The sequence below is a fragment of the Microbacterium sp. CH-015 genome (assembly GCF_049707015.1).
Taxonomy (GTDB): Bacteria; Actinomycetota; Actinomycetes; order Actinomycetales; family Microbacteriaceae; genus Microbacterium; species Microbacterium aurum.
On sequence record NZ_JBNAFJ010000001.1, the window covers coordinates 913,343 to 971,013 of the forward strand.

At 71.0% G+C, this 57,671-nt stretch carries 46 protein-coding genes, 3 tRNA genes and 1 other RNA gene (2 of these 50 running past the window's edge); 29 read left to right on the forward strand and 21 right to left on the reverse strand.

Features of this window, described 5'->3' with window-relative positions; genetic code table 11:
- Positions 1–337 carry the 5' portion of a dUTP diphosphatase gene (gene dut, locus ACPYN4_RS04295; RefSeq protein ID WP_239280167.1) on the reverse strand. Its footprint begins 113 nt before the window's first position, so 337 of the gene's 450 nt are visible here — the first part of the coding sequence; it begins with the start codon at positions 335–337; its stop codon lies beyond the left edge, outside the window.
- Between the two features lie 12 nt (positions 338–349).
- Between dut and ACPYN4_RS04300 the strand changes: the two genes are divergently transcribed.
- Positions 350–835, forward strand: a complete 486-nt coding sequence (locus ACPYN4_RS04300; protein WP_239280169.1) for a DUF3093 domain-containing protein — start codon at positions 350–352, stop codon at positions 833–835.
- Positions 836–887: 52 nt separating this feature from the next.
- Here the strand turns inward: ACPYN4_RS04300 and ACPYN4_RS04305 are convergent, their stop codons facing one another.
- Positions 888–1,178 (reverse strand): DUF4193 domain-containing protein, encoded by a 291-nt coding sequence (locus tag ACPYN4_RS04305; RefSeq protein ID WP_239280171.1) that lies wholly within the window; start codon positions 1,176–1,178, stop codon positions 888–890.
- A 249-nt stretch (positions 1,179–1,427) separates the two neighbouring features.
- Between ACPYN4_RS04305 and sepH the strand changes: the two genes are divergently transcribed.
- Positions 1,428–2,474, forward strand: a complete 1,047-nt coding sequence (sepH, locus tag ACPYN4_RS04310; protein WP_287269073.1) for a septation protein SepH — start codon at positions 1,428–1,430, stop codon at positions 2,472–2,474.
- Between the two features lie 53 nt (positions 2,475–2,527).
- On the opposite strand, the gene ACPYN4_RS04315 is transcribed toward sepH, so the two are convergent.
- Positions 2,528–3,664, reverse strand: a complete 1,137-nt coding sequence (locus ACPYN4_RS04315; protein WP_424445683.1) for an alkaline phosphatase family protein — start codon at positions 3,662–3,664, stop codon at positions 2,528–2,530.
- 86 nt (positions 3,665–3,750) lie between these two features.
- On the opposite strand from ACPYN4_RS04315, the gene ACPYN4_RS04320 reads away from it, so the two are divergent.
- A complete protein-coding gene (locus tag ACPYN4_RS04320) occupies positions 3,751–6,195 on the forward strand; it encodes a DNA gyrase/topoisomerase IV subunit A (protein WP_424445684.1) in 2,445 nt (814 codons plus the stop codon).
- Positions 6,196–6,222: 27 nt separating this feature from the next.
- Here ACPYN4_RS04320 and ACPYN4_RS04325 read toward each other — a convergent pair whose 3' ends face one another.
- Positions 6,223–6,885, reverse strand: coding sequence for a response regulator (locus ACPYN4_RS04325; RefSeq protein WP_424445685.1), 663 nt, complete (start codon positions 6,883–6,885; stop codon positions 6,223–6,225).
- Positions 6,886–7,134: 249 nt separating this feature from the next.
- Here ACPYN4_RS04325 and ACPYN4_RS04330 point away from each other — a divergent pair, with 249 nt between their 5' ends.
- A complete protein-coding gene (locus tag ACPYN4_RS04330; RefSeq protein WP_424445686.1) occupies positions 7,135–8,271 on the forward strand; it encodes a sensor histidine kinase in 1,137 nt (378 codons plus the stop codon).
- A 293-nt stretch (positions 8,272–8,564) separates the two neighbouring features.
- On the opposite strand, the gene ACPYN4_RS04335 is transcribed toward ACPYN4_RS04330, so the two are convergent.
- Positions 8,565–10,637 carry a DNA gyrase/topoisomerase IV subunit B gene (locus tag ACPYN4_RS04335; protein WP_424445687.1) on the reverse strand — a complete coding sequence of 691 codons (2,073 nt, stop codon included), beginning with the start codon at positions 10,635–10,637 and terminating at the stop codon, positions 8,565–8,567.
- A gap of 193 nt (positions 10,638–10,830) precedes the next feature.
- Between ACPYN4_RS04335 and ACPYN4_RS04340 the strand changes: the two genes are divergently transcribed.
- Both ACPYN4_RS04340 and ACPYN4_RS04345 read left to right on the forward strand, forming a co-directional pair.
- Entirely contained in the window at positions 10,831–11,046 is a 216-nt protein-coding gene (locus tag ACPYN4_RS04340) for a DUF7455 domain-containing protein (RefSeq protein WP_076690806.1), read from the forward strand.
- Positions 11,047–11,102: 56 nt separating this feature from the next.
- On the forward strand, positions 11,103–12,128 hold the full coding sequence (locus ACPYN4_RS04345) for a sugar-transfer associated ATP-grasp domain-containing protein (protein ID WP_076690805.1): 1,026 nt from the start codon (positions 11,103–11,105) through the stop codon (positions 12,126–12,128).
- On the opposite strand, the gene ACPYN4_RS04350 is transcribed toward ACPYN4_RS04345, so the two are convergent.
- The 3 genes from ACPYN4_RS04350 to ACPYN4_RS04360 form a co-directional block, all read right to left on the reverse strand.
- Positions 12,129–12,830: a coenzyme F420-0:L-glutamate ligase gene (locus ACPYN4_RS04350; RefSeq protein WP_076690804.1), complete on the reverse strand. Its 702-nt coding sequence runs from the start codon at positions 12,828–12,830 to the stop codon at positions 12,129–12,131. It abuts the gene before it with no gap.
- Positions 12,827–14,194 carry an RNA polymerase sigma factor gene (locus ACPYN4_RS04355; protein ID WP_424445688.1) on the reverse strand — a complete coding sequence of 456 codons (1,368 nt, stop codon included), beginning with the start codon at positions 14,192–14,194 and terminating at the stop codon, positions 12,827–12,829. The genes ACPYN4_RS04350 and ACPYN4_RS04355 overlap by 4 nt, the downstream gene beginning before the upstream one ends.
- A gap of 210 nt (positions 14,195–14,404) precedes the next feature.
- Entirely contained in the window at positions 14,405–15,358 is a 954-nt protein-coding gene (locus ACPYN4_RS04360; RefSeq protein WP_076690802.1) for a proteasome assembly chaperone family protein, read from the reverse strand.
- A gap of 105 nt (positions 15,359–15,463) precedes the next feature.
- Between ACPYN4_RS04360 and ACPYN4_RS04365 the strand changes: the two genes are divergently transcribed.
- The 3 genes from ACPYN4_RS04365 (at position 15,464) to sucB (ending at position 20,197) form a co-directional block, all read left to right on the forward strand.
- Complete coding sequence (locus ACPYN4_RS04365; protein ID WP_424445689.1) at positions 15,464–16,933, forward strand: leucyl aminopeptidase; 1,470 nt, start codon at positions 15,464–15,466, stop codon at positions 16,931–16,933.
- A complete protein-coding gene (lpdA, locus tag ACPYN4_RS04370; protein WP_424445690.1) occupies positions 16,930–18,309 on the forward strand; it encodes a dihydrolipoyl dehydrogenase in 1,380 nt (459 codons plus the stop codon). Before ACPYN4_RS04365 ends, lpdA begins: the two co-directional genes overlap by 4 nt.
- An 85-nt stretch (positions 18,310–18,394) precedes the next feature.
- Positions 18,395–20,197, forward strand: coding sequence for a 2-oxoglutarate dehydrogenase, E2 component, dihydrolipoamide succinyltransferase (gene sucB, locus ACPYN4_RS04375; RefSeq protein WP_424445691.1), 1,803 nt, complete (start codon positions 18,395–18,397; stop codon positions 20,195–20,197).
- A gap of 21 nt (positions 20,198–20,218) precedes the next feature.
- Here the strand turns inward: sucB and ACPYN4_RS04380 are convergent, their stop codons facing one another.
- Positions 20,219–21,562, reverse strand: a complete 1,344-nt coding sequence (locus tag ACPYN4_RS04380; protein WP_424445692.1) for a hypothetical protein — start codon at positions 21,560–21,562, stop codon at positions 20,219–20,221.
- Positions 21,563–21,701: 139 nt separating this feature from the next.
- Here ACPYN4_RS04380 and ACPYN4_RS04385 point away from each other — a divergent pair, with 139 nt between their 5' ends.
- Positions 21,702–22,412 (forward strand): DUF4191 family protein, encoded by a 711-nt coding sequence (locus ACPYN4_RS04385; protein WP_076690797.1) that lies wholly within the window; start codon positions 21,702–21,704, stop codon positions 22,410–22,412.
- A 56-nt stretch (positions 22,413–22,468) separates the two neighbouring features.
- Here ACPYN4_RS04385 and ACPYN4_RS04390 read toward each other — a convergent pair whose 3' ends face one another.
- The gene (locus tag ACPYN4_RS04390) at positions 22,469–22,822 is read right to left on the reverse strand and encodes an RDD family protein (RefSeq protein WP_239280190.1); all 354 of its coding nucleotides are present in this window, start codon (positions 22,820–22,822) and stop codon (positions 22,469–22,471) included.
- A gap of 178 nt (positions 22,823–23,000) precedes the next feature.
- Between ACPYN4_RS04390 and glnA (ACPYN4_RS04395) the strand changes: the two genes are divergently transcribed.
- Complete coding sequence (gene glnA / locus ACPYN4_RS04395) at positions 23,001–24,425, forward strand: type I glutamate--ammonia ligase (protein WP_239280191.1); 1,425 nt, start codon at positions 23,001–23,003, stop codon at positions 24,423–24,425.
- 172 nt (positions 24,426–24,597) lie between these two features.
- Here glnA (ACPYN4_RS04395) and ACPYN4_RS04400 read toward each other — a convergent pair whose 3' ends face one another.
- From ACPYN4_RS04400 to ACPYN4_RS04410, 3 genes are read right to left on the reverse strand one after another with little or no spacing between them, the layout of a single operon-like run.
- A complete protein-coding gene (locus ACPYN4_RS04400; RefSeq protein ID WP_424445693.1) occupies positions 24,598–27,594 on the reverse strand; it encodes a bifunctional [glutamine synthetase] adenylyltransferase/[glutamine synthetase]-adenylyl-L-tyrosine phosphorylase in 2,997 nt (998 codons plus the stop codon).
- A gap of 4 nt (positions 27,595–27,598) precedes the next feature.
- A complete protein-coding gene (gene glnA, locus ACPYN4_RS04405; RefSeq protein ID WP_424445694.1) occupies positions 27,599–28,936 on the reverse strand; it encodes a type I glutamate--ammonia ligase in 1,338 nt (445 codons plus the stop codon).
- Positions 28,937–28,986: 50 nt separating this feature from the next.
- Positions 28,987–29,172 (reverse strand): SPOR domain-containing protein, encoded by a 186-nt coding sequence (locus ACPYN4_RS04410; protein WP_239280198.1) that lies wholly within the window; start codon positions 29,170–29,172, stop codon positions 28,987–28,989.
- Between the two features lie 71 nt (positions 29,173–29,243).
- On the opposite strand from ACPYN4_RS04410, the gene ppgK reads away from it, so the two are divergent.
- Positions 29,244–30,062, forward strand: coding sequence for a polyphosphate--glucose phosphotransferase (gene ppgK, locus ACPYN4_RS04415; RefSeq protein ID WP_424445696.1), 819 nt, complete (start codon positions 29,244–29,246; stop codon positions 30,060–30,062).
- Positions 30,063–30,141: 79 nt separating this feature from the next.
- On the opposite strand, the gene rnpB is transcribed toward ppgK, so the two are convergent.
- An RNA gene (rnpB, locus tag ACPYN4_RS04420) (RNase P RNA component class A) lies at positions 30,142–30,504 on the reverse strand.
- Between the two features lie 118 nt (positions 30,505–30,622).
- Between rnpB and ACPYN4_RS04425 the strand changes: the two genes are divergently transcribed.
- Positions 30,623–31,324 (forward strand): LPXTG cell wall anchor domain-containing protein, encoded by a 702-nt coding sequence (locus tag ACPYN4_RS04425; protein ID WP_424445697.1) that lies wholly within the window; start codon positions 30,623–30,625, stop codon positions 31,322–31,324.
- Positions 31,321–33,063, forward strand: coding sequence for a DUF4012 domain-containing protein (locus tag ACPYN4_RS04430; RefSeq protein WP_424445698.1), 1,743 nt, complete (start codon positions 31,321–31,323; stop codon positions 33,061–33,063). Before ACPYN4_RS04425 ends, ACPYN4_RS04430 begins: the two co-directional genes overlap by 4 nt.
- A 7-nt stretch (positions 33,064–33,070) precedes the next feature.
- Here ACPYN4_RS04430 and ACPYN4_RS04435 read toward each other — a convergent pair whose 3' ends face one another.
- Both ACPYN4_RS04435 and ACPYN4_RS04440 read right to left on the reverse strand, forming a co-directional pair.
- A complete protein-coding gene (locus ACPYN4_RS04435) occupies positions 33,071–34,783 on the reverse strand; it encodes a bifunctional 3'-5' exonuclease/DNA polymerase (protein WP_424445699.1) in 1,713 nt (570 codons plus the stop codon).
- Positions 34,784–34,802: 19 nt separating this feature from the next.
- On the reverse strand, positions 34,803–35,534 hold the full coding sequence (locus ACPYN4_RS04440) for a zinc ribbon domain-containing protein (RefSeq protein ID WP_424445700.1): 732 nt from the start codon (positions 35,532–35,534) through the stop codon (positions 34,803–34,805).
- 209 nt (positions 35,535–35,743) lie between these two features.
- Between ACPYN4_RS04440 and ACPYN4_RS04445 the strand changes: the two genes are divergently transcribed.
- From ACPYN4_RS04445 to ACPYN4_RS04485, 9 genes are all read left to right on the forward strand, one after another.
- Positions 35,744–35,816, forward strand: a tRNA-Val gene (locus ACPYN4_RS04445).
- A gap of 182 nt (positions 35,817–35,998) precedes the next feature.
- Positions 35,999–38,464: a LuxR C-terminal-related transcriptional regulator gene (locus tag ACPYN4_RS04450; protein WP_424445701.1), complete on the forward strand. Its 2,466-nt coding sequence runs from the start codon at positions 35,999–36,001 to the stop codon at positions 38,462–38,464.
- Positions 38,465–38,604: 140 nt separating this feature from the next.
- Positions 38,605–42,366: a right-handed parallel beta-helix repeat-containing protein gene (locus tag ACPYN4_RS04455; RefSeq protein WP_424445702.1), complete on the forward strand. Its 3,762-nt coding sequence runs from the start codon at positions 38,605–38,607 to the stop codon at positions 42,364–42,366.
- A gap of 276 nt (positions 42,367–42,642) precedes the next feature.
- On the forward strand, positions 42,643–45,372 hold the full coding sequence (gene aceE / locus ACPYN4_RS04460; RefSeq protein WP_424445703.1) for a pyruvate dehydrogenase (acetyl-transferring), homodimeric type: 2,730 nt from the start codon (positions 42,643–42,645) through the stop codon (positions 45,370–45,372).
- 8 nt (positions 45,373–45,380) lie between these two features.
- Positions 45,381–46,601 carry a PucR family transcriptional regulator gene (locus tag ACPYN4_RS04465; RefSeq protein ID WP_424445704.1) on the forward strand — a complete coding sequence of 407 codons (1,221 nt, stop codon included), beginning with the start codon at positions 45,381–45,383 and terminating at the stop codon, positions 46,599–46,601.
- A 96-nt stretch (positions 46,602–46,697) separates the two neighbouring features.
- Complete coding sequence (locus ACPYN4_RS04470; RefSeq protein ID WP_239280216.1) at positions 46,698–47,618, forward strand: ACP S-malonyltransferase; 921 nt, start codon at positions 46,698–46,700, stop codon at positions 47,616–47,618.
- The gene (locus tag ACPYN4_RS04475) at positions 47,615–48,649 is read left to right on the forward strand and encodes a beta-ketoacyl-ACP synthase III (RefSeq protein WP_287269028.1); all 1,035 of its coding nucleotides are present in this window, start codon (positions 47,615–47,617) and stop codon (positions 48,647–48,649) included. Before ACPYN4_RS04470 ends, ACPYN4_RS04475 begins: the two co-directional genes overlap by 4 nt.
- A 93-nt stretch (positions 48,650–48,742) precedes the next feature.
- Entirely contained in the window at positions 48,743–48,991 is a 249-nt protein-coding gene (locus ACPYN4_RS04480) for an acyl carrier protein (protein ID WP_121058750.1), read from the forward strand.
- A gap of 63 nt (positions 48,992–49,054) precedes the next feature.
- Positions 49,055–50,293: a beta-ketoacyl-[acyl-carrier-protein] synthase family protein gene (locus ACPYN4_RS04485; RefSeq protein ID WP_076690782.1), complete on the forward strand. Its 1,239-nt coding sequence runs from the start codon at positions 49,055–49,057 to the stop codon at positions 50,291–50,293.
- Positions 50,294–50,462: 169 nt separating this feature from the next.
- On the opposite strand, the gene ACPYN4_RS04490 is transcribed toward ACPYN4_RS04485, so the two are convergent.
- The 3 genes from ACPYN4_RS04490 to ACPYN4_RS04500 form a co-directional block, all read right to left on the reverse strand.
- Positions 50,463–50,972, reverse strand: coding sequence for a DUF3145 domain-containing protein (locus ACPYN4_RS04490; RefSeq protein WP_076690781.1), 510 nt, complete (start codon positions 50,970–50,972; stop codon positions 50,463–50,465).
- A 136-nt stretch (positions 50,973–51,108) separates the two neighbouring features.
- Positions 51,109–51,182, reverse strand: a tRNA-Ile gene (locus tag ACPYN4_RS04495).
- A gap of 14 nt (positions 51,183–51,196) precedes the next feature.
- Positions 51,197–52,276, reverse strand: coding sequence for a DMT family transporter (locus ACPYN4_RS04500; RefSeq protein WP_424445705.1), 1,080 nt, complete (start codon positions 52,274–52,276; stop codon positions 51,197–51,199).
- Positions 52,277–52,318: 42 nt separating this feature from the next.
- On the opposite strand from ACPYN4_RS04500, the gene def reads away from it, so the two are divergent.
- The 6 genes from def to ACPYN4_RS04530 are packed head-to-tail and all read left to right on the forward strand — an operon-like array spanning position 52,319 to position 56,938.
- Positions 52,319–52,885, forward strand: coding sequence for a peptide deformylase (gene def / locus ACPYN4_RS04505; RefSeq protein WP_424445706.1), 567 nt, complete (start codon positions 52,319–52,321; stop codon positions 52,883–52,885).
- Between the two features lie 10 nt (positions 52,886–52,895).
- Positions 52,896–53,627 (forward strand): DUF4129 domain-containing protein, encoded by a 732-nt coding sequence (locus tag ACPYN4_RS04510; RefSeq protein ID WP_424445707.1) that lies wholly within the window; start codon positions 52,896–52,898, stop codon positions 53,625–53,627.
- Positions 53,624–54,079, forward strand: a complete 456-nt coding sequence (locus tag ACPYN4_RS04515) for a hypothetical protein (RefSeq protein WP_424445708.1) — start codon at positions 53,624–53,626, stop codon at positions 54,077–54,079. Before ACPYN4_RS04510 ends, ACPYN4_RS04515 begins: the two co-directional genes overlap by 4 nt.
- A complete protein-coding gene (locus ACPYN4_RS04520) occupies positions 54,076–55,071 on the forward strand; it encodes an AAA family ATPase (RefSeq protein ID WP_424445709.1) in 996 nt (331 codons plus the stop codon). Before ACPYN4_RS04515 ends, ACPYN4_RS04520 begins: the two co-directional genes overlap by 4 nt.
- Positions 55,068–56,396 carry a DUF58 domain-containing protein gene (locus ACPYN4_RS04525; protein ID WP_424445710.1) on the forward strand — a complete coding sequence of 443 codons (1,329 nt, stop codon included), beginning with the start codon at positions 55,068–55,070 and terminating at the stop codon, positions 56,394–56,396. The genes ACPYN4_RS04520 and ACPYN4_RS04525 overlap by 4 nt, the downstream gene beginning before the upstream one ends.
- Positions 56,393–56,938, forward strand: coding sequence for a hypothetical protein (locus ACPYN4_RS04530; protein WP_239280226.1), 546 nt, complete (start codon positions 56,393–56,395; stop codon positions 56,936–56,938). Before ACPYN4_RS04525 ends, ACPYN4_RS04530 begins: the two co-directional genes overlap by 4 nt.
- Before the next feature lie 48 nt (positions 56,939–56,986).
- Here the strand turns inward: ACPYN4_RS04530 and ACPYN4_RS04535 are convergent.
- Positions 56,987–57,059 (reverse strand) — tRNA-Asn (locus tag ACPYN4_RS04535).
- 69 nt (positions 57,060–57,128) lie between these two features.
- Positions 57,129–57,671 carry the 3' portion of an ATP-binding cassette domain-containing protein gene (locus ACPYN4_RS04540; protein ID WP_076690763.1) on the reverse strand. Its footprint extends 222 nt past the window's final position, so only the last 543 of its 765 coding nucleotides appear in the window; its start codon lies beyond the right edge, outside the window; its stop codon occupies positions 57,129–57,131.

The window sequence follows — 57,671 nt, forward strand, 5'->3', positions numbered from 1 at the left end:
TCAGCTGCGCGATGCGGTCGCCGACGGCGATGTCGTAGGCCGCGCGGGCGTCGGTGTTCAGCAGCGCGACCTTGATCTCGCCGCGGTAGCCGGCATCGACGGTGCCGGGCGCGTTGACGATCGTGATGCCGTGCTTGGCCGCGAGGCCGCTGCGCGGGACGACGAAGGCCGCGTACCCGTCCGGCAGCGCGATACGCACTCCGGTGCCGACGAGGGCCCGCTCACCGGGTTCGAGTCGCAGTGCTTCGGCCGAGACCAGATCCGCGCCCGCATCGCCCGGGTGGGCGTACTCGGGAACCTGCGACGCGATAATGGGTACGTCCACGGATTCGATCACTCCACGAGGGTAATGCACATCGCCACCGCAGCCGCCTCCCCCGCCGTCCACTATCGGGAACGACTGAGCCCATCGCTGTGGACGCTGCTGAGCGCCGCCGTGATCGCCCCGATGGTCGCGCTCGTGTTCGTCCCCCTCGACGCGACCGTCGCGCTGCTGGCGGGTCTGGCCGCGGCGGCACTGATCGTGACGCTGCTCGTGCGGGCGTCGCCGATCGTGAGCGTCGTCGGAGGCGAGTTGCGGGTCGGGCGGGCGCACATCCCGGTGAGCGAGCTGGGCGAGCCGGTGGGCCTCGCGGCCGAGCAGGCGCGCGCGGCGCGCGGGCCGGAGCTGTCGCGCACCGCATGGCATCTGCTGCGGGGCGGTATCGACCCTGTCGTGCGCGTGCCGGTCACCGATCCCGGCGACCCGGTGACCGAGTGGGTGTTCTCGACGCGCACCCCCGACCGCGTGATCGCGGCGATCCAGCGCGCGCAACGCGACGGCATCCGCCCCTGACACGACCGACGCCGGCCACGAGGGCCGGCGTCAGAGGATGGCTGTCAGTGGATCAGGCGCACTCCACGCAGACGGCTCCGGCGGCGGTCTCGTGGTCGATCTGGGTGCGGTGCTTCACGAGGAAGCACTCGATGCAGGTGAACTCGTCCTCCTGCGGCGGGAGCACGACGACGTCGAGCTCCAGGTCGGACAGGTCGGCACCGGGCAGCTCGAAGCCCGAGGGGTTGTCCGCGTCCTCGACGTCTACCGACGCCGAGAGCTTGTCGGGGACGCGCTCCTTCAGGGCCTCGATCGACTCGCTGTCGTCTTCGGTCTTGCGGGGGGCGTCGTAGTCGGTCGCCATGCTCTCAACTTCCAGGTTGTGCCAGTGCCGGCCCGTGGGTCCGAACGCGGGGTGCGTCCTGCGGGCGGCGATAGTTTGCACGACGGTTCTGCATTTCGCAAATGATCGTCGCGGCAGTCCCCGCTTGTGGCGGGTGCGACGCGTGAAACTCACGGCGCGCCCGCGGTATTCCCGGATGCCGGGGACCTGCTGTGTCAGCATGGGGGCGATCGAATGGTGCCCACGCAGGGAACTGGAGGCGTGATTCGCATGGAGCAGCTCAGAGTCATCGGGATCGAGGAGGGAGTCCTCGTCCTCGCGACCGAATCGGGCGACCGCTTCGCTCTCGCCGTCGACGAGACGCTGCGCTCGCAGCTGCGTCGCGTCGAGCGCGACAGCGAGCCGCGCGGTGCGCGCCCGAGTCCCCGCGACATCCAGGCGCACATCCGTTCCGGGCTGTCTGCCGAGGAGGTCGCCGAGCTGCTCGGCGCGCGCCTTGAAGATGTCCAGCGGTATGAGCGCCCCGTGCTCGCCGAACGCGAGCACATCGTCGGTCAGGCCCTCGCCGTCCCGGTGCTCGTCGCTGGGGAGATCGATGGTGACGCCCAGCCCACGTTCGGTGTCGCGGTCCGCGCCAAGCTCGCCGAGGCGGGCGCCGTGGGCGAACGCTGGACGAGCTGGAAAGAAGAGTCGGGCTGGGTCGTCAAGCTGGAGTTCACGGCGAACGACGTGGACCACGACGCGCGGTGGAGCTTCGATCCGCGGCGCAGCAGTCTCGCGCCGCAGAACGCCGACGCCACCCAGCTCTCCCGCCAGGGCTCCCTGCCCGAAGGGCTCATCCCCCGGCTGCGTGCCCTGGACGCGTCGCCCCTGAAGGACTCGTCGCGCTTCGACTCCGGCGCCTTCGGACCGCGCCGCCTCGATCTCGACACGGAGGCGGCCGCTCCCGAGGCCGACATCGTGCGTCCCGAGATGCGCGCGCCGGTCACGGCGGCGGTGCAGGATGCCGCGATCAAGCGCGCGCCGGACCACGCCGTCACCTCCGCCGAGACGGCGGACCTGCTGGAGGCGCTGCGCCGCCGCCGCGGTCAGCGTGAGCCGATGCCCGTCGACGAGGCCGACGACCGTTCGCACTCCCCCGTCGCGCTGTTCGATGCGCTGGAGCCGGGGTACGACGAAGCTCCCGCCGACGGCGACAAGGACGAGGAGCCGCTGGAGGACACCGTCATCAGCGAGGCCTCGCGGCGCAAGGGCCGCACCTCGATGCCGTCCTGGGACGAGATCGTCTTCGGCGCCCGCACCGAGGATGGCTCCTGAGCCTGTGACCCCCGGTCGTTGAGCGAGCGAGGAACGAGCGAGACGAAACGTCGCTACCCTCCCGCGAAGGCCCCGAGCCGGATGAGGGGAACGATCCGTTCCTGGTCGGTGAGAGAGCCGTGCTGTCCGATCATGCGCTGCGGCTTCTTGTCGGCGACGCGATCGTCGTAGTACGCCACGACGCCGCGTGCGGCTACGAGCACGTCGCCGATCCGCGGGATCACCTCGGCATCCACCGTCGATCCGTACAGGCCGGCGGCGATCGCCTCGTCGCGCGTCAGCACCCAGGAACGACCGTCCTCAGCCGCGTGCCACCGCGCGGCCACGTCGCCGGCTGCACCGTTGCGGACGTACAGCTGCAGCAGCCGTGGCTCGCCGGCGACGAGCTCGACGTCGCGCAACAGGTCGTCGCCGTCCCGCAGCAGCACCTGGCGGTGGGACGGGACGTCGATCATGCCGTGATCGGCGGTGACGACCGCGCCGGTGCCGGAATCCAGCTGGTCTTCGAACGACGACAGCGCGGCATCGAGCCCTTCGAGCGCGGCGATCCAGCCGTCGGACTCCCAGCCGCGCGCGTGTCCGATCGTGTCCAGTTCGGGGAGGTAGACGTAGACGAGGGACCCGGGATGCCGCGACGCGAGGTCCGCGGCGATCTCCAGGCGCTCGCGCGGCGATCCCCCGGGAACGAACTCGGCGCCGCGCTGGATGGCACGGGTGAATCCCGTCCCCGCGTAGCTCGCCTTGGAGACCACGAAGCAACGGCGGCCGGCCGCGGACTCCCGCTCCAGCAGAGGCTGCGCGCGCTGCCAGGTGAACGGATCCAGCCCGTCGGTCTCCCAGCCTTTCAGCTGGTTGGGCGCGGTGCGCGTACCGGGCACCCGCGCACGGTATCCCACGATGCCGTGGACGCCGGCGTCGGTGCCGGTGAGCAGGCTCGTGAGCGCTGTCGCCGTGGTCGCGGGGAACGTGGTGCGGGCGGCATCCTTCTTGCCCATCCGCAACGTGAGGAACCGCGCGTGGCCGGCGCGCGCCGTGAGGTTGCCGCGGCCGAGGCCGTCCACCAGCACGACGATCGCCGATCGCGCGGCGGGAAACCAGCCGGGGCGGCCTGTCAGCGCGTCGATCAGTTGCGGCACGACACCGGTGAGGCTCCGGGCCGAAGGAGGGTCCACGGGTAGGCTGAGGGACATCGGGGCCAGTCTCGCACACGGCGGACGAGGCCCTTTTCCCGTCGCCGTTACGGCACCCGCCCGACCACAGGGAGCCACGCAGATCCATGGCAGCTTCGCGTACCTCGCCCATCCCCGCCGATCACGGCCGCATCGAGGACGTCGACGTCTCGGCGGAGATGCAGGACTCGTTCCTGGAGTACGCATACTCGGTCATCTACTCACGCGCCCTGCCGGACGCCCGCGACGGGCTCAAGCCGGTGCAGCGGCGCATCCTGTACCAAATGGCCGACATGGGCCTGCGGTCCGACCGTGGCCACGTCAAGAGCGCCCGCGTCGTCGGCGAGGTGATGGGCAAGCTGCACCCGCACGGCGACTCCGCCATCTACGACGCCCTCGTGCGGTTGGCGCAGCCGTGGGCGCTGCGTGTGCCCCTCGTCGACGGGCACGGCAACTTCGGCTCGCTCGATGACGGCCCCGCCGCCGCCCGGTACACCGAGGCGCGCCTCGCACCGGCTGCCCTCGCCCTCACCGAGACCCTCGACGAGGACGTCGTCGATTTCATCCCGAACTACGACGGCCAGTTCATGCAGCCCGAGGTGCTGCCGGCCGCCTTCCCGAACCTGCTCGTCAACGGCGCCTCCGGCATCGCGGTCGGCATGGCGACGAACATGGCGCCGCACAACCTCATCGAGGTCGTCGCAGCGGCCGTGCACCTGCTGGAGAACCCCGACGCCACGACGCGGGAGCTGATGGAGTTCGTCCCCGGCCCCGACCTCCCGGGCGGCGGCATCATCGTGGGCCTCGACGGCATCGCCGACGCGTACGAGACCGGTCGCGGCACGTTTCGCACCCGCGCCAAGGTGTCGATCGAATCGCTCGGCCCGCGCCGCACCGGCCTCGTCGTGACGGAGCTGCCGTACATGGTGGGCGCGGAGCGGGTCATCGAGAAGATCAAGGATGCGGTGAGCTCGAAGAAGCTCACCGGCATCGCGGACGTCAACGACCTGACCGACCGCAATCACGGTCTGCGACTCGTGATCGGCATCAAGACGGGGTTCGACCCGGCCGCCGTCCTCGAGCAGCTGTATCGGCTGACGCCGCTGGAGGACTCCTTCGGCATCAACAATGTCGCGCTCGTCGACGGCCAGCCGCAGACGCTGGGGCTGAAGCCGCTGCTGCGCGTCTACCTCGACCACCGCATCCAGGTCGTGACGCGGCGCAGCCGCTATCGCCTGGCCCGCAAGCAGGAGCGACTGCACCTCGTCGAGGGTCTCCTCATCGCGATCCTCGACATCGACGAGGTGATCCAGGTCATCCGGGGCTCGGACGACACCGAGCAGGCGCGCACGAAGCTGATGAGCGTCTTCGACCTGTCCGAGGCTCAGGCGGAGTACATCCTCGAGCTGCGGCTGCGGCGCCTGACCCGCTTCTCACGCATCGAGCTGGAGTCCGAGCGCGACACCCTGAAGGCGGAGATCGCGCACCTCGAGGAGCTGCTCGGCAGTGACGCGCTCCTGCGCGCGCAGGTGGCGCGAGAGCTGGATGCCGCGGCGGAGACCTTCGGCACCCCGCGCCGCACCCTGCTGCTCAACGGCGGCCCGGTGGCGCCGCGATCGCGCAGCGCCGCCCCGGCGGACCTGCAGATCGCGGACGCCCCGTGCCGCGTGTTCCTCTCGGCCACCGGTCGTATGGTCCGCGCGGAGCTCTCGGAGGAGGGTGGCATCGTCGCGCCGACCCGGCGCGCGAAGCACGACGGCATCCGCGGTGCCGTCGACGCCACGACGCGTGGCGACGTCGGAGCGATCACGACCGCCGGTCGCCTCGTCCGCTTCTCCCCCGTCGATCTGCCCTCTGTTCCCGCGAACGCGGTGCAGCTTGCGGCGGGCATCCGCGCGGACCAGTACCTGGGCCTCGGCGGAGGCGAGCACGTCGTCGCGATCGTGCCCCTCGGCGACCACATCGTGGCGCTGGGGACGGCGCAGGGCGTCGTCAAGCGTGTCGCCACGTCGGAGCTGCCCGCCGGCAAGCACGACGTCGAGATCGTCGCTCTGAAGCCCGGTGACCGTGTCGTGGGCGCGGCCCTGGCACCGGACGGCGTCGAGCTCGTCTTCGTCGCGGCCGATGCGCAGCTGCTCCGCTTCGACGCCGCGAGCGTCCGGCCGCAGGGGCGCGCGGCCGGCGGCATGGCGGGCATCCGCCTCGCGCCGGGCACCGAGGCGATCGCCTTCACCGCGGTGGCCGCCGATGCGGAGACGGTCGTCGTCACGATCGCGGGGTCCACGCAGGCCATCGCGGGCACCGATGCCGGCAGCGCGAAGGTGTCGGCGTTCGAGGAGTTCCCCGCGAAGGGCCGTGCCACCGGCGGTGTGCGTGCGCAGCGCTTTCTGAAGGGTGAGGACGCGCTGACCCTCGCGTGGGTGGGTGCACAGCCGCGAGCCCTCGGGGCGGACGGCTCGGTGCGTCAGCTGCCGGCGGCCGGCGCGAAGCGCGACGCCTCCGGTCAGCCGCTCGATGCCGTGGTCGCCGCCGTCGGCACCGTCATCGCCTGACCGGCCTCGCCGGCGTGGCTCGACGCCTCAGGAGAGGGTGACGAGCCCGAGCTGCGTGGCGCGGATGAGCACCTGGATGCGGTCGCGCACGCCCCACTTCGCGGTGATGCGGCTGAGGTGGGACTTCACCGTGGCCTCGGACAGGAACAGCGCGGCGCCGATCTCGGCGTTCGACATGCCCTGCGCCAGCAGCGACACGACTTCGAGCTCGCGCTCGGAGAGGACCTCAGCGGGAGTCAGGTCGCGGGGGGCCCGGGCATCGGACTGCTGCACGGACGCGACGAGCTCCTTGGCCACGCGCGGCGACAGAACGTATCCGCCCTCATGAGCGAGGCGCGCGGCGTCGAGGATGCGGTCGGGAGAGGTGTCCTTCACGAGGAACCCTGACGCGCCCGCGCTCAGCATCGGAACGATCACGCGTTCGGTCGAGAACGTGGTGAGCGCAACGATCTTGATGCCGGGGAACTCCTGCGTCATCCGCCGCGTCGCCTCGATGCCGTCCATCTTCGGCATCTGCACGTCCATCAGGACGACGTCGGGCCGCTCGGATCGCACCAGCGCGACGGCGTCGGCGCCGTTCTCCGCCTCCCCGACCAGTTCGAATCCGTCCGCCGACTCCAGAAACACGCGCAGCGCGGCGCGCACCAGCCACTCGTCGTCGACGATGATCACTCTGATCGGGTCACTCACATCGCCATCTTACGGAGCCGCCGGATCCGCTCTTGCCGACGCCGCTCGACCGATATAGACGAAAGTCGCAACGCGACTATCCGATAGTCGCTCGTGCGGGATCACCTCTGTCTGAAGAATCGATTCGAGACATTGCAGGAGGTGAATCCTATGTGGTACTGGCTTGGACAGGTTCTTCGCATCTGGAAGTGAAAGGGCTCGCGAGATAATCGCGACGTGACTTCTTTACGCGCAACTCGTACGAGATACATGCGCACCCCATTCTGGGAGTATCGACCGCTGAGCCCGTGGGCTCGACGAGCACTCATCGTTCTCATCGCGGTCACTCTCATCCTCGACTCCCTCTTCAGAGCAACCAACGGCGGGGCGACAAGTGTCGTTTCTGCGGTCGTGACGACAAGTATGACCGTCGCGGTCGCGCTGTTTGCCTGGCGACCGACCATCGCAACGCTGGCGGTGATGGCCGCCAGCATCGCGGCCGCGATCACTGGAGTCTCCGACAGCCTGCTTGCAGGCGCCGCGATCGTGGGACTCGTCGCCTTCACATGCAGTCCCGCACTGACAGCGGTCTATGCCGCTGTATGGGTGGTCTGGCTCATCGTGGTGGTTGCCGGCCATGACGCGACGTTCCAGCCGCTCGGTGCGATCGTCATCGCGGTCCTGAGTCTCCTCAGTCTTCTGCTCGGACTGGCACTCAGGCAGCAGTCCGAGAGAGCGAAGACATTGGCTACACAACTCGAAGCGACAGAACGCGAGGTCGCGGAGCAGCTGCGGCACGAGCGCGACCTCATCGCCGACGAGTTGCACGACATCGTCGCCCATGAGATCACCATCGTCGCGTTGCACGCCGCGGTTCTGGAGCGCACGGAGGACTCGAGCACGCGGACCCAATCGCAGACCGCGATCCGCGAGGCCGCCGTGCAGGCCCTCACCGACATCCGCCGCGTGCTGGGGATGGTGCGCGGCGAGGAGAACCTCTCCCCCGAACGCGTCCCCGCTCCGGACAGCCTCGAAGGCGCGCTGGCCGCGTCGGTCAAGGAACTGCGCAACGCCGGCATCGACGTCCAGGTGGACGTCCCGGAGGAGGTGCGGCTGCCCAACGCTCCGTTGCTGGCGCTCATCCGTGTCATCCGGGAGAGCGCGACCAACGTCCTCAAGCACGCCACGGGCGCCCGACACGTCAGCATCTCGCTGCGCGTCGAGCACGACTGGGTGCATCTGCGCATCACCGACGACTCACCGCCCGCGCACACGGCCGGCCTCCCCTCGTCGGGCTATGGCATCGTCCGTCTGCGAGAACGCTTCCGCGTCTTCGGCGGCTCCTTCGACGCGCGGCGTGAGCCGGAGGGGTGGGTGGTCAGCGCGGCACTGCCGCTGACGGCGTGAGACGGGGACGACGGCGCATATAGACGAAAGTCGCAAGCGAATCATCCGTTCGTCCACGTTGACGCGCCCATCTCCCGCATACGCTGGGTGCAGCCGAAGAACTGGTCCCCAGTCGGTTCTTCTCTGAGCACGACGCACGATCTCCGTGATTTCGGGGACGAAGGCCGCCATCGCGCGCCGTCGTCATCCGGAGATCATGCGTGCGATGCCGCGGCGATGGCCCGAAATCGAATCCCCCCAGATCGGTTTCGGGCCCCGCGCATTTCTTGGCCTGTTACGCGTCGCCGCGCGGCTCACGCATCGATCGACTCGCGGTCCAGGCGATCGCTGGAGGTGACGATGAAGTCCCGGCGCGGTGCGACGTCGCTGCCCATGAGCAGTTCGAACACACCCGACACCGCCTCCGCATCCTGCACCCGCACGCGGCGGAGCAAGCGTCCTGACCGGTCCATCGTCGTCTCGGCGAGTTGGTCGGCATCCATCTCGCCGAGCCCCTTGTAGCGCTGCACCGGCTCCTGCCAGCGGCGCCCCGACTTCTGCACCTTCGCCAGCAGCGCGTGCAGTTCCTGCTCCGAGTAGGTGTAGATGGTCTCGTTCGGTTTCGACCCCGGATTCACGACGATGACGCGATGCAGCGGCGGGACGGCCGCGTACACGCGTCCGGCTTCGATGAGCGGGCGCATGTATCGGAAGAAGAGCGTCAGCAGCAGGGTGCGGATGTGGGCGCCGTCGACGTCGGCGTCGCTCATCAGGATGATCTTGCCGTAGCGCGCGGCGTCGAGGTCGAAGCTGCGGCCGGAGCCGGCGCCGATCGTCTGGATGATCGCCGCGCACTCGGCATTGCCCAGCATGTCGCTGATCGACGCCTTCTGGACGTTGAGGATCTTGCCGCGGATCGGCAGCAGCGCCTGATACTCGCTGTTGCGGGCGAGCTTCGCGGTGCCCAGAGCGGAGTCCCCCTCGACGATGAACAGCTCCGACTGCTCGACGTCGTTCGTGCGGCAGTCGGCGAGCTTGACCGGCAGCGACGAGGACTCCAGCGCGTTCTTGCGACGCTGGGTCTCCTTGTGCGTGCGGGCGGAGATGCGCGCCTTCATCTCCGAGACGACCTTGTCGAGCAGCAGTGCGGTCTGTGACTTGTCGTCACGCTTGGTCGACGAGAACCGCGCGCCGAGCTCCTTCGCCACGACCGCGGCGACGATGTTGCGCACCGCGGGCGTGCCGAGGATCTCCTTCGTCTGCCCTTCGAACTGCGGTTCGGGCAGTCGCACCGTCAGCACGGCGCTGAGCCCCGCCATGATGTCGTCCTTCTCGAGCTTCTCGCCCGCACCGACCTTGAGCCGGCGCGCGTTCTGCTCCACCTGGCTGCGCAGCACCTTCATGAGACCCTGCTCGAAGCCGGCCTGGTGGGTGCCGCCCTTGGGGGTCGCGATGATGTTGACGAACGACCGGCTGACGGTCTCGTAGCCGGTACCCCAGCGCAGGGCGATGTCGACGGCGCACTCGCGCTCGACGTCGGTGGGCACCATCGCGCCACCGGGCTGGAGCACCGGGACGGTCTCGGTGAAGGTCCCGGTGCCGGTGAGGCGCCACGTGTCGGTGATCGCGGCATCGGGCGCGAGGAAGTCGGCGAACTCCGAGATGCCGCCGTCGAACCGGTAGCTGGTGGCGCTCGGCTCCTCACCGCGCTCGTCGGAGATCGCGATCTCCAGGCCCGGGATGAGGAACGCTGTCTGGCGGGCGCGCTGCTCGAGCTCGTCGAGATGGAAGGCGGCATCCTTCGTGAAGATCTGCCGATCGGCCCAGTATCGGATGCGGGTGCCCGTGACGCCCTTCGGAGCCTTGCCGACCACGCGCAGCTGAGACGAGCGCTCGAAGGGGGTGAAGGGCGAGTCGGGGCTGGGCCCGGCGAACTCGCCCGGCTCGCCGCGGTGGAACGACATCGCATACGTCTTTCCGCCGCGGTCGACCTCGACGTCCAAGCGCTCCGACAGGGCGTTGACGACCGAGGCGCCGACGCCGTGGAGTCCCCCGGACGCGGCGTACGAGCCGCCGCCGAACTTGCCGCCGGCGTGCAGCTTCGTGAAGACGACCTCGACTCCGGTCAGGCCCGTCCGCGGCTCGACGTCGACGGGAATGCCCCGGGCGCGGTCGCGCACCTCGACACTGCCGTCGGCGTGGAGCACGATGTCGATGCGACTGCCGAACCCGGCGAGGGCCTCGTCGACCGAGTTGTCGATGATCTCCCACACGCAGTGCATGAGGCCGCGGGAGTCCGTGGACCCGATGTACATGCCGGGCCGCTTGCGGACGGCCTCGAGTCCTTCGAGCACCTGGAGGTGATGGGCGGAATACTCGGCGGTCACAATCTCCAAGCGTATGCCGGGCCTGCGACGTCGCGGCGTCGACACACGCGGTCGTCCTCAGCTCGGTATTCCCGAGCCTCCGTCATCGTACGCGCACAGCGAAATGTGACCGGATCGCGGCATTCCCCCGGCTTCCGCGTGGTTGTATGTGAAGGACCCGCACCACAGCCGACGCATCGAGGAGGAACCTGAAATGAGCATGTCGACCACTGCAGAGCCCGTCCTCGAGTACCGCCTGACCGCCACCGATCGGTGCGACTCGTGCGGTGCGCAGGCGTACATCGCCGCCGAGGTCAACGGCAGCGAGCTGCTGTTCTGCGCTCACCACGGCCGCAAGTACGAGGAGAAGCTGCGCGAGGTCGCGACCTCGTGGCACGACGAGACGGCACGTCTGGCCGAAGCCCGCTGACCGGGCTCTCCTAGACTGGAGGGGTTTCGTCTCCCCTCGGTCCGGAAGGACGCCCCATGTCTTCGCGCGGCCTCGCTGTCACCGATCGCCTCCGCTTCCTCTGGCAGCGAGCCCGCGGCTTCGACGTCGCCTCCGTCACCGAGCGCGCACGCAAGACGGCGCGGATTCACGGCAAGAGCTACCCGCTCGTCCTCACCGACATGCTGTGGTCGGCGGCGCGCCACCGCGTCGGATTCAACGACTACCTCGAGTTCGACTTCGCGATCCTCAGCCGCGCCGAGCGCGCCACCTGGGTCACCAGTCCCCTCGCGCTGGAACTGTCCAAGAAGTACGACGATCCGGCATTCGTGCATCACTTCCACCACAAGACCGAGTTCAACCGGCTCTTCGACCGTTTCCTCGGCCGCGAGTGGCTCGATCTCGAGACGGCGGATGCCGGTGAGTTGCGTGCCTTCGCCGAGCGGCATCCGGTGCTCATCGGCAAGGAGCCGGTCAGCAAATCGGGCTTCGGCGTCAGTCGCTACTACGCCGCCGAGGTGACCGACTGGGAGGCATTCCACGCCGAGCTCGTCCGCAAGGGACAGGTGCTCGTCGAGGAGGCGATCGTCCAGCATCCGGTCCTCGAGGCGATCGCGCCGGGCACGGCGAACACGACCCGCGTCACCACCTTCGTGACCGACGACGGCACGGTCGAGATCATCAACATGGCGCAGAAGTTCGGTCGCGGCCAGGTGAGTGACCAAGGCTCGTTCGGCGGCTTCTACACGGCGCTGCACGAGGACGGCCGCGCGATGGGGATGGGCTACGACATCCACGGCGAGGTGTACGAGGCGCACCCCGACACGGGCGCGCGCATCGCTGATTTCCAGTTGCCTGATATGGACGCGGTGCGCGCGCTCATCACGGAGGTCGCGCTCGTCGTGCCGCAGGTGCGCTACGTCGGCTGGGACATCGTCGCCACGGCATCCGGCCCCGTGCTCGTCGAGGGCAACTGGGGCGCCGGCGTGTTCGAGAACAAGCCCAGCGCCACCGGCATCCGGCACGGGCACCTGCCGCGCTACCGCGCGGCGATGGGGTTCTGACTACGCCGCGCGGATGACGCCGAGCGGCGTGGACTGGTGTCCCTGCCCGAGCGGGTTGTCGCTCAGGATGCGGACCAGACGCTGCTCCCCCGGCTTGTCGAGGGTCGACCCGAGGATGTTGCCGCCGATGTCGTTGATGTCGACGACCGCGACCTCGGCGTCGACGCCCAGGAGTGTCTTCAGGTGGGCGGCGACCTCGGTCGGACGCTCCGGCCCCAGCACGACCGCCTTGTTGTAGGGAGGGATCGTGCCGCTCGTCGGCCCGTCGATGGCGCGGGCCTTGTCGCCCGCGATCCGGTAGAAGTCGCCGCGGCGTCCGAACAGCTTCGTCACGGCGCTGACGGCCGCGGCGAACAGGATGCGGGGCGTCCCGCACTCGCGCAGCGCCATCTCCATGGTCTCGGGCATGCCGAGGCCGATGCCGTAGGACGTACGCGTGACGTACTTCGAGAGGAAGCGCGCGAGCGCGCGCGGCTGGATCTCGTCGAGCGTGTAGGAGCGTCCCTGGGTGATCGCGACGATCTTCTCCGTCACGAACAGGATGTCGCCGTCGCGGACGACCGGTCCGGCGTACTCCGTGATGAACGGATCGAGCTGGTCACCGGGCAGGACGACGCGCGTGCGGATCGGGATCCGCGCGAACGTCGCCCCGTCGACGGTGACCGTGAGGGCCTTGCCGTCGTTCGGGACGTCCGCGCTCATTCGAGGTAGTCCCGCAGCGACTGCGACCGCGACGGGTGACGAAGCTTGGCCATCGTCTTCGACTCGATCTGGCGGATGCGCTCGCGCGTGACGCCGAACGTGTCGCCGATCTGGTCGAGGGTCTTCGGCTGGCCGTCGCCGAGACCGAAGCGCATGCGGATGACGCCCGCCTCACGCTCGCTGAGCGAGTCGAGGAGGGATTCGAGCTGACGCTGCAGCATGGTGAAGCCGACCGCGTCGGCCGGGACGACGGCCTCGGTATCCTCGATGAGGTCGCCGAACTCGCTGTCGCCGTCCTCGCCGAGGGGCGTGTGCAGGGAGATCGGCTCGCGGCCGTACTTCTGCACCTCGATGACCTTCTCCGGGGTCATGTCGAGTTCGCGGGAGAGCTCTTCGGGCGTGGGCTCGCGGCCCAGGTCCTGCAGCATCTGACGCTGCACGCGGGCGAGCTTGTTGATGACCTCGACCATATGAACGGGGATGCGGATGGTGCGCGCCTGGTCGGCCATGGCGCGGGTGATCGCCTGACGGATCCACCACGTCGCGTACGTCGAGAACTTGAAGCCCTTGGTGTAGTCGAACTTCTCGACCGCGCGGATGAGACCGAGGTTGCCCTCCTGGATGAGGTCCAGGAACTGCATTCCGCGGCCGGTGTAGCGCTTGGCGAGGGAGACCACGAGGCGGAGGTTCGCGCCGAGCAGATGGCTCTTGGCGCGCTGGCCGTCGCGGGCGACCCACTGCAGGTCTAGTCCCAGCTGCGAGGACTTCTCCGCCGCCGACATGTGCGACAGCTTCTCCTCGGCGAACAGGCCCGCCTCGATACGCATCGCGAGCTCGACCTCTTCGGCCGCGTTCAGCAGCGGCACCTTGCCGATCTGCTTGAGGTAGTCCTTGACGGGGTCTGCCGTCGCACCGGTGATCTGCGTCGAGTACACCGGGACGTCGTCCTCGTCGCTCGAGGAGATGACGATCGCGCCAGTGGGCAGCGGTTCGGTGAAGGCGGGCTTGGTCGTGCCCTCCTCGTCCTCGTCGTCGTCCTCTTCGGCGTCGGCCTTCTTCGCGCCCTTCGCGGCGGCGGGGGTCTCCTCGGCGTCGTCGCGGTCGTCCGCGTCGATGTCGGTCTCATCGAGTTCGACGTCGTCGTCGATCTCCTCGTCGTCCTCGTCGGACGCCGTGGCCTTGGAAGCCTTCTTGGGGGCTGCCTTCGCCTTGGCCGGAGCCTTGGCCTTCGCGGGTGCCTTCGCCGCGGTGCGTGCCGTCTTGGCACCCGTGGCGGGCTTCACCGTCGCCTGTTCCGTGGCGGGCTCCGCAGCTTCGGTCTCGTCGACCTTGCGAGTGCGGGTGGTCTTCGTGCCTGAGGTCACGTCTTGCCTTTCACCGGCGGGAGCCGCCGGGTTTTCGGACAGGAGTAAGACCCTTGTCAAGTCCCCAGAGTCTCCCGCGAGGGGGATCTCCTGGTGCTGACAACGGGTCGGACGTCCATTGTCGCATACATGATGGTCCCGACCATGCGCAATAGCTCCGTGCGTCGGACCGTCTGAAGATCCAACGCCGCGGAGCCACCGGGCATTCCGTCAGCGGCGGCCCCACTTGTCGTCCCCGCGCTTGTCGTCGCTGCGGCGGTCGTCGTCGGGACGACGATCGGCGAGGAAGCGCTCGAGCTCGGCCGCGAGCTCGTCGGCGCTCGGCAGGTCGCCGGTGTGGATGATCGGCTGCCCCAGATTGGAGCCGGCCATATAGGAGTCGTACCGTTCCTCGAGCGTGCGCAGCATCGCGGTCAGCTCGGCGTTGCCCTCGACCTGGTCGTCGACCTTGGCCAGATACTCCCGATTCTCCTCGCGCACGCCGTCGGCATCGAAGACGAGACCGGTGGCGACGGACAGGCTGTCCAGGCCCGCCAGGGCGGCCGCCGGATAGTCCGTGTCGGCGAGGTAGTGCGGCACCAGGAGCACGAACCCCGAGACGGCCGCTCCACTCTGCGCGAATCGGTGCTCGAGCAGATGACCGACCGTCGCGGGGACCTGCGTGTGCGGCTGCCACACCGAGTGCGCCTGCGTCAGTTCGCTGCGCGTGCCGCTGACGGTCGTGCCGATGGGGCGGGTGTGCGGGACCGGCATGGGAATGGCGTGCACCCATGTCACGGTGGCGACCTCAAGCCCCTCCGCGAGGCCGACGACGGTCTCGGTGAAGGCATCCCACGCGAAGTCCGGCTCGAAGCCGGCCAGCAGCACGAAGGGCTGGCCGATCGCATCGTGCACGAGGGAGAGCTCCAGCCGCGGCGGACGGTAGTCGGTGAGATGGTCGGCGTCGAAGGTGATGACGGGCCGGCGGGCACGGTAATCGAGGAGCACGTCCGCCGAGAAGGACACCACCGGCGAAGGCGACAGGTCCTCCCGGAACAGTTCGATCATCTGCGACACGGCACCGCCGGCATCCGTGAAACCGGTAAGCACGACCACCATCGGCAGACCGGCCGGAACCGGCGGTGCCGACGCGACACGTTCGTACAGGGGACCGCTCAAGGGCATGGATCAACTGTACGAGCCCGCGGCGACGCCGGCGCCGGGTCGCGCTGACAGCGAACAGCCGCGGTCTCCGGGGGCCGCCGGGGGCGCGTCCGTAGGATGGGACGCATGGCGTTCCCCGAGCTGTCGCACTCCCCTGTTCCCCTGCGCGAGGCCGAAGCCGATGCGCTGATCCTCGCGCTCCCGCCGCTCGCCGACGCCGGAGACATCCTCGCGGACTGGCCGGGACTGCAGGCCGCTCTGGAGGCGGTCGGGTTCACGGGTGCCGCCGGCGCGACCGTGCGCGCGTACGCCCCGGACGCGACCGGCACGCCGCTTGTCGTCGTGGGGACGGGCAGTGACCCGGATGCCGCGACGCTCCGCGACGCCGTGGGCGCCGCCGTGCGGACCACCACTGGGTTCGACGTCGTCGCCATCGGCGCCCCGGCCGTCGCCGGCACCGCCGGTGCCGCGCGCGCCCTCGCCGAGGGGGCCGTCATCGGCGGCTACCGCTTCGACGGCTACAAGACCGCGCCGGGACCGGCGCGCGCCTCCCGCGTCGTTCTGCACGCCGAGGACGCGGCCGACGAACTGGATCGTGCCCGCACGATCGGGGCGGCCACGGCGCTCGTCAAGGACCTCGTCAACACCCCCGCCGAATGGCTGGGACCCCAGGACGTCGCCGACGCGGCCACCGCGGCGGTCGCCGAACTGCCCATCACCGTGACGGTGCTCGACGAGCGCGAGCTCGCCGAGGGCGGATACGGCGGCATCCTCGGCGTGGGACAGGGATCCGACCGGCCGCCGCGTCTCGTCCGCCTCGACTACGCCCCCGACGGCGCCCGGCGTCACGTCGCGCTCGTCGGCAAGGGCATCACGTTCGACACCGGCGGCCTCTCGCTCAAGCCCGCGGCCAGCATGGTCGGTATGAAGTACGACATGTGCGGCGCGGCGACCGTGCTCGCCGTCGTCCGCGCCGCCGCCGAGCGCGCGCTGCCCGTCCGGGTGACGGGCTGGATGTGCCTCGCGGACAACATGCCCTCCGGTCGCGCGATCCGCCCCGGCGACGTGCTGCGGATGCTGGACGGCACGAGCGTCGAGGTGCTCAACACCGACGCGGAGGGCCGGCTGGTGCTCGCCGACGGACTGGTCGCCGCGAGCCGCACCCAGCCCGACGTCATCATCGACGTCGCCACGCTCACCGGTGCGATCTCGGTCGCGCTCGGTTCGCGGCACACCGGCGTCATGGGCGACGAGGAGGCCGTCGCCGAGTACCTCGCCGCCGCGGATGAGGCCGGCGAGCTCGCCTGGCCGCTGCCCCTGCCCGCACACATGGCGGAGGAGCTGGAGTCGCCCATCGCCGACCTGCAGAACGCGAAGATCGGCGACCCCACCGGCGGCGCGCTGTTCGCGGGCCTGTTCCTGCAGCGGTTCGTCGGTCGCGTCTCCGACGACGCCGACGCTCCCCGCATCCCCTGGGTGCATCTCGACATCGCCGGGAGCGGGACCGCGAAGGCGGCCGCCGGTGCGAACGACAAGGGACCCACCGCGGCGGCCGTCCGGTCGCTGCTCGCTTTCGTCGAAGGAGACGCGCGATGACCGACCATGTCAGCGACCTCGTGATCCTGGGCGGCGGGTCCGCCGGCTATGCCGCGGCACTGCGCGCAGCCGAGCTCGGGCGCTTCGTCGTGCTCGTCGAGCAGGATCGGCTGGGCGGCACGTGCCTGCATCGCGGGTGCATTCCGACGAAGGCACTCCTGCACTCCGCGGAGGTCGCCGATCAGGTGCGCGCGGCGGCGTCGGTGGGCATCGGCGCGACGCTCGAGGGGGTCGACGCCGAGGCGGTCGCCGCGTTCCGAGAGCGGATCGTCGCGAAGAAGTTCGCGGGTCTCGAAGGCCTCGTCCGGGCTCGCGGCATCACGGTCGTCGCCGGTGTCGGCCGGCTTGTCGTCGACGCCGACGGGCCGGCGGTCGCCGTCGGAGACGACCGGTACCGCGGCGCGGACGTCCTGCTCGCGACCGGCTCGTACACCCGCACCCTGCCGGGCCTCGAGCTCGCCGGTCGCGTCATCGGCAGCGAGCAGGCCCTCGCGTTGCGGGAGGTCCCGGCATCCGTCATCGTGCTCGGCGGCGGGGTCATCGGCGTCGAGTTCGCCAGCGCGTGGCGCTCGCTGGGCGCCGAGGTCACGATCCTCGAAGCCCTCGACCACCTCGTGCCCGTGGAGGATGTGGCCGCCAGCAAGGCGCTCGAACGCGCCTTCCGCAAGCGCGGCATCACGGCGCGGCTCGGCGCACGGTTCGCCTCGGTGTCGCAGACGGATGCCGGGGTCACGGTCACGCTGGAAGACGGTGGACAGCTGTCGGCGGACTACCTGATGGTCGCGGTCGGACGCGGTCCCGCGACCGCCGGAATGGGGTTCGAGGAAGCGGGCATCGCCCTCGACCGCGGCTTCGTCACCGTGAACGCCCGGCTGCAGACCAGCGTGCCGCACGTCTGGGCCGCCGGCGACATCGTCCCCGGCCTCCAGCTCGCGCATCGCGGATTCCAGCAGGGCATTTTCGTCGCGGAGGAGATCGCCGGATTGAACCCGGTGGCGGTGGCCGAGCACACGATCCCGCGCATCACGTATTCGCACCCCGAGGTCGCCTCGGTCGGCGTGACCGAGCAGGCGGCCCGCGCAGAGCACGGCGACGCCGTCGTCGCGTACGAGTACAACCTCGCCGGCAACGGTCGCAGCGAGATCATCGGCACGTCCGGCATCGTGAAGGTCGTCCGCGTCGCGGACGGGCCGGTGCTCGGCGTCCATCTCGTGGGCGATCGGGTCGGCGAGTTGATCACCGAGGGGCAGTTGGCGGTCGCCTGGGAAGCGCACCCGGAGGACATCGCGCCGCTGCTGCACGCCCACCCGACGCAGAGCGAGGCGCTCGGCGAGGCGTTCCTGGCGCTGGCGGGCAAGCCGCTGCACGCGCTGTGAGCCGTGCGCTCCGCGTGCCGCCACCGGCGGTCCGGAGGGTCACTAAGCTAGATCAGGACATCGAACTTCTGAAGGAGACACAGTCATGAGCACATCCGTGGTCCTCCCCGCGCTCGGCGAGAGCGTCACCGAGGGAACGGTCACCCGCTGGCTCAAGAAGGTCGGTGACACGATCCAGGCCGACGAGGGCCTGCTCGAGATCTCGACCGACAAGGTCGACACGGAGATCCCCTCCCCCGTCAGCGGCGTCATCGAAGAGATCCTCGTCCAGGAGGACGAGACCGTCGAGGTCGGCGCCGTCCTCGCCAAGATCGGCGACGGATCGGGCCAGCCCACGGGCGACGAGGCTCCCGCCGCGGAGCAGGCCGCGCCCGCCGAGGCCCCCGCCGCTCCGACGCAGGAGGCGGCCCCGGCTCAGGAGGCCGCTCCGGCCGAGGCCCCCGCGGCGCCGGCTCAGGAAGCCGCTCCGGCTCAGGATGCCGTGCCGGCTGCCTCCGGCGATGCCAAGGACGTCGTGCTCCCCGAACTCGGTGAGAGCGTCACCGAGGGAACGGTCACCCGCTGGCTCAAGCAGGTCGGCGACGACGTCGCCGTCGACGAGCCGCTGCTGGAGATCTCCACCGACAAGGTCGACACCGAGATCCCCTCGCCCGTCGCCGGCACGCTCCAGGAGATCCTGGTGGCCGAGGACGAGACCGTCGCCGTCGGTGCGACCCTGGCTCGCATCGGCTCGGGCGCTCCCGCCGCGGCGGCGCCCGCCGCTCCGGCCCCGGCGGCGGAGGCGCCCGCTCCCGCTGAGGCGCCCGCTCCCGCTGAGGCTCCTGCGGCTGCTGAGGCGCCTGCTCCCGCGGAGGCTCCTGCCGCTGCTGAGGCGCCTGCCCCCACTCCCGCTCCGGCTCCGGCCGCTGCTCCGGCCCCGGCCGCAGCGCCTGCCCCGGCGGCGGAGGCTCCCGCCGCGGCTGCGGCAGATGACGACGTCACGACCTACGTGACTCCGCTCGTGCGGCGCCTCGCTCAGCAGCAGGGCGTCGACCTCGCGTCGGTCACGGGCACCGGCGTCGGTGGGCGCATCCGCAAGGAAGACGTCCTGAAGGCCGCCGAGGCGGCGCAGGGTGGCGCGACGCCCGCGGCCGCACCGGCCGCCGCCGCACCGACACCGGTCGAGGTGTCCCCGCTGCGCGGCACCACGCAGCCGATGTCGCGCCTGCGCAAGGTGCTCGCCGAGCGGGCCGTCGCGTCGATGCAGCAGACCGCGCAGTTGACGACGGTGGTGAAGGTCGACGTCACGAAGGTCGCCGCCTACCGCAGTGCCGTCCAGGCGGACTTCGTCGCCAAGACCGGTGGCAAGCTCTCGTTCCTGCCGTTCTTCGTCCTTGCCGCCGCCGAGGCCCTGCAGGCCCACCCCGTCATCAACGCGACCGTCAACGGCACGGACATCGTCTACCCGCCGACGGAGAACATCTCCATCGCCGTGGACACCGAGCGCGGTCTGCTGACGCCGGTGCTGCGCGACGCGGGCGGCAAGACGCTGGCCGACATCTCCACCGAGATCGCCGACCTCGCCGCGCGGACGCGCGACAACAAGCTGAAGCCCGACGAGCTCGCCGGCGGCACCTTCACGGTGACCAACACCGGTTCGCGCGGTGCCCTCTTCGACACGCCGGTGGTCTTCCTGCCCCAGTCGGCGATCCTCGGCACCGGCGCGGTCGTCAAGGAGCCGGGCGTGGTGAAGGTCGACGGTGTGGAAGCCATCGGCATCCGCTCCTACGTGTACCTGGCGCTGTCGTACGATCACCGCATCGTCGACGGGGCGGACGCGGCTCGATTCCTGGGTGCGGTGAAGTGGCGCCTGGAGACGGCTGACTTCGAGGGCAACCTCGGCATCTGAGCCTCACCGGCCCACCCGGTCTCAGGGCTGGTCTGCGACGTCATAGACGTCGCGGACCAGCCCTTGCCCGTTCACGGAGACGATGACGAGCACCTGTGAGGGGCGGCCGGGGCCGTCCACCCGGTAGACCGCGACGCCGCCGTACTCGTCGAGGAGTGTGACGGTGCGGTCGGCGGTGCCGTCGCTGACGACGCCGACGGGGACCTCGGCCGCGGGATCCTCCAGGATCGGGCAGGCGGACGAGGGATTCTCTGCGCAGGCGGAGAGGGCGGTCAGAACGTCGGCGACGGGGTCCGCGGCGCCGCTGGGCGCAGACTCCGCCGCCGGCGTTTCGGCCGTCGCGGCCGGGACCCCTGTGGGCGTGGCGGATGCCGGAGTGCCGGGGCCGATCACCGCCTCGGCCGGCGACTCTTCCTGCGGCCACGCCATCCCGCCCGCGACGACGACGGCTCCCACCGCCGCAGCGACCAGCAGCGGAGCCCGCCGCCGAGGCGGTCGCGCCGCGGCGTCCGTCGCCACATCCGCTCGGGTCGGTGTGCGGGGGCGGCGCTCCTTCACGGTCGTCCGCCGGTGCGCCACCGACCTCGCGACGTGGCCGGGGAGCGCCGTGAGCGTGCGGATGCCGGCGCCCACCCGCTCCGCGACGTCATCGCCGGTGAACCTCGCGAGCCACGAAGCGGCGGCCTCGTGCGCCTCGGACGTGTCTCGTCGCAGCGTCGCCGCCCGCAACGGGGCAGGTTCGACGGTCGCGACGCTCAGCGCACCGGGACCGCGCAGCGGCGTGCGCACGGCGAGCGGGGCGGGGTCGGCGGCGTCGAAGAGTCCGTCTTCGCAGGCCTCGGCGTCCCTCGGTGTGAGCTCGGCCGCGCAGAGCGCGGCGCTCGTGGCGTCGACGGCCCGCCGCAACGGTCCGGACGACGACGCCGCCATGCGCTCCAGAAGCGCGACCGTGTCGTCGAGCCAGCCGCCGTGGCCGCCCGCGGCGAGAACGGGTCTGCCCTCGGCATCCACCCACCACCGCCCCGCGTCGATCGCGAGAGCGCGCGCCTGCACGGCTCCCCGCAGCAGGCTGACCGCGACGGTGACGACTTCGCCCGCCGACAGGCTCCGCTCGTCCAGGCGGCGGGCGAGGGTCTCGACGCAGTGCGGCAGGATCGCGACGTGGCCGTCCGCGGTCCGCGCGATGTCGCGTGGCGCGAGCACGTGCCCGTCCGGCTCGGCGCGCCAGATCTCCTCGGGAAGGTCCCCGATCTCCACCCAGACGGACGGCGGGTCGTCGGCGCGCAGCGTTCCGGGGTACGGCGCCTCGTCGGCGCGCAGCCGGCGCAGTGCGGGCGGCGGGTCGAGCAGCGGGAGCGGGGTCATGCCCCGAGTGTGGCGCCCCGGAGCGCGGCACGGTGCGTCGATCCCCCGATCTGTGGACAGTCCCGCCGACCGGTCGGTTGTGCAGGAGGCGATGGATGCCGACGCATGGCGCCGCGCGTACGCCGGTAGGCTGGATGCCATGTCCTCCCGCGGTCCCGCCACCGAGAAGCGTCCCGGCTTCTTCTCGCAGCTTCGTTCCCTGTTCACCTTCACGAAGGCCGAGTTCGGCTGGCTGCCGTGGGTGCTCATCGCCGTGCTGGTCGTCGGCATCGGCATCGGCGTGCTCGTCGGGTTCCTCATTCCGCCGGTCGCGGTGTGGAGCATCATCCTGTGGGGCGTCACGGGTCTGATGTTCGGTCTGCTGGGCGCGATGATCCTGCTCACGCGCCTGTCGACACGCGCGATGTACATCAAGCTCGATGGCGTGCCCGGCGCCGCGGGACACGTGCTCTCGACGTCGCTCGGCCGCAACTGGGTCGCCTCGGACATGCCGGTCGGGGTGAACCCGAAGTCGCAGGACGCCGTCTACCGCGTCATCGGTCGCGGGGGTGTCGTCGTCGTGGGCGAGGGGGCCCGCGGGCGCCTGACCCGCCTCATCAACGACGAGAAGATGAAGGTGCAGCGCGTCGCGTCGGGCGTGCCCATCACCGTGCTCTACATCGGGCATGGCGAGGGCGACGTGCCGATCTCCAAGCTCTCCGCCACCATCAAGGCGCTCCCCAAGAAGGTGGACCGCACCACGATGGCCGCCGTCGTGAAGCGTGTCGATTCGGTGTCCCAGTCGGTGACCTCGTTGCCGATCCCGAAGGGGATCGACCCGCTGCGCGCCCGCGCCCCGCGCCCGCGGTAATCCCCCGCATCCGCTGCCGGGTCCCCGCATCCGCTGCCGGAGTCCCCCGCATCCGCTCAGCTGCGGACGAGCACCGTTCCGGCGGCCTTGTCGTGGAGGCCGCGCTGATCGGCGTCCCAGATGACGGCGGGGATGACGAGCACCAGCAGCGCGGTGCGCACGATCGGGCGCCACAGCCCCACCCATCCCCCGCCGACCAGCTGCAGGCGCAGCCCGACGAGGCGGTGCCCCGGGCTGCCGCCGAGCGTCGGCAGAAACAGGATCTGCACGGCGGCGAACACGACGAGCGTGGCGAACGAGTCGTAGGCGAAGAACGCGATGGAGATGAGCACGGCCGCGGCCCAGTCGATCGCCAGCGCCGCGATGCGGCGGCCGGGCCGCGCGACGCTGCCGGATCCGACAGCCGGCATCCCCAGACGCTCGCCGGGATAGCTATTGTCGAGAGGGTCCGCCGTCACCGAATCAGCCTATCCGGGCCGCCGTAACATCCCCGAAACATGGGTGATACTGCCGGGCAACCGGCTCCGGATAGCGTCGAGGCGAGCCTGATCCCGTCAGGCGTGTTCCACACCCGATCTTGGAGACTCCATGTTCAAAGATTCATCCGAGGTGCTCAAGTACATCAAGGACGAGGACATCAAGTTCCTCGACATCCGTTTCACGGATCTGCCTGGTGTGCAGCAGCACTTCAACATCCCCGCCTCGACGGTCGACGAGGAGTTCTTCACGGTCGGTCAGCTGTTCGACGGTTCGTCGATCCGCGGCTTCGCGAACATCCACGAGTCCGACATGCAGCTCATCCCGGATGTCTCCACCGCATACCTCGACCCGTTCCGCGAGGCGAAGACGCTGGTCATGCTGTTCGACATCTACAACCCGCGCAACGGCGAGATCTACGCCAAGGACCCGCGCCAGGTCGCTAAGAAGGCCGAGAAGTACCTCGCCTCCACCGGCATCGCCGACACTGCGTTCTTCGCCCCCGAGGCGGAGTTCTACATCTTCGACGACGTGCGCTACGAGGTGAAGCAGAACTCCTCGTTCTACTCGGTCGACTCCGAGGAGGGCGCCTGGAACACCGGCCGCGTCGAAGAGGGTGGAAACCTCGCCAACAAGACCCCCTTCAAGGGCGGCTACTTCCCCGTCTCCCCCGTCGACAAGACGGCCGACCTCCGCGACGACATCTCGCTGCACCTGATCGAGGCCGGTCTCATCCTCGAGCGCGCGCACCACGAGGTGGGCACCGGCGGTCAGCAGGAGATCAACTACCGCTTCGACACCATGGTGCACGCGGCCGATGACATCCTGAAGTTCAAGTACATCGTCAAGAACGTCGCCGAGCAGTGGGGCAAGGTCGCGACCTTCATGCCCAAGCCCCTCTTCGGCGACAACGGCTCGGGCATGCACACGCACCAGTCGCTGTGGCTCGAGGGCAAGCCGCTCTTCTACGACGAGAAGGGCTACGGCGGACTGTCGGACATCGCCCGCTGGTACATCGGCGGTCTGCTCGCGCACGCCCCGGCGGTGCTCGCCTTCACCAACCCGACGCTGAACTCGTACAAGCGCCTGGTCAAGGGCTACGAGGCGCCGGTCAACCTGGTCTACTCGGCCGGCAACCGCTCCGCCGCCATCCGCATCCCGATCACGGGCTCGAACCCCAAGGCCAAGCGCATCGAGTTCCGCGCGCCGGACGCCTCGGGCAACCCGTACCTCGCCTTCGCGGCGCAGATGATGGCGGGCCTGGACGGCATCAAGAACCGCATCGAGCCGCACGAGCCGGTCGACAAGGACCTCTACGAGCTGCCGCCCGAGGAGGCCAAGAACATCCCGCAGGTGCCGAACTCGCTGCTGGACTCCCTGGAGGCCCTCCGCGCCGACCACGAGTTCCTGCTCGCCGGCGGCGTGTTCACGCCCGAGTTGATCGAGACCTGGATCGAGTACAAGATCGAGAACGAGATCAAGCCGCTCGCGGCGCGCCCGCACCCCTTCGAGTACGAGCTGTACTTCGGCGTCTGAGCACCCGGCCCACGGTTCGAAGCCCCGGCATCCTGCATCGGATGCCGGGGCTTCGCCGTGTGTGCCTCACGGAGACAGGAGAAATCACCGAGACAGGACGTGGTGACGTCACCACGTCCTGTGCGCGTGATTTCTCCTGTGCCGGTGATATCCGGCGGGACGGATGCCGGGGTCAGCCGTAGAAGAGCTTCTCGAACGCCCGGCGGGCCCGGCGGGCCGTGCGCAGCCACTCCTCCTCGACGAGCGTCGCCGACCCCGGCGGGTACTCCAGCAGACGGCCGATCCCATCGAGCTTGCCCCGATCGACCGGCAGCACGTCGCTCGTCCGCCCCGACAGCAGCGTGTTGGCCGAGCGCAGCCGGCTCGCCAGACGCCACGCGTCGCGGAGACGCTCGGCCGCGGCATCCGGAATCAGGCCCGCCTCCCGGGCCGCCTCGAGCGCGTCGAGGGTGGATGTCGTCCGCAATGCGGGCATGCGGTGCGCATGCGCGTGCTGCAGCAGCTGCACCAGCCACTCGACATCGCTCAGTCCGCCCGGTCCCAGCTTGAGGTGCCGGGCGCGGTCGGCGCCCTGCGGCAGCCGCTCGTTCTCGACGCGGGCCTTGATGCGCTTGATCTCGCGCAGATCCTGCACGGCGACCTCAGCGGGGTAGCGCACGTCGTCGGCGAGGGCGATGAAGCGATCGATCAGCTTGACGCTGCCCGCGACGCCCCGCGCACGCAGCAGCGCCTGCGCCTCCCACGACAGCGACCAGCGGCGGTAGTACTCCGCGTATGAATCCAGCGAGCGCACGAGCGGACCGTTGCGTCCCTCGGGCCGCAGGTCGGCGTCGAGGTCGAACGGCACACGGTGATCCTCGGAGTAGGTGCGGATGCCGGCGACCAGCTGCAGGGCGAGTTCGTGGGCGCGCTGCGGGTCCACGCCGTTGGGTTCGTAGACGTAGAGCACGTCGGCGTCGGAGCCGAAGCCGAGCTCGCCGCCGCCGAAGCGCCCCATCGCGATCACCGAGAAGTCCAGCGCCGCATCCTCGGGCGGCACGATCTCGCGACGCACGGCGCGCAGCGTCGCCTGGATGGTGACCTCGCTGACCGTCGTCAGCCCCGCGGCGAGCTCGTCGATCGTGAGGGTGCCGAGCACTGCCCCGAACGCGAGGCGCAGCAGTTCGCGCCGGCGCAGCGCCCGCACGGCGCGCATCGCCTCCACGACGGTGCCGTGACGCGCCTGGATCGCGCGGGCTTCCTCCTGCAGCAGCACCCCGCCGCGCGGACGCAGCAGCTCGTCGGAGTCGAGCCACGCGACCGACTCCGGGATCCACTCCATGAGCTCACCGATGTAGCGCGAGCCGGAGAGCACGCGGGTCAGCCGTTCCGCCGCGCCCGAGGAGTCCCGCAGCATCCTCAGGAACCACGGCGTGTCCCCCAGCCGTTCGCTGATGCGACGGAAGGCGAGCAGCCCGTAGTCGGGGTCGACGCCGTCGGCGAACCACCGGATCATCACCGGCATGAGGTGGCGCTGGATCGTCGCCTTGCGGCTGAGCCCGCCGGTGAGCGCGCCGATGTGGCGCAAAGCGCCGGCCGGGTCGCGGAACCCGATTGCGGCGAGCCGGTCATGCGCCTGCTCGGTGGACAGCTGGTGCTCGTCGGACGACAGCGACGCGACCGCCGAGAGCAGCGGCCGGTAGAACAGCCGGACGTGGATCTCGCGGACCTCCCGCTTGATCCCCTCCCACAGCTCCCACACGCCCGGCCCGCTGTCGGCGAGTCCCGAGGCGCGCGCGAGGACACGGAGGCCGTCGGGCTGGGACGGCATGAGGTGCGTGCGGCGCAGATCCCGCAGCTGCACGCGATGCTCGAGCACGCGCAGCACGCGGTAGTCGTACGCGAACGTGGCGGCGTCGCCGCGACCGATGTAGCCCTCGGCGACGAGCGCGTCGAGCGCATCGAGGGTCCCCCGCTGGCGGATCGCATCGTCGCTCAGCCCGTGGACGAGCTGCAGCAGCTGCACGGTGAACTCGATATCGCGGATGCCTCCGGGACCGAGCTTCAGCTGGTACGGCACGTCGGCGGCGGGAATGTGCTCGGTGACCCGCTCCCGCATCCGCTGCACGCTGTCGACGAAGTTCTCGCGCGCGCCGCTCGTCCACACCTTCGGCTGCACGGCCGCGACATATGCCTCACCCAGCACGCGGTCGCCGGCGAGCGGTCGCGCTTTCAGCAGCGCCTGGAACTCCCAGCTCTTCGCCCAGCGCTCGTAGTACGAGAGGTGCGAGTCGAGGCTTCGCACGAGGGCGCCCTGCTTGCCCTCGGGGCGCAGATTCGCGTCCACCTCCCACAGGGGCGGCTCGATCTCCATCCCCGAGATCCCGCGCATCGTCTGGACGGCGAGTCGCGTGGCGATGTCGATGACGCGGCTCTCGCCGATCTCATCGACGAGCGCGTCGGTGCCGCCGCCGACGAAGATGACGTCGACGTCGCTGACGTAGTTGAGCTCTCGGGCGCCGGTCTTGCCCATGCCGATGATCGCGAGACGCGCTTGCGCCACCTGGTCCCGCGGGAACAGACCGGTGCCGGCTCCCCCGGACGCGACGCGGGTGCGGGCGACGCACAGCGAGGCCTCCAGCGCCGCGCCGGCGGCATCCGCCAGGGCGGCCGCGACGTCGGCGAGCACCGCGACGGCGTCGGTCGCGCCCAGGTCGTAGGCCGCGATGCGCGCCAGCAGGCGCCGGTAGCGCACGCGGAGCGCCACCCAGGCCCGCTCCTCGCCGGTGGCGGCGAAACCCTCGGCATCCGCCTCGACGGCCTCGAGAAGCTCCGCGCGCAACTCGTCGGCGGTGGGGAGCGCCTCCCCCGCGCGGACGTGGGCGAGTTCGGCGGGATGCCGCAGGTAGAAGTCACCGAACCCGCTCGAGGCTCCGAGCAGCAGCCAGAGCGTGGCGCCGACGCGTCGCAGTGCCGACCCGACCGCCGCCGGATCGCGTCGCGCGACGCGCACCAGCGACTCCAGTGCCGCATCGGGGTCGGCGGCGCGGTCGGCTCCGACCAGCAGGTCCTCGCGGGCGATGCCGACGAGGTCGGCGAGCTCAGTGAGCAGCCGGTCGGCGTCGCCGAGCTCACTGAAGCCGTCGCGCGCCAGCAGCGTCCGTACCGAGGTGCGCTCGCTGGAGCTCATCGGGCTAGAGCATCTCCAGGTTGCTCTTCAGCTCGAACGGGGTGACCTGGGCGCGGTACTCCTGCCATTCGCGGCGCTTGTTCAGCAGCACGTAGTTGAAGACCTGCTCCCCCAGCGTCTCGGCGACGAGCTCCGAGTCCTCCATGTACTCCAGGGCGTGATCGAGGCTCGCCGGCAGCTGCGCGTAGCCGAGCGCGCGGCGCTCGGAGTCGGTGAGCGACCAGACGTTGTCCTCGGCTTCCGGGGGCAGCTCGTAGCCCTCCTCGATCCCCTTCAGGCCGGCCGCGAGCATGAGCGCGAACGCGAGGTAGGGGTTGGCCGCCGAGTCCAGCGCGCGGTACTCGACGCGGGTGGCCTGGCCCTTGTTGGGCTTGTACATCGGCACCCGGACGAGCGCGGAACGGTTGTTGTGACCCCAGCAGATGAAGCTCGGCGCCTCATCGCCGCCCCACAGTCGCTTGTAGGAGTTCACGAACTGGTTCGTCACCGCGGCGATCTCGTTGGCGTGCTTCAGCAGCCCCGCGATGAACTGGCGTCCCGTCTGGGACAGCTGGTACTGCGCGCCCTCCTCGTAGAAGGCGTTCCGGTCGCCCTCGAACAGCGACATGTGCGTGTGCATGCCACTGCCCGGCTTGCCTGACAGGGGCTTCGGCATGAACGTCGCGTACACGCCCTGCTCGATCGCCACCTCCTTGACGACCGTGCGGAACGTCATGATGTTGTCCGCCGTGGCGAGGGCGTCGGCGTAGCGCAGGTCGATCTCGTTCTGACCGGGGCCGCCCTCGTGATGGCTGTACTCGACCGAGATGCCGAGATCCTCCAGCATCCGCACACTGCGGCGGCGGAAGTCGTGCGCCGTCCCGCCCGGCACATTGTCGAAGTAGCCGGCCGAGTCGACCGGTTCGGGACCGTCGGGTCCGAACGACGAGGACTTCAGCAGGTAGAACTCGATCTCGGGGTGCGTGTAGAACGTGAAGCCGGCATCGGCGGCCTTCGCCAGGGTGCGCTTGAGCACGTGGCGCGGATCGGCGACGGCGGGCTGGCCGTCGGGCGTGGTGATGTCGCAGAACATCCGACCGGTCGGGTCGATCTCTCCGCGCCAGGGCAGCGTCTGGAACGTCGTGGGGTCGGGGTGGGCCAGCAGGTCCGACTCGTACGAGCGGGTGAGGCCTTCGATGGCCGAGCCGTCGAAGCCGAGTCCCTCCGTGAAGGCGCCCTCGACTTCGGCGGGCGCGATGGCGACCGACTTGAGCGTGCCGATGACGTCGGTGAACCAGAGGCGGACGAACTTCACGCCTCGCTCTTCGATCGTGCGCAGTACGAAGTCACGCTGCTTGTCCATCGCGTCCTCTCACAAGCGACCGCGCGGGCGCGGCCGGGCCGAAGGCCAGACTATCGGTCCTCTTCGGCTTCCTCTTCCGCCCACGCGCGCGAGCGCTCGGCGATCACCTGCGGCGCCTTGGCCGCCTCCTCCGCGGTGTCGAACGGTCCGGCGCGGTCCGGCGCGGGCGACTCGAATCCGCGCTCGACCTCACCGGTGTTGAGGTTGTACCAGTACTTGTCTTCGCCACGGGACATCGCGTGCTCCTTTCCAGAGCGGTCGGTCCGATCCTAACGAGCCGGGCTGCCGCGCTGGCTAGGCTGGGAGCATGACGACGAAGGCGACCCGTGCGGTCGGAGTGGACATCGGCGGCACCGGCATCAAGGGGGCGCTCGTCGACCTCGAAGCCGGGCAGCTTCTCAGCGACCGCGTGAAGGTCGCGACCCCGGCCGGCGCGGAGCCCGATGACGTGCTGGCGGCCGTCCGCAGCGTCCTCGACACCCTCGGCGTGACCGACGCCGACATCCCGCTCGGCGTCGCCTTCCCCGCGATCGTCAAGAACGGGCGCACCCTGTCGGCGGCGAACGTCGCCGACACGTGGATCGGCTTCGACGCCGAGCACTTCTTCGAGGACGGCCTCGGTCGCGAAATCCACTTCGCCAACGACGCCGATGTCGCCGGTGTCGCCGAGGCGCGCTACGGCGCCGCGCGCGGAGTGAAGGGCCTGGCGCTGTTGACGACGCTCGGCACGGGCATCGGCACCGCCATGCTGCACAACGGCGTCCTCATCCCCAACTCCGAACTCGGTCACCTGCAACGCGCGAATCACAAGTCGGATGCCGAGGCGTGGGCCGCCTACTCCGCCGTGGAGCGCGAGCAGCTCAGCTGGAAGAAGTGGGCCAAGCGCCTGCAGTGGTACTACGACTACCTGGAGTTCCTGCTCAGCCCTGATCTGTTCATCGTGGGCGGTGGTGTGTCGAAGCACGCCGACGAGTTCCTGCCGCTGCTGACGCTGAAGACCCCGATCGTCCCCGCCGTGCACCGCAACAACGCGGGGATCATCGGCGCCGCGGCGCTCGCCCTCGCGCAGGAGACCGGCACCGACGCGCAGGGCGTCGCGCACAACCTCGTCGACACCACCACCTGACCGGACCCGCCGCGACCACGTTTGCGGCGACCACGACTGGCGGTGACCGGCGTGCCGTTCGTGTCGGCGGTCGAGGAGGCGAATGGGCCGGCCTGTACGCCGGGTTCTGTCCGGGAGCTCGCGCTCCGTGGACGGTCATCTCTCTCGGCGGCACGTTGCCGTACCGCTCCAGCGGTCTACCCGGGGACTCGGCGGGCCGCGTCGGCGTCCCCTGTCTGACCTTGCTCCGGGCGAGGTTTACCGTGCGGATGCCGTCACCGACATCCCGGTGGTCTCTTACACCACCCTTTCACCCTTACCCCGGCTGACGCCGAGGCGGTCTGCTCTCTGTGGCACTGTCTCGCGGATCGCTCCGGGTGGGTGTTACCCACCGCCCTGCCCTGTGGAGCCCGGACGTTCCTCGGTGCGGGTGACCCCGCCACGCGACCGTCCAGCCGACCCATTCGCAACGCAATCGTACCAATGGGGCGCGCGGAGCCGCCGCCCGTGGTACCGTGTGCGCAACGGGTCCCTTGGGGAAGAGGCCCGGTAGGGGCTGGGGGGCCCGCATCATGCGCAAGATGATTCTGTCGTTCATTGCCGCAGCTGTGCTCGTCGTGGGGGCGCCACAGGCGGCATCCGCCGTCGACGAGCCACCGGGTGCGACCGATTCCGCGGGCACCGGCGACACCGCCGGCACCGCCGACGACACACTGGGCTACACGCCGCGCACGCCGCAGCAGCCGACGCTGGCGGGGACGACGGTCGCGCCGTCGTGCGCGGCCGACGCGCCGTGGATCGACTACTCGGTGCTCCTGGTGGATCCGCAGAACCTGTCCACCGGCCACACCGCCACGCTGGTCCTCAGCGACGGCACTCGCTCCACCACCCTCACGCTCGGCACAGTGACCGCCGGCGTGCCGCTGACCGGTCGCGTGCTGTGGCCGGGGGCGTCGGTGGGCTCGGACGGCAGAGGCAACGGCTGGCCCGGCTGGGCGTACGTCGACGGGCAGTGGACCACCTCCGACGACAACTTCGGGTGGACGCGCGGCGACATCACCGCCACCGTCGAGGTGAACCCCTCGCTGGCGGTCGCGCTGTCGTATCCGCCGTCGTCGCCGAACTGCCGCACCGCGCCGGCGGACATCCGCGCCGCCGCCGCGGCCGGAGCCGCACTGCCGGCGACCGGTGGCGACATCGCGCTGGCCGCGGGGGTCGGGGTCGCCGGAGCGGGACTGATCGCCATGGGCGGTGCGCTCGTCGTGCGCCGCCGGCGGTCGTGACCCGAACGGCTCCCCGCACCGATCGCACCCTCTCCACCGTCGTCCTGGCCGCCGTGCTGCTGGGCGTGGCGCTGCTCGTCGCGCTCGGCTGGGCCGCCTCGCGGGTGTGGATCGCCGCCACCGCGCTCCAGTCGGCGGCAGGCGATGCGCGCGCCGCCGTCGCGGCGGCGACCAGCGGTGCGCTGCCCGACGTGAGTGCGAGCCTCGCGCGGCTGGGGACCGCGGGCGAGCGTGCCGGCGCAGCCGCGGCCGACCCGACCTGGTCCGTCGCGGCGGCCCTCCCCTTCTTCGGCGACGACATCGCCGCGATCGGTGCCGTCGCGCGCGCCGCAGGGACGCTCGGCGCCACCGTCGGCGCCCCGGCGACGCGTGCGCTGGCGGCGGACGGCGACGGCGTCGGTGACCTGACCCGGCTGGCGCCCGTGCTGGACGAGGCGGTGACCGGCATCCGCTCGGCTCAGGCCGAGCTGGACGCGATCGACACGTCGCGGCTGGTGGCGCCGGTCGCCGAAGCCGTGACGCAGGCGCGTGACGCGCTGGATCAGGCGGCACCGGCGATGGCCGCTGCTCGCGGAGCCGCCGCGTTCTGGTCATCGATCGGGACCGGCGACGCGCGCGTGCTCGTGGTGATGCAGAACGGCGCCGAGCTGCGCACCGGCGGCGGGATCACGGGCTCCTTCATCGAACTGCAGTTCACCGACGGGCGCGTGAGTCTCGGGGCGCAGGCCGATTCCTCCGCCTTCCCGCGGCTGTCCCAGCCGATCCTGCCCGAGACGCCCGCCCAGCAGGCGCTCTACGGCGGCGTGCTGGGCAGGTACGTCCAGAACGCGTCGATGGCGACCGACTTCACCCAGACCGCTGCCCTCGCCTCGGCGTGGTGGCAGCACATCGATCACGCTCCCCCGGATGCGGTGATCTCGCTCGACGTTCCGACGATCGGGGCGCTGCTGCAGGTGACAGGCCCCATCGATCTGCCCGACGGCTCCCAGCTGACGAGTGAGAACATCACGCAGCGGTTGCTCGTCGACCCCTACCTGAGTCTCGACAGCACCGGGCAGACAGAGTTCATGCAATCCGCGGTGACCGCCGCCGCCGCCGAACTGACGGCGACGCCGCTGGATCCGCTGCGGGTGCTCGCCGCGCTCGCGACCCCGATCGCCGACGGACGCATCTCGATCTGGAGCGCGGAGCCGACGGTGCAGGCGGCGCTCGCGGACTCGCTGCTGGGCGGCCCGGCGGCGCGGCTGGCCGCGGCCCCGGACACCTTCGGCGTGTTCTTCAACGACGCGACCGGCGGCAAGATGGACCCGTACCTGCACGTCGACATCCAGACCACCGCCACCGTCTGCCGGTCAGACGGCAGGGCCGACGTCGTCGTGAGCCTCACGATGCGCAGCGATGCCCCCGCGGATGCCGCCGACGCCCTTCCCGGCGATGTGACCGGCCGCGGCCTGTTCGGCACGGGAGTCGGCGACATCGGCACGAGCGTGTCGGTGTCGGCTCCGCCCGGCAGCTTCGCGGGCGGCGTCACGAAGGACGGCGCTCCCGCACTCTCGGTCGACGTGGACGACGGCGGCCGCTTCATGAGCCTCGTGCGCGTCAACCTGTCACCCGGCGAGGTCAACGTCGTCGACTTCCACTTCACGATGGCCGCACCCGGTGCGATCTCGCCGGTCATCGTGACGACGCCGATGCTGAACGCACCGGGGATCGCCGCCGGCGCCGGGGCGTGCGGGTGACGCCGGCTCAGGCCTTGCCCGCGTCGGCGGTGATGCGCAGATCCAGCGGGAAGTCGATCGGGAACCCGCCGAACAGCAGTCGCGTGGCGCGATCGGCGCTGCGGCGGACGGCGGCGGCGACGGCCTCGGCATGGACGGCCGGGGTGTGCACGATGATTTCGTCGTGCAGGAAGAACGCCAGGTGCGCGCGACGACCGAACACCGGTCCGGATGCCGGTGCGTCGGCACCGGGCTCGACGGGCGGCAGCGCCGCGAGCTCACCGCGGAGGTCCGCCAGCCATGCCAGCGCCCACTCCGCGGCCGTCCCCTGCACGACGAAGTTTCGGGTGAACCGCCCGCGATTCCGCGCCGATCGGCGCGCATGGGCGCGGTCGGCCTCTGCCGCCTCCGGCGCGGCCGCCACGCCCTGCACGTCGCGCCAGCCGGCACCGGCCGCGGGGCTGGACCGCCCGAGCCAGGTCGTGACGACACCGCCCTGCTCCCCGACGGTCGCGGCCTCGTCGACGAGGGCCATCGCCCGCGGATAGGCGCGCCGCAGCGCCGGGACGAGACGTCCGCTGTCACCGGTGGTGGCGCCGTACATCGCGCCCAGGAGCGCGATCTTGGCCTCCTGTCGTGTCGCGACGACCCCGCTGTCGACGATCCCCTCGTAGAGGTCGCGGCCGCGGGCGGCCTGCGCAAGTGCGGCGTCCCCGGACATGGCGGCGAGCACGCGGGGCTCGAGCTGGGCGACGTCGGCGACGACCAGCATCCACCCGTCGTCCGCGCGCACGGCGGGGCGCAGCTGCCGGGGCAGCTGCAGCGCGCCGCCGCCCGAAGATGCCCACCGCCCGGTGACGACGCCGCCCGGCACGTAGACCGGGCGGAACCGCCCGTCGGGTGCCCATTCGTCGAGCCATGCCCAGCCGTTGGCGCTCGCGAGGCGCGTGAGCTTCTTGTACTGCAGCAGCGGCGCGATCACCGGGTGGTCGTACTCCTGCAGCTCCCACCGGCTCGTCGACTGCGCGAGCACCCCCGCGCGGTGCAGGCTCCGCAGCAGCTTCGGCTGGGAGTCCAGGCTCGCGGTGGGGTCACCGAGCGCCGCACGGACGGTCTCGGCCAGCTCCTGCACCCGCTGCGGATGCACGCCCGGTGTCGGCCTGGGCCCGAGCGACTCCTCGAGCAGCCGCTCGTGGATCGCCCGACTCCACGGCACACCCGCCGCATGCATCTCCGCCGCGAGCAGGGCGCCGGCCGATTCGATGCCCAGCAGCAACCGCAGCCGCGCCGCCGCCGGCGCGTCGGCGAGTGCCTGCTGCTGCCGGTGGAACTCGGCGAGCACCGACGCGAGGTCGTCGGGCACTTCCGCGCCCGCCCCGTCGGCGAGGTCGAAGAGCGTCGGCGCGCGCTCGGCTTCGGCGGGCGCGGCATCCCATTCCGTCGCCGCACGCAGCGCGTCGGGCGCGTCGACGAGCGCGCTCAGGCGCAGCACGGCATGGCACAGCCGCAGGTCGTGGCAGCGTCGCAGCGTCGTGCCCGCGGCGAGCACCTGGGGGTACCACCGCGAGGTGTCGCTCCATACCCAGCGCACATCGGCGGGGGCGGATGCCGCGAGAGCGGGCCAGTCGCGCGGCGCACACCGTTCGCGGGCGAGCTCGACGAGATCGTCGCCGAGCGTCACGACGACGACGACGTCGTCACCGTCGCGGGCGACGACGCCCCACCGCGGCGGGAGCGTCACGCGCGCCGCCGCGACCGACTCACAGTCCCGAGTCGTCGGAGCGGACGAGGATCGCCCCGCACTCGGGGCACATCACGACGTCGTCGGCGGCGGCCTGGCGCAGCGTCTGCAGGTCGGTGCCGGAGAGCACCATGTGGCAGGCCTCGCACGTGCGCCGTCGCAGCAAGCCTGCGCCGTTGCCGCGCGCGGCAAGCCGGTCGTACAGGGCGAGCAGGTCGGCCGGGACCTTGGCGGCGACCGCCTCGCGGTCACGTGTTGCCGACTCGAGGCGCGCCGTGGCGGCGGCCACGGCATCCTTGCCCGCAGCGCTCAGCCGTGCGCCCTCGGCGTTGGTCTCGGCGACGACGGCCTCCTGCTCGGCGACGGATGCGTCGGCGGCCTCGAGGCGCTCCATGAGCTCGAGCTCGGCGTCTTCGAGGTCGCTCTTGCGCTTCGCGAGCGACGCAAGCTCGTGCTCGAGCCCCTGCGCCTCCTTGACGTTCGCGGTCGCGGCGAGCCGCTCGGTGTCGCGCGCGACCCGGCTCTCGACGAGGGACACGTCCGACTCGAGGCGCTTGATCTCCGCGCGCACGTCGTCGCGCACGCCGAGGCGCGTCGCCAGCTCGGCGGACTGCGCCTGCCGCTGCGCGAGCAGCTCGTTCACGCGGGCGCCCTGCTCGGGGTTGCGGCGGGCATGGTCGGCGGCGCGGATGGATGCATCCAGGCTCGCCACCTCGACGAGGAGGAGCTGGTCGGCGGGACGTGCTTTCACGCCCTCCAACCTACCGTGGCCCAGGAACACTTCACCTGGCAGTCGTGGCGGGCAGGGGCCCCGGCGGGTCACCACAACTGCCACCCGTCTGGGCTCGGGCCTTCACCTGGCAGTCGTGGTGGGCACGACCCCCACCAGGCCACCACAACTGCCACCCCACGGGGACACGCCCGGCATCACCGCGGATGCCTCGTAGACTGACTGCACCAGGGCCTTTAGCTCAGCTGGTAGAGCGCCACGTTTACACCGTGGATGTCGTCGGTTCGATCCCGGCAGGGCCCACCCATTGGTCGAAGTCCCAACGTCCGACGTCGCAGGCTTGGCCTCCTCCCGGGCGCGCTCCACACGTGGTTGGCGCGCTCGCGCGGCCGATAAGATCTGGGCTCGTGGTCCTTTCGAGCCGATCGCCTCTCGGGCGCCAGGGCGTGCTCGAGCGTATCCTCGGTCTGATCGATGATCCCGCAGTGCGGTTTGTGGTGATCACCGGCGACCCCGGCGTTGGCAAGTCGTTCCTCCTCGACCGGGTTGCGGCGGTGCGCGCCGCGCCGCGCGTGTGGGGCGTCCGCGCACTGGCGGAGGTGCCGCTGAGTGCCCTGGCCCATCTGGTCGCCCCGGCGTCGACCCGGATCGAGCTCATCCGAAGGCTGCTGTGCACCGTGGGTCCGGTGATCTGCGTCGACGATTTCAATGACTGCGACCCGCTCTCGCAGTCGCTGATCGAACGCATGGCGGCGGAGCCCGAACGCACGGTGGTCGCGACCGTGCGAACCGAACGTGGGCTTACGCCGGACGTGATCGAGCCGCTGCTCGGGCGCGCGGGCACCCGGGTCGTCGCCGTACCTGAACTGACCCGCGAGGAATCCGACGAGCTCGTGCGCAGCGAGCTCCCCGGCGACGTGAGCGCGAGCATACTCGACGAGGTCTGGCATCGTGCTGCCGGGAATCCCCTGTTCACTGTGCAGATGCTCCGGTCGGCGCAGGACGACGGCGCGCTCGCCGCCCAGGCCGGACGGTGGAGCTCCACGGGCCGCCTCCCTGTGCCGAGATCCCTGCGGCAGATCCTCGCGACCCGCTTGGATGCACTGCCGGCCGACGCCCGTGACGCGGCCGAGTTCCTCGCGGGACTCGGGCGGGTCCCGGTGGGGCGCTTCACCAGCGACCGAGCCGTCGGACTGCAGACTCTGCTGACGAACGGGCTCGTCACGATCGAGGATCGCGGCGACGGCCGTGGCGCGTCCGCGGGCTTCACCCACCCGCTGTTCGCGGAGACGGTGTGGGAACGTACCGACCTGCTGCGCCGACGGGAGATCCTCACCGAGCACCTCGCGGCCGAGCATGCGGCGCCGGCACCGGACGCGGCGCGGATCGCGGTGCTCTCGCTCGATCTCGACGGCAGGGTCGCGCCGAGCGAGCTCATGCCCGCGCTGAGATTGGCGGCCGGAGGCCTCAACGCGTCGGTCGTCCTGCGGTTCACGACCGCGGCGATCGCGCGCGCGAAGGGCGATGATCTCGAGGAGGCGGTACGGGCGGAGGCCGGCGCACTCGTGCAGCTCGGGCGGGTCGACGAGGCGTTCGAGGTGATCCGCGCCGCGCTCCGGCGCCTGCGACCGGGCCGGGCGGCGGTGCGACTGACGCTTCTGCTGAGTGAACTCATGGTGTGGGCTGGCGGTGACCAGCCTGGTGCCGCCCGGGTGCTCCGCGAGCAGCGCCGCCGATATCCGAGCTGGGTTCGACTCCCGCGCGCCGCGTTCGCGGTCGCGGAAGCCGACGGGCTCGTCTACGCCGGTCAGCACACAGAGGCGCTCGAGCTGCTCGAGCGACGGGCCCGACCGTGGGACGGAATGGATCCCGAGCTGGCGGTGGCCAGGGCCACGGTGCGCTCGCACGCACTCGCCCAGGCCGGCGAGATCGCGGAGGCGATGGCCTCGCTGGCTGTCGCGGACGCGGCGAGTACCAGCGAGGTCGAGGTGGCGCCGGTGCTGCGCAGCCTTGTGATGACCCTGTGGGGCGCCCCCGGCGACGGGGAGAGGATCGCGATCGAGGCCCACCGGGTCGCCTGGGACGCCGGGTTCGTGCAAGGGCAGGCGTTCGCCGCGCTCGCGGCCGCGGTCGCGGCCGAACACCGCGGAGACCCGAGTGCAACCCTTCAGTGGGCGGATCGCTCGGCGACCGCCGCCGAGGCAGCGCGGATGCCTGACGTGCTCCGGCTCGCGCTGCTGCGGTCGTCGATCGCGCAGGCGACCAGCGGCCGACGGGTGGATCCGGCGACGACCGCACGGCTCGACGCAGTCACCGGCGGCGTCGGATTCTTCCGACACCAGGTGCCGCTCGCCCACGCCTGGGCGTCGATGACCGACGGCGACCTCGACGCCGCGCATCGCATCATGGCGATGGCCGTCGACGACGCGCAACGCGATCGGGCCGTCGGCTCGCTCGGACTTCTGCTCCACCACTGGATGCGGATGGGCCGCACCGGCCTCGCCGACGCCCTCGCCGCAGTGCCGCTGGGCTCGCCGCTCGCCGACGCACGGCTCGCGCTCGCTCGGGGTCTCGACGCGGGAGACCCGGTCGTGCTCCTCGACGCAGCCGAGCAGTTCGAACGACACGGGATGCCGACGTTCGCCGCCGAGGCGATCGCGGTCGCCGCCCGGTACCGTCCCGACGACCGCGCCCGACTCCTGGCCCGCGCGCGCTCGCTCGCCGCATCCGTAGGATCACCGTCGACGCCGCTGCTCACCGAGCTCTCCGAGGCTGCACCGCTGACCCGACGCGAGCGCCAGATCGCTGAGCTCGCTCGCGACCACCGCAGCGCCGAGATCGCTGCGATCCTGCACCTGTCGGTGCGGACCGTGGAGAACCACCTCGCACGGGCTTTCAAGAAGCTCGGTATCAGCTCCCGCGCAGAGCTCCCCTCCCAGTCCGACGACTGAGCCGACCCGCCGGCGGGTACTCAGTCGGGGTCGCCGAGCGGTACTCAATTCGCCGGTTCGGGACTGTCCCGTGGATGTCGAGTCACGATAATCGGGGCATTGCGACGGTTCACCCGGTTACCGTCGGCAGAGGAGCCCCCATGTCGATTCCGAACACGTCGCGATCCTCACTGCTGGGGGTGGGTGCGGCCATCGCTCTCGTGATCAGCCTCATCGCGGCACCAATGGCGGCCGCCGAGGATTCGGCGGTCGATGAGGAGATCGTCGACCTCGTCACGACCGAGCCGGCTTCCGTCGACGGGGCCACGAACCTCGAGCTGATCGACGATGCGCCACGCGACGCCGGAACTCCCGTCGACCTGCCACCCGAGCCTGCGCCGACCACCCGGGAGACCGACACCACGAGCCCCGACCTGGCCGATCCGCCGGACTCCACCGAGGAATCGGCCGACGAACCGTCCGAGGACTCGCCGGGAACCGAGCCGGACCCAGCACCGGTCGAGCCGACTTCGATGGCCCGGAGCGCCATGAACGTGCTGTCGACCACCGACGGCGACACCCCGGTGACGTATCCGGTGAACCTGCCTGACGGGTACTCGAAGGTCCCGTTCAGCGTTCAGTACTTCCCCGGGGTCACCGGCTACTACGGCCCTCTGGTCTGCGTGCTCGTGAGCGAGCAGTACGCCGTCGAGATCATCGACGTTCCGCCGGACCCCGCGACCGGGTTCTTCTACTTCTCCGATCCGGGTGCACCAGACTGGGCGGCCCGAACCCCGTTCTCGAGCGTCGTCGGCGGCATCGACCTCGGGGATCAGATGTGCAAACCCATCCACTACAACTACCCATTCGGCTCTCAGTTCCCCGTTGAGACGCTGCCCGAGGTCCCGCCGATTGGCGCGAGCGACGAGGAGTGGACGCAGTACTACATCAACACCGCCCTAGCGAAGGCGAACCAGGTGACGATCTGGTGGAACGGTGCGAACTTCCCACCAGCGGCGTCGTTCACCTGGGAGGTGACCGATCCGGGCGAGCACGAGGTCACGTTCACGAACACGTCGACCGACGACGGTGGGCTCGGGCTGATCCGGTACGAGTGGAACTTCGGCGACGGGAGCGCCGTGTCGACGGACGCGAATCCCGTGCACGCGTTCCCGGGCCTCGGCAGCTATCAAGTGAGTCTGACGGCGACCGACGATTCCGGCGTCGCGAACACCGCCGCCCAGACCGTGACCGTGGGATCCGGCCTCGTCGTCAACTCGACCGGCGACACCGCCGCCGAGGACCCGTCGGCCGGGTGCGACACCGGGGAGCGCATCGGGCCGGATGCCGTGCCCGAGTGCACCCTGCGCGCCGCGATCGAGGCGGCGAACGCCGCGGGCGGCGGCGAGATCACCTTCGACATCGACGGCACGCCGGTGATCACGCTCGGCTCGCCCCTGCCCGCCGTGAGCACCCCGACCGTGATCGACGGGACCTCGCAGGCCGGCGGATGGGTCGAGGTCGTCGGCGGCGGCACGGCGACGATCGAGCTCGGCGCGGGCACGTCGCGGGTGACCGGCCTGGCCCTGCACGGCGCCGATCGGGCGCTGTCGCTCACCGGCGGCGACGGTCACGTCGTCGAGGGCACCAGGCTCGGGATCGACCTCGACGCTCAGGCCACCGGCGATACCGGGGTCGGGGTGTGGGTGTCGGATGCGAGCCCGAACGCGGTGCTGCGAGACAACGTGATCGCCGCGGATCGGGGGGTGATCGCCGCGGGGGTCGCCCTCGCGCAGCTCAGTGGCAATCGGATCGGCGTCGACGAGGCCGACGCCGCGCTCGGCGCCCCGGCATACGGCATCCAGCTCTTCAATGCCCCGGTGTCGGTCGCCGACAACACCGTCCGGGCCACGGCGATCGGCATCGCCGTGATCTCGGAGGGCGGCGCCGCCGGTGAGATCGTCGGCAACCGCGTCGGCACGACCGGCCCGGACGGATTCGCGGACGCCGGCACCGGCATCGTCGTCGAGGGCGCGGTCGGCACGCGCGTGGCCGACAACACGGTGCACGCGGGCGGCTGGGGCGGCATCCTCGTCGCCGGCTCCATCCAGGTCGCCGACGACGGCGACGGAATCGAGTACGCCCCGCCGGCCGACTCCCCCACCTACGACACCCCGGTCACCTCGACGGGGATCAGGGTGACGGGGAACTCCGTGAGCACCTCGACGGGCGCCACCGCCATCGGCTCATGGGCCGACGCCGACGCGATCGAGATCTCGGGCAACACCCTGAGCTTCGCCCAGCCGCTGACCGGCATCCACCTCATCGACGGCGCCGGGCATTCGATCGTCGACAACACCATCGGCGCGCCCGGCGACGTCGCCCTGGCCCGGACGGCGATCTGGCTCGAGGCGACCGAGTCGCCGCTCGTCGATGGGAACGAGATTCGGGCCGGCGGCGCCGGCGTGTTCGTCGAAGGGGACGGCTCCGGCGCCGACATCACCGACAACGTGGTGACCATCGACGGCGACGAACCCGCCACCTACGGGATCGTCGTCGACTGGGACCGCACCGACGTCACGATCTCGCGGAACACCGTCTCGGGGGCCGGCAGCAACGGCATCCAGGCCGAGGCCCCCGGCGCCGTCATCGACGGCAATGAGGTGACCGGCTCGGGCAACGGCATCGCGGTCGCCGGCGACGGCATCGTCATCCGCGACAACGCGATCGGCGTCGCCGCGGGGCAGTCCGATCCCGTCGGCACCCTCGGGCACGGCATCTCGGTGGACTCGGGTCGGGTCGAGATCCGGGCGAACACGATCGCCGGATCCGGCGGCTCGGCGATCAGGACGAATCCGGGCGTCGTCGCCACCATCCGCGGCAATCGGATCTGGGACACGACCGGATCCCCGATCGACGGCCCGCTGCACGCCCCGGTCCTCGAGGCGGCGATCGTCGCCGACGACGACGCGACGATGCGAACGACCCTGCTCATCACCGGCCTGCCGGCGGAGCAGGACGGCACGATCGAGATCTTCGCGAACGACTCGTGCTCGGCCTCCGATGGCGAAGCCAGGTACGTCCCCGGCCTGCTGCGGACGACGACCGACGGCCGCTCCGTGATGATCATCCAGGTGACCGGATCGAGCGATCACTTCACGATCACGTACACGACCCCGGAGGGGCTGACCAGCGAGCTGTCGGGCTGCCGCAGCCGGACCGTGCACCCGGACACCGACGACGACGGCTCCCCCGACCCGCTCGACGACCTCATGGGCGCGGCGAACGACCCGAGCATCGCGGTGCTCGCGACGAGCCAGGAGCAGCTGCTCGTCGCCGTCGCCTCCAGCGGCGCGATCGAGCGACTCGGCGTCGTCGCGGACCCGGCCCCGGGTTCCCATCCCGCCGGGTGGTCGCTGCCGTACGGCACCCTGTCGTTCCGGGTCTCGGGGCTGGAGCCCGGCGGCCGGACGACGGTCGTGCTGACCACGTACTTCCAGGACGAGCCGCTCGCGGGGAATGCCTACTGGAAGTATGGACTCCCCACCCCCGGCGCCGAGGCGACATGGTACGACTTCCGGTTCGATCCGGTCACACAGACGGGTGCGACCCGCGCATCGGCAGACGTCCCCGGCCTCGGATTCCGCACGGCCTACACGCTGCAGTTCGCTGACGGAGCCCGCGGCGACGACGATGGCGCGATGAACGGCTCGGTCACCGACCCGGGCGGCCCCGTGGTGGTTGCCGGAACGAGCCCGGAACTCGCACCGGCCCCGTCGGTCGAAATGTCGGAGAAACTGGCCAGCACCGGCTCGACGTCCGAGTCGAGCGGTGCCGCCCTGGGGCTCGCTGTCGTCGCGGTCCTCCTCGGCGCCGGGCTCCTTCGGTTCGGGGTGCGGCGATCACGCCGTCGGGAGGGGTGAGCGACCGAGCTCTACCGACCGACGATTCACCGACTCGTTGTCGACGACGAGCTCCGCGCGCATGTCTGAGAATCGCGCGGATAGCTCCACCCCACGTGCGACGTCGGCGCTGCGCGCAGCGCCCGGTGAGCGAGAGCGGTCACAGCCGGCCGCGGCGGCCACCGTCCGGCAAATGTGGCTAGGCTGATGCAGGATGCCTTGTCGCTGGCGTACCACCCTCGCGCGCATCCGAAGCCCCATCCCTGGCACGATCTGCCAGAAGACGAAAGGTGTCTCGTGACGGTCAACGATCAGGATCCGTACTCGCAGGGCCCGCAGGACAGCGATCCTGAAGAGACCAGTGAGTGGGCGGAGTCGCTGCAGCAGCTGGTCGACGCGAAGGGCGCGGGCCGTGGCCGCGAGATCATGCTGAGCCTGCTGAACAAGTCGCACGAGCTGCAGCTGAACGTGCCGCAGGTGCCGGTCACCGACTACATCAACACCATCGCTCCGGAGAACGAGCCCGAGTTCCCGGGCGATGAGGAGCTCGAGCGCCGCTACCGCCGCTGGATCCGCTGGAACGCGGCACTCACGGTGCACCGCGCGCAGCGCCCCGGCATCGGCGTCGGCGGACACATCTCCACCTACGCGTCGTCGGCCTCCCTCTACGAAGTCGGCTTCAACCACTTCTTCCGGGGCCTCGACGACCCGAGCGGCGGCGACCAGATCTTCATCCAGGGTCACGCCTCCCCCGGGATCTACGCCCGCTCGTTCCTCGAGGGACGCCTCTCGGCCGACCAGCTCGACGGGTTCCGCCAGGAGAAGTCGCAGGCTCCCCTCGGCATCCCCTCCTACCCGCACCCGCGCCTGATGCCGGAGTACTGGCAGTTCCCGACCGTCTCGATGGGCCTCGGACCGATCAACGCGATCTACCAGGCCATGACCAACAAGTACCTCACCAACCGTGGGATCAAGGACCTCTCGAACTCGCGGGTGTGGGCGTTCCTCGGCGACGGCGAGATGGACGAGGTAGAATCGCGCGGTCAGCTGCAGGTCGCCGCCAACGAGGGCCTGGACAACCTGACTTTCGTCGTCAACTGCAACCTGCAGCGTCTTGACGGTCCGGTGCGCGGCAACGGCAAGATCATCCAGGAGCTCGAGGCGTTCTTCCGCGGTGCGGGCTGGAACGTCATCAAGGTCGTGTGGGGTCGCGGCTGGGACGACCTGCTGAAGGTCGACGTGGACGGCGCCCTCGTGAAGCTCATGAACACGACGCCCGACGGCGACTTCCAGACCTACCGCGCCGAGGACGGCAAGTTCATCCGCGACCACTTCTTCGGTCGCGACGAGCGCACCGCCGCGATGGTCAAGGACCTCTCGGACGACTACATCTGGGGCGGCCTGCGCCGCGGCGGCCTGGACTACCAGAAGCTCTACGCGGCCTACAAGGCGGCGACCGAGCACAAGGGCCAGCCGACGGTCATCCTCGCCAAGACCATCAAGGGCTATGGACTCGGGCACCACTTCGAGGGCCGCAACGCGACCCACCAGATGAAGAAGATGACGCTCGATGACCTGAAGCACTTCCGCGACTCGATGCGCATCCCGATCACCGACGCGCAGCTCGAGGAGAACCCGTACCAGCCGCCGTACTACAACCCGGGACTCGAGGACGAGACGATCCAGTACATGGTCGAGCGCCGCCGCGCGCTCGGCGGGTTCCTTCCGGAGCGCCGTACTCACCACGTGCCGATCACCCTCCCCGACGACAGCGCCTACGCGCTGCCGAAGAAGGGGTCGGGCACGCAGGAGGTCGCCACCACGATGGCGTTCGTGCGCCTGCTGAAGGACCTGCTGCGCTCGAAGGACTTCGGGCACCGCATCGTGCCGATCATCCCCGACGAGGCGCGCACCTTCGGCCTGGACGCGTTCTTCCCGACCGCGAAGATCTACAACCCGAACGGACAGAACTACACGTCCGTCGACCGCGAGCTGCTCCTGGCCTACAAGGAGAGCCCGCAGGGCCAGATCATGCACGTCGGCATCAATGAGGCCGGTGCCGTCGCCGCCTTCACCGGCACCGCCACGTCGTACTCCACGCACGGCGAGCCGCTGATCCCGGTCTACATCTTCTACTCGATGTTCGGCTTCCAGCGCACCGGCGACGCCCAGTGGGCGGCGGGCGACCAGATGGCGCGCGGCTTCATCATGGGCGCCACGGCCGGTCGCACGACGCTGACCGGTGAGGGTCTGCAGCACGCCGACGGCCACTCGCACCTGCTGGCCTCGACCAACCCGGCCACCGTCTCCTACGATCCCGCCTACGGGTATGAGATCGCGCACATCGTGCGCTCGGGCCTGGAGCGGATGTACGGCGGCAACCACCCCGACCCGAACGTCATGTACTACATCACGCTCTACAACGAGCCGCTCGTGCAGCCCGCGGAGCCGGAGAACGTGGACGTGGACGGCATCGTCCGCGGCATCCACCGCATCTCGGAGGGCTCCGGCGACGGGCACCGCGCGCAGCTGCTCGCCTCCGGCGTGGGTGTGCCGTGGGCCCTCGAGGCCCAGCAGCTCCTCAAGGACGACTGGGGCATCGTCGCGGATGTCTGGTCGGTGACGAGCTGGACAGAGCTCCGCCGCGACGGCCTCGCCGCCGACGAGCACAACTTCCTCAACCCGCTCGCCGAGCCGCGCACCGCATACGTCACGCACAAGCTGCAGGACACCGCCGGTCCGGTCATCGCCGTCAGCGATTACATGCACGCCGTACAGGACCAGATCCGCCCGTGGATCCCGCGCCGCTACGCGACCCTGGGCGCCGACGGCTTCGGCTTCTCCGACACCCGCGCCGCCGCGCGCCGCTTCTTCAAGATCGACGGCCCGTCGATCGTGGTGCGCACGCTCCAGGCGCTGGCCGAGGAGGGACTCGTCGACCGGGTCCTGTCGGCGCAGGCGATCGAGCGCTACCGTCTGCACGACGTGACGGCGGGGACGACCGGCAACGCCGGCGGCGAAAGCTGACCCGCTCGATGCCGGACCGGCCCACGCCGCAGGAGAAGGCGGAGACGCTCGCGTGGCTCCGCCGCATCTCCGGCGACCTGGCGACGGCCACGATCAAGCGGCTCGAGGAGTCGCTGCCGTGGTACGCCGACATGCCACCGGCCCGCCGCTCCGCGGTGGGCCTGGTGGCGCAGGCGGGCATCGCATCGTTCATCCAATGGTACGAGGACCCGCAGTCGACGCCGTGGATCGCGGCCGACATCTTCGCCGCGGCTCCCCGCGAGCTGCTGCGCAGCGTCAGTCTCACCCAGACGCTGCAGCTGATCCGGGTCACCGTCGCGGTGACCGAGGAGCGGGTCGCCGGCCGCGCGGAGGACCTGCGCGAGAGCATCCTGCTGTTCTCTCGGGAAGTCGCCTTCGCGTCGGCGGACGTGTACGCCCGGGCCGCCGAGGCGCGGGGACTGTGGGACGCACGCCTGGAGGCGCTCGTCGTCGACTCGATCCTCACCGGCGAGGCCGACGAGGAGCTGCCGAGCCGGATCGCGGCCCTCGGCTGGCACGGTCACGGCGAGGTCGCGGTGCTCGTCGGCACGACGCCGCCCCAGTTCGACGTCGACCACTTGCGGCGTCTCGCCCGCAAGCTCGGCGTCGACGTGCTCATCGGGGTGCAGGGGTCGCGCCTCGTGGTCGTGATCGGTCGCGCCGAACTGCCCGGTCGTACCACGACCGCCGAGGAGCTGCCGTTCCCGGAGATCGCCCGCCGGCTGGAGCCCGGATTCGGCGCGGGTCACCTCGTGGTGGGCCCGACCGTCCCCGCCCTGGTGGATGCCGGCCTGAGCGCCCGGGCCGCCCTCGCCGGGTTCGCCGTCGCCGGCGCGTGGCGCAACGCCCCGCGCCCGGTCGAAGCGGACGATCTGCTGCCCGAGCGCGCCCTGGCCGGCGACACCGTCGCCAAGGCCACGCTCGTGGAGCGCATCTACCGCCCGCTGCAGGCCCACTCCGCGGATCTCGTGACGACGCTGTGGAGCTATCTCGACAACGGCCGGTCGCTGGAGGCGACCGCGCGGGAGCTGTTCGTGCACCCGAACACGGTGAGGTACCGCCTCAAGCGCGTGTCGGACGTCATCGGCTGGGATGCGACGGGTCCGCGTGAGGCGCTGATCCTGCAGACGGCGCTCATCATCGGCTCGATCGGCACGGAGGTCACGCGCCGCCGCAACGCGGGGATGCGTCGGCCGGGGAACGCCTGACCACCCGCGCCGTCCTGTAGGGCACGCACAAAGCAATCCGCGTTTGTTGTGACGGGTTCGCCACCGTCGACGCGCAGAAGTTGGGAGGATAGGCAGGTGATCATCACCGTCTTCCCCGGACAGGGCTCGCAGACGCCCGGTTTCCTCTCCCCCTGGCTGGACCTTCCCGGCGTCCGCGAGCGACTCGAGGAGTTCTCCACGGCCGCCGGCGTTGACCTCGTCGCCGCCGGCACCGTGGCGGATGCCGACGAGATCCGCGACACGAGCGTGGCTCAGCCGCTGATCGTCGCGGCGAGTCTCGTCTCGTACGACGCGCTGACGGATGCCGCGGGCGTCCGCCCCGGCGGCGTCGCCGGTCATTCGGTCGGCGAGATCGCCGCGCTCGTCGCCGCCGGGGTCGTCACCGCGGAGGACGGGATGCGGCTGGTCGGACTGCGCGGACGCGCGATGGCCGAGGCCGCCTCCCGCGAGGCCACGGGCATGGCTGCCGTGCTCGGCGGCGACCGCGATGCGGTGCTCGCGCTGCTCGACGAACTGGCGCTCACCCCGGCGAACCACAACGGCGCCGGTCAGATCGTCGCCGCGGGCGCCCTCGACGCCCTCGCCGAACTCGCCGCGCACCCGGTGCCCGCCAGCCGGGTCATCCCGCTGCAGGTCGCCGGAGCCTTCCACACCTCCTACATGGCGCCCGCCGTCGAGACGCTGCGCGTCGCCGCGGCGGAGGTGACGGCATCCGACCCCGCGGTGTCGCTGTGGACCAACCGCGACGGATCACTCGTGACCGACGGTCGCACGGCCCTCGACCTGCTGGTCGACCAGGTGTCGTCTCCGGTGCGCTGGGACCTGTGCATGGACTCCTTCGCCGCGGCGGGGGTCACCGGCATCATCGAACTCTCCCCGGCGGGCACGCTCGTCGGCCTCGCCAAGCGCGCGCTGCGCGGCATCCCCACCGTCGCGGTGAAGACCCCCGACGACCTCGCGGCCGCGGCCGCCCTGCTGACAGGAGGCGACGCGTGACCGACGCGCCCACGAACGCCGCGCCGACCCGGCGCCCCACACTCACCCAGCCCACCGGACCCGCCCACACGCGCATCTACGCGTACGGCGCGGCGCGCGGCGAGAACGCCGTCCCCAACGACGACCTCGTCGGCCCGATCGATTCCAGCGACGAGTGGATCCGGCAGCGCACCGGCATCGTCACGCGATCCCGCGCGGACAAGCAGACCACGGCGATCGATCTGGCCGCCGACGCCGCGGCGGAGGCGATCGCCCGCTCCGGCGTCGACGCGTCGCAGGTCGACGCCGTGATCGTCGCCACGATCTCCAACCCCAAGCAGACGCCCTCGGTGTCGGCCATCGTCGCCGACCGGGTGGGCGCGAATCCCGCCGCCGCGTACGACGTCAACGCCGCCTGCGCCGGCTTCGCGTACGGCGTGGCGCAGGCCGACGCGCTCATCCGCGCCGGTGCCGCGCACTATGCGGTCGTCGTGGGCACCGAGAAGCTCAGCGACATCGTGGACCCCACCGACCGGTCGATCTCCTTCCTCCTCGGCGATGGCGCCGGCGCCGTCGTGATCGGACCGAGTGACTTTCCCGGCATCGGACCGACGGTGTGGGGCTCAGACGGATCGAAAGCCGACGCCGTCGGCATGAACCACACGCTCGTGGAGTTCCGCGACGGCGAGGCGCCGTGGCCGACGCTGCGCCAGGAGGGACCGACGGTCTTCCGGTGGGCCGTGTGGGAGATGGTGAAGGTGGCCCGGCAGGCGCTCGAGGAGGCCGGCGTGCAGCCGGAAGACCTCGCCGCCTTCGTTCCGCATCAGGCCAACATGCGCATCATCGACGAGTTCGCCAAGCAGCTGAAGCTGCCCGACACCGTCGTGATCGGCCGTGACATCGAGACCACGGGCAACACGTCCGCGGCATCCATCCCCCTTGCCACGCACCGCCTGCTCGCCGAGCATCCGGAGCTGTCGGGCGGACTCGCGCTGCAGATCGGCTTCGGCGCCGGGCTCGTCTTCGGCGCCCAGGTGGTCGTCCTCCCCTGAAGGCCGGAGATACCCTGGCGCGGCGGTCGCCGCACCTAGACTGAACGTCGGCCCCGCAGGGCCGGTGAAACCCCGATAAACAAGGAGAATCCCATGGCATTCAGCAACGACGAGGTCCTCGCAGGGCTCGCCGAGCTCATCACCGACGAGACCGGCATCTCGGCCGACGAGGTCGCTCTCGAGAAGTCGTTCACCGACGACCTCGACATCGACTCCATCTCGATGATGACGATCGTCGTCAACGCCGAGGAGAAGTTCGGCGTCACGATTCCCGACGAAGAGGTCAAGAACCTCAAGACCGTCGGCGACGCCGTCACCTTCATCACGTCCAACCAGGCCTGACACGGGTCGGCCACCTGCACCCCGGTGGGGGCCCACGCCCCCACCGGAGCATCTGAGGAGACCATGAGCATTCCCCGAATCGTCGTCACCGGCATCGGCGCCTCCAGCCCCATCGGCGGGACCGCGCCCGAGAGCTGGTCCGCGTTGCTGGACGGTGCCTCCGGCGCCCGCACGCTCGAGTACGACTGGGTCGAGCAGTACCAGCTGCCGGTGACCTTCGCGGCGCAGGCCGCCGTGCGTCCCGACACCGTCCTGGAGCGCCCGATCGCCAAGCGCCTGGACCCCTCGTCGCAGTTCGCGCTCGTCGCGGCCATGGAGGCGTGGGCGGACGCCGGGAGCCCCGAGGTCGACCCCGAGCGTCTCGGCGTCGACTTCGCGACGGGCATCGGGGGTGTGTGGACACTGCTGGACGCGTGGGACACGCTGCGCGAGAAGGGACCGCGTCGGGTCATGCCGATGACGGTGCCGATGCTCATGCCCAACGCCGCGGCCGGCAACCTCTCGCTGCATTTCGGTGCCCGCGCGTATGCGCGGACCGTCGCCAGCGCGTGCGCCTCGAGCACCGAGTCGATCGTCAACGCCGTCGAGCACCTGCGCGACGGCCTGGCCGACGTGGTCATCGCCGGCGGCACCGAATCGGCGATCCACCCGATCACGATCGCGTCGTTCGCCTCGATGCAGGCGCTGTCCAAGCGCAACGACTCCCCCGAGACGGCGTCGCGCCCCGGCAGCATCGACCGTGACGGGTTTGTCATGGGCGAGGGAGCCGGCGTGCTCATCCTCGAGACCGAGGAGCACGCGAAGGCCCGCGGCGCGAAGATCTACGCCGTCGTGGTGGGCGGCGGGGTCACCGCCGACTCGTACCACATCACCGCCAACGACCCCGAGGGCACGGGCGCGGCGCGCGCGGTCTCGATGGCGCTGGCGATGGCGGATGCCTCCCCCGACGATGTGACGCACGTCAACGCCCACGCGACGTCCACCCCGGTGGGCGACCCCAACGAGTACGTCGCGCTGAAGAGCGTCTTCGGGGACCGGATCGACGAGATCCCGGTATCCGCCACGAAGGCTTCGACCGGCCACCTGCTCGGCGGGACGGGCGCGCTGGAGGCGATCTTCACGGTGCTCGCGATCCGCGACCGCGTGGCGCCGCCGACGATCAACATCACCGAGCAGGACCCGGCGGTCCCTTTCCGCATCTCCGGCTCGGCGCAGCCGCTGGGCGACGGTCCGCAGCTGGCGATCAGCAACTCGTTCGGCTTCGGCGGACACAACGCCGTCGCCGCGTTCGCCTCGGCCTGACCGACCAGCGGGTCTCGGGTTCCCGACGGCCGACCACGACGCGAAGAACCCCCTCCGCCACGCGGAGGGGGTTCTCTCGGGTGAGGCGGCCGACACGCGATCCCAGTCCCCGGGAAGCCGTCCGAGGCCGGTACGAGCGCTTCCGCGCCGCCTGGTCTGTGAAGTTGTGTCAGCCGACCTTGTGCAGCCAGACGACCGGGGCGTCATCGCTCGCGTGGCGGAAGGGCTCCAGCTCTTCGTCCCACGCCGATCCGAGCGCGACCTGCAGCTCACGCTGCAGGTCGAACGCGTCGCCCGCGGCGATCTCGAGGGCGTAGCGGATGCGATCCTCGCCGATGACGACGTTGCCGGCGGTATCGGTCTGAGCGAAGTGGATGCCGAGGTCAGGGGTGTGCATCCACCGGCCGCCGTCGCTGCGGGGAGTCGGATCCTCGCTCACTTCGAAACGCAGGTGCTCCCAGCCGCGGATAGCGGTCGCGAGGGCCGCGCCGGTGCCGGCGGGACCCTCCCAGTAGAACTCCGCCCGGCGGCTGCCGGCGAGGACGGGCTGATCGGCCCAGTCGAAGCTCACCGCACGCCCCAGGGCGCGACCGACCGCCCACTCGAGGTGGGGACACAGCGCTCGCGGCGCGGAGTGGATGTAGATCACTCCGCGCGCCAGGGTCGACGTGGTCGCCATCGCATTCTCCGTTTCTTCAGGTACGTCTTCCCCTACGACCTGAGTGCCGGACTGCTGTGGCGGGTATGCGGTTGTGCGCCCATTATGGCGGATGCCGACGCGAAATCACAACCGTGTCATTCCGCGCCGGTGTCGGTAGGGCGGGTGGGACTTGAACCCACGATCGTCGGGTTATGAGCCCGCTGCCTTGACCAGCTTGGCCACCGCCCCCTGCGGCATCGAGCCTACCGGGCGGCGGGGTCGTCGTTGTCGCGGATCGGAGGCTCGGGCCACACCTTCGCGACGGCCTCGGTGATCCGCACCGATCCGGTCCTGGGCTGGGCGCCGCCCGGCGCGCCGCCGCTCCCGCGTGTGATCGGGATCTCCTGGCTGTCGCTGACCACCTGCGGGTGGTAACGCGCCAGCTGGAAGACGCCGGCGATCGCGAGGGCGCCGGCGATGACGAAGCCGACGTACGCGCCCCACGGGGCGTGCTCGGCCTCGCGCAGCACCGCCAGCCCGATGACGATCGCGACGATGGGGTCGATCACCGTGAGGCCGGCGATCACGAGATCGGGCGGCCCCGACGAGTACGCCGTCTGCACGAAGTAGGCGCCGATCGCGGTGCCGGCGATGAGACCGACGACGCAGACGACGGTGAGCCACTCGAAGTCCCCGGTCTGGATGCGGCTGATCACGACCTTCGCGAGGGTCGCCACGAAGCCGTACATGATGCCGGCGGCGACGATGTAGAACAGGGCGCCCACGCGGGACCGCAGCCACAGCCAGGTCGACGTCAGCACGATCGCCACGACGAGCAGGATCACCAGCACGGTGATGAGCTGGCCATCGCTGATCGGCGTCTCGGTGGCGTAGAGCGCGGCGATCGTCACGAACACGAAGATGCCCGCCACGCACAGCGCGATCGCGCTCAGCGAGCGTCGGGTGGGCCGATGGCCGCTGATGCGGGCGTTCAGCAGCGTCGTGATGACGAGCGAGATCGCCCCCAGGGGCTGGACGAGGATGAGCGGCGCGAACGACAGCGCAGACAGCTGGCAGACGATCGCCAGCCCCAGCATGACGGTGCCGACCACCCACGACGGCCGGCGGAGGAGGTTCCACAGCTGACCGCCGGTGAGGCCGGCGCCGCCGTCGATGGCGGTGAGCCGCTCGACCTTCTGCACACCGCGGTGCTGGTACTGCGCGCCGAACGACATGAAGACCGCGCCCAACAGGGCCAGCGGAATGCCGATCAGGATGCCGGGATCGGCGAACACGCCGACGAGCTGGTCGGCGACGTCGTCGAGTGAGGGGGCGGCATCCACCCCTCGACAGTAACCGCCGGGCGCGCTCGATAGGCTCAGGACGTGGCTGTTCTTCCGATTCGCATCATGGGCGACCCCGTCCTGCACTCCCCCGCCGAACCCGTGGCCGAGATCACCGACGAGGTCCGCCAGCTGGTCGCCGACATGTTCGAGACGATGGATGCGGCGCCCGGTGTGGGGCTCGCGGCCCCGCAGGTCGGTGTCGGGCTGCGCATCTACACGTACAGCTACCAGGACGATGACGGCCAGGAGTGGCGGGGCGTGATCCTCAACCCGGAACTGTGGATGCGCCCGCTCGTGCCGGGTGCGCCCGACCCCGACGACGAGTCGGAAGGTTGCCTGTCGTTCCCCGGCGAGCGGTTCCCCCTCCGCCGCTCGGACGAGGTGCTGGTGACCGGGATGGATCTCGACGGGGAGCCGGTGCGGATCCAGGTGGACGGTTGGCGCGCGCGGATCATGCAGCACGAGTTCGATCACCTCGACGGCATCCTCTACATCGACCGGCTGGACGACGGCGACTGGAAGACGGTGCAGAAGCTCGCGCGCAAGCGCGGGTGGGGCCGGCCCGGCGCCTCGTGGACGCCGGGCGTGGACGAGATCGACGCGTAGCCCACGCGCGATGAGCACCAGAGCGCAGCGCCGCGTCGCCGTGACCGCCGCCGTCGCGGGCGGCGGAGTGGGCATCGCCCTCGCGTTCGCCAGCGCCCTCACCCCACCGTCGCTCATCACCTCCATCCCGACGGCGGAGCCGCGCGAAATCGATCGTCCCGTCGTGACCGAGAGCCCCGGCGCCGGCGAGATGGGACCGTTGCCGACGCTCCCGCCGCCGAGCTCCGGCGTCGACCTCAGCGCGGTGATGAACGTGCTGGGCGCTCTGCTCGCGGTCGCCGTCGGGGTCATCGTGATCCTCCTCGCGGTCCGCGTGGCACGCGCCGTCGCGGCCCGCCAGACTCCCCCGGAGATCGGCGACGCCGTGCACGAGAGCGCCGTGGATGCCGACGACGTGCGCGACATGCTGCGGCGCGCCCGCGAGCAGATCGCGCTCGACGAGGACGCCGATCTGGCCGTCATCCGCTGCTGGGAGTCGCTGGAAGCGCTCGGCGCGGCCGCCGGCGCGCCCCGCCGCGACAGCGAGACGGCGGCGGAGTACGTCCTCGGCATCCTCACCGCCTTCGCCGTGCCCGCCGACGCGGCCACGCGGCTCTCCGGCCTCTACACGCGGGCACTGTTCTCCGCGGAGCGACTGCCCCGCGCCGCAGCCGCCGAAGCCCAGGCCGATCTGGCACGGCTGGAGGCGGCGCTCGCGGCTCGCGCGTCGACGCCCGCGCCGGCACCGGGGGCCGCGCCGTGACGCGCCGCCCGGAGCGCGGCCTCGTCGTCGCGGTCATCGCCGGCGCCGCCATCGGCACGGCCGCAGCCGTCGTCGGGCTCGTGCTGGGGTTCGGTCTCCCGCTCCCGCTGTGGACGCTCGGCGGGATGGTCGTCGCGGCGGCGTGGTGGGGGCTGCGCCAGCTGCTGCCGGAGATCGAGTCCGAGACCGTGCCCGAACCGCAGCATCCGCCCCGGCCCTGGTCGACGGGCGTCGATCGGCGCACCCGCGTGCTGGAGACACGCCTGCGCGGCGCGCAGGGCGGCCGCTCCACCACGGCGGGTGCGCTCCACGACACCATCGCCGAGCTCGTCGCGGCGCGCTCCTCCACGACCTCGCTGCCGGAGGGGCTGCAGACCTACCTCCGTTCCGAACCGCGATCGCTGAGCCGGGCTCAGCTGCGCACGATCCTCCGGGAGCTGACCAGACCGTGACCACCTCACCCGACCGCGAGACCACCCTGAGCCTCACCGACGCGGGCGATGCCTGCCGGCGCGTCATCGACGAGGTCGAGCGCGCCGTCGTCGGCAAGCGACAGGCGCTCGAACTCGTCCTCACCGCCGTCGTCGCAGGCGGCCACGTGCTGCTGGAGGACTTCCCGGGCCTCGGCAAGACGCTCGCGGCGCGCAGTTTCGCCCGCGCTCTCGGGCTCGACTTCCAGCGTGCCCAGTTCACCCCCGACCAGCTGCCCGCAGACCTTACCGGCAGCTACGTGTACGACCAGTCGCGGGGCGAGTTCACCTTCCGCGCCGGTCCGCTGTTCGCCGGGTTCCTCCTCGCCGACGAGATCAATCGCACGCCGCCGAAGACCCAGGCCGCCCTCCTCGAGGCGATGCAGGAGCATCAGGTCACCGTCGAGGGGCGAACGCATCCGCTTCCCCGTCCCTTCCACGTCATGGCGACGGCCAACCCGGTCGAGACGGAGGGCACGTACCCGCTCCCCGAGGCGCAGCTGGACCGCTTCCTGCTGCGGCTGCGTTTCGGCTACCCGGACGGAGCCGACGAGTGGGAGATCCTCTCCCGCCGCATCGCGCGGCGCACCGATGACATCGAGACGGCCCAGGTGCTCGACGCCGAGACCCTGATGGCGGTGCAGCGCGCGGCGGAGGACGTCTTCGTCCATCCTGCGGTGGGCCGGTATGCGGTCGCGGTGACCGCCGCGACACGGAGCGACGCGGCCGCATCGGTGGGCGCGTCGCCGCGCGGCAGCCTGGCCCTCCTCACCTGTGGGCGCGCTCGTGCGCTCATCGAGGGTCGCGACTTCGTCACGCCCGACGACATCAAGGCGCTGGCGCCGGCCGCCCTCGCCCACCGGGTCACGATCCGGCCGGAGCTCTGGCTCAGCGGCGTGTCCGGCGAGCAGGTCGTCCGCGCCGCCGTCGACAGCGTCCCCGTGCCGACCGAATACCTCCCGGATGCCGGGTGAGCAGCGCCGGGCAGACCTTCCACCCCACGGCAGCGCTCGTGCGCGCCGTCGTGCTGGCCGCGGGGACGGGGGTCCTCGCGTTGTTGAGCTCCCAGCCGGCCCTCGCCGTGCTCGCCGCGCCGTTCGTGGTGTGGAGCGTCCTCGGCATGCTCCGTCGGCCGGCCGTCGACAGTCCCGCGCCCGTCGCTGAGCTGTCGGCACGGGCGATCGCGGCCGGCGACGCCGTCGACGCGACCGTGCGGGCGACGGCGCCGGATCGCGTCATCGACCTCGCGCTGTCACCGCACGCCGGCGCGGATCTCGCGCCCCCGTGGGGCGCGGTCTGCGGCGTGGAGACAGCGAGCGTCCGGGTGCGCCCCCAGCGGTGGGGCCGATTGGACCTCAACGACGCCGCCGTCCGGGAGAGCGACGAGGTGGGGCTGTGGCATCGCGACGTGCGGCTGCGTCTCGGCCCGATCGAGGTGTCGCCGTCGGCGATCGTCCCCGGACGCGGCGACGCCATCCCACACCCCATCGGCACCGCCGGCATCCACCCCTCCCGGCGCGCCGGAGACGGAAGCGCCCTCGCCGACATCCGCCGCTACCTCCCGGGCGATCGGCTGAGTCGCATCAACTGGCGGGTGACCTCGCGCACCGGCATCCTGCACACCAACGCGACGACCGCCGATCGCGACACCGACGTGCTCATCGTGATGGACACGCTGGCCGACGTCACGACGGCCGAGCTGTCCGGGCCGTTCGCGTCGAGTCTCGACGCCACCGTCGTGGCGGCGGCGTCGCTGGCCGAGCACTACCTGCGGCTGGGCGACCGCGTCGGGGTGCACGACCTCGGCGGCGTGGTGGGCGACCTGCCGCCGCGCAGCGGCATCCGTCAGTTCTCTGCGCTCGCGACGCGACTGGCGCGCGTGAGCCGTGCCGACGTGGGACGGCGGGATCTGCGCCGGGTGCAGCGACTGCGCCCGGGCACCTTCGCCGTCGTGTGCTCGCCGCTCCTCGACGACGATGTCCTCACCGAGATCGCGGTGCTGGCGCGCCGCGGCGCCGCCGTGCTCGTCGTCGACACGCTGCCGGATCGGATCGGCCGGCTCGAACGCGGCCCCGCCGATCGGTCGGGGCCGCTGGCACATCTTCTCGATCCGGCGCCTGGCTCGTTCTGGGAGGAAGCCTGGGTGCTGCGCCTGCTGCAGCGCGATGCCGACGTCGCACGGCTGCGCGAGGTCGGCATTCCCGTCGCGCCCTGGCAGGGCGTCGGCGGGGTCGCGACGCTCGCGGCCGCCCTCGCCGCGCAGCGACCGACCGCACGCGCGGGCGGTGCCCCGCGATGAACGCGCTGTCGGAGACGATCGTCGAGCTCCTCGATCGGATGCGGCGGCGCCCGCCGTCGCGCTGGGCGCTGCGCGGCCTGCTCGTTCTGTGCGGGGCCGCCGCGGAGATCTGGCTGCTGCTCGTCGCGGGCGCATCGCCGTGGGCCGTGGTCGCGTCGATCGCCATCGTCGCCGGCGCGGTGTTCGCCCGCGGGGTCGTGCCGCTGCTGACGGCGGCGGTGATCGTCGTGCAGGCGGCGCTGGCCGCGCTGCCGGTTCTCGAACTGGTCCCCCTCGCGCTCGCGCTGCTCGGATGGCACCTCTGCGCGTCGCTGCTGGCGACCGGGCGCCCGTGGGCGGCCGTGGACGGCGCGGTGGTGCGTGCGCTGCGGATGCCGGTGCTCGGCGCCGTCGCCGCGACGCTCGTCGTCGCGGCCGCCGCGGTCATCGCCGGAGGCCTGGCGTGGGGTGAAGCCGGCATCGTCACGCTGCTGGTCGCACTCGCACTGGTGCTCGGGGCGATCGTCGTGCTGTGGCCGGGGACCGGCTCCCGCGACCGCTGACGCGGAACCAATGAAGAACGCCCCAGGGGTGGAGCCCTGGGGCGTTCGCTCCCCGGCTTGGACTCGAACCAAGAACCTGCCGGTTAACAGCCGGCTGCTCTGCCAATTGAGCTACCGAGGATCAGTCACCCGCGAGCGGGCAACCCGTCCATATTAGCAAAGCCGCGAGGGTGCTCGTGACGCTCGGCGGTCAGGAGGCGATGCGTGTTCCGCCGTCAGGCGTCCAGAGCAGATCCGCCGTGCCGTGACCGTAGGCGACGGGTCTGCCGGCGCGCAGCACCAGCACGTCGGCGTCGATCTCCCGCACCGCGTCGGCGTCGTTGGTGACCATGACGATCGCCATCCCGGTCTCATCACGCCGTCGCACGAGCGCGTCACGGGCGGTGCGACGCACCTCGAGGTCGAGGTTGGCGTACGGGTCGTCCCCCACGAACACCCGCGGCTGCAGCACGAGGGCGCGGGCCAGTGCGACGCGCTGGCGCATGCCGGAGCTGAGCTCGTACGGATAGCGGGCGGCCGCTCCCAGCGGCAGCTCGAACTCATCGAGCAGCCCCGCGACGCGGATGGCCAGGGCGCGCTGGTTGACGCGACGGTCGCGGCTCGTGATCGGCTCGCCGATGACCTCGCCGACGGTCATCCGGGCGGGCAGCGTCGCCCCCGCTCCCTGAGCCAGATATCCGGTGTGGTACGCCCGTACCCTGCCGGCCCTGCCGCGCTTGCGGATGGGGATGCC

Excerpts from the sequence above, each read along its gene's own strand:
- ACPYN4_RS04300 (WP_239280169.1), top strand. The coding sequence starts at position 350 with ATGCACATCGCCACCGCAGCCGCCTCCCCCGCCGTCCACTATCGGGAA.
- ACPYN4_RS04305 (WP_239280171.1), bottom strand. The coding sequence starts at position 1,178 with ATGGCGACCGACTACGACGCCCCCCGCAAGACCGAAGACGACAGCGAG.
- sepH (WP_287269073.1), top strand. The coding sequence starts at position 1,428 with ATGGAGCAGCTCAGAGTCATCGGGATCGAGGAGGGAGTCCTCGTCCTC.
- ACPYN4_RS04315 (WP_424445683.1), bottom strand. The coding sequence starts at position 3,664 with ATGTCCCTCAGCCTACCCGTGGACCCTCCTTCGGCCCGGAGCCTCACC.
- ACPYN4_RS04320 (WP_424445684.1), top strand. The coding sequence starts at position 3,751 with ATGGCAGCTTCGCGTACCTCGCCCATCCCCGCCGATCACGGCCGCATC.
- ACPYN4_RS04330 (WP_424445686.1), top strand. The coding sequence starts at position 7,135 with ATGCGCACCCCATTCTGGGAGTATCGACCGCTGAGCCCGTGGGCTCGA.
- ACPYN4_RS04340 (WP_076690806.1), top strand. The coding sequence starts at position 10,831 with ATGAGCATGTCGACCACTGCAGAGCCCGTCCTCGAGTACCGCCTGACC.
- ACPYN4_RS04345 (WP_076690805.1), top strand. The coding sequence starts at position 11,103 with ATGTCTTCGCGCGGCCTCGCTGTCACCGATCGCCTCCGCTTCCTCTGG.
- ACPYN4_RS04350 (WP_076690804.1), bottom strand. The coding sequence starts at position 12,830 with ATGAGCGCGGACGTCCCGAACGACGGCAAGGCCCTCACGGTCACCGTC.
- ACPYN4_RS04360 (WP_076690802.1), bottom strand. The coding sequence starts at position 15,358 with ATGCCCTTGAGCGGTCCCCTGTACGAACGTGTCGCGTCGGCACCGCCG.
- ACPYN4_RS04365 (WP_424445689.1), top strand. The coding sequence starts at position 15,464 with ATGGCGTTCCCCGAGCTGTCGCACTCCCCTGTTCCCCTGCGCGAGGCC.
- lpdA (WP_424445690.1), top strand. The coding sequence starts at position 16,930 with ATGACCGACCATGTCAGCGACCTCGTGATCCTGGGCGGCGGGTCCGCC.
- sucB (WP_424445691.1), top strand. The coding sequence starts at position 18,395 with ATGAGCACATCCGTGGTCCTCCCCGCGCTCGGCGAGAGCGTCACCGAG.
- ACPYN4_RS04380 (WP_424445692.1), bottom strand. The coding sequence starts at position 21,562 with ATGACCCCGCTCCCGCTGCTCGACCCGCCGCCCGCACTGCGCCGGCTG.
- ACPYN4_RS04385 (WP_076690797.1), top strand. The coding sequence starts at position 21,702 with ATGTCCTCCCGCGGTCCCGCCACCGAGAAGCGTCCCGGCTTCTTCTCG.
- ACPYN4_RS04390 (WP_239280190.1), bottom strand. The coding sequence starts at position 22,822 with ATGCCGGCTGTCGGATCCGGCAGCGTCGCGCGGCCCGGCCGCCGCATC.
- glnA (WP_239280191.1), top strand. The coding sequence starts at position 23,001 with ATGTTCAAAGATTCATCCGAGGTGCTCAAGTACATCAAGGACGAGGAC.
- ACPYN4_RS04400 (WP_424445693.1), bottom strand. The coding sequence starts at position 27,594 with ATGAGCTCCAGCGAGCGCACCTCGGTACGGACGCTGCTGGCGCGCGAC.
- glnA (WP_424445694.1), bottom strand. The coding sequence starts at position 28,936 with ATGGACAAGCAGCGTGACTTCGTACTGCGCACGATCGAAGAGCGAGGC.
- ACPYN4_RS04410 (WP_239280198.1), bottom strand. The coding sequence starts at position 29,172 with ATGTCCCGTGGCGAAGACAAGTACTGGTACAACCTCAACACCGGTGAG.
- ppgK (WP_424445696.1), top strand. The coding sequence starts at position 29,244 with ATGACGACGAAGGCGACCCGTGCGGTCGGAGTGGACATCGGCGGCACC.
- ACPYN4_RS04425 (WP_424445697.1), top strand. The coding sequence starts at position 30,623 with ATGATTCTGTCGTTCATTGCCGCAGCTGTGCTCGTCGTGGGGGCGCCA.
- ACPYN4_RS04455 (WP_424445702.1), top strand. The coding sequence starts at position 38,605 with ATGTCGATTCCGAACACGTCGCGATCCTCACTGCTGGGGGTGGGTGCG.
- ACPYN4_RS04465 (WP_424445704.1), top strand. The coding sequence starts at position 45,381 with ATGCCGGACCGGCCCACGCCGCAGGAGAAGGCGGAGACGCTCGCGTGG.
- ACPYN4_RS04480 (WP_121058750.1), top strand. The coding sequence starts at position 48,743 with ATGGCATTCAGCAACGACGAGGTCCTCGCAGGGCTCGCCGAGCTCATC.
- ACPYN4_RS04485 (WP_076690782.1), top strand. The coding sequence starts at position 49,055 with ATGAGCATTCCCCGAATCGTCGTCACCGGCATCGGCGCCTCCAGCCCC.
- ACPYN4_RS04490 (WP_076690781.1), bottom strand. The coding sequence starts at position 50,972 with ATGGCGACCACGTCGACCCTGGCGCGCGGAGTGATCTACATCCACTCC.
- ACPYN4_RS04510 (WP_424445707.1), top strand. The coding sequence starts at position 52,896 with ATGAGCACCAGAGCGCAGCGCCGCGTCGCCGTGACCGCCGCCGTCGCG.
- ACPYN4_RS04530 (WP_239280226.1), top strand. The coding sequence starts at position 56,393 with ATGAACGCGCTGTCGGAGACGATCGTCGAGCTCCTCGATCGGATGCGG.